Raw genomic sequence first — 57,671 nt, 5'->3', positions numbered from 1 at the left:
CATGGATCTTCCTGACGCTGGGCATCACCTTGGGCTCGTACTGGGCCTATTACGAACTGGGCTGGGGCGGCTGGTGGTTCTGGGACCCGGTAGAGAACGCCTCGCTGATGCCCTGGCTGGCGGCGACCGCGTTGTTCCACTCGGTGAATGTGCTGGCCTCGCGCGATGCGCTGCGGGTGTGGACGGTGATGCTGGGGGTGATCGCCTTCTCGATGTCGATGATCGGCACGTTCCTGGTGCGCTCGGGCATTCTGACCAGCGTCCATGCCTTTGCCGTCGATCCGACGCGCGGCACCTTCATTCTTGGGCTGCTGGCGCTCTACATCGGCGGCGCGCTGCTGCTGTTCGCCTTGCGCGCCGGGCGCATCCACGAAGGCGCGCGCTTCGAGCCGGTGAGCCGCGAGGGCGCGCTGGTGCTCAACAATGTACTGCTGACGGCGATCCTGGCGATCGTGCTGTTCGGTACGCTCTATCCGCTGGTGGCCGAGGCCATGGGCGAGCGGGTCTCGGTGGGGCCGCCCTACTTCAACCCGGTCTCGGCACTGTTCGCGGTGCCGATGCTGGTGGTGCTGATGGTCGGGCCGCTGCTGCGCTGGCGCCGCGACACATTGCCGCGCGTGCTGCCGCTGCTGACCGGCGCGGCGATCATGATCGCGCTGGCCGTCATCGCCGTGCTGGTGTGGGGCGGGGCGAGCGTGCTGCCGTTCCTCGTGCTGGTGCTGGGGGCAGGGCTTGCCGTGGCTTCGTGGATGCCGCTGGTCTCGCGTCGCCGCCTGAAGGCGCCGCTGCCGCTGTGGGGCATGGTGATCGCGCACTTCGGGATCGGCGTCGCGCTGATCGGCATGGGCTGCGAGAGCACCTGGACCATCGAGCGTCTCGTTGCCCTGAAGCCCGGACAGAGTACGCAAGTAGGCCCGTGGAGCGTGCGGCTTGCCGCCATTGAGCCGCAGGCCGGGCCGAACTGGACCGCGCTGGAGGCCGAACTCGACGCACGCTATCGCGGCGGGGCGCCTGTTCACCTCCAACCGCAGGCGCGCATGTTCTGGGCGCCACCACAAGGCACCAGCGAGACGGCGCTCCATACCCGTTGGAACGGGCAGCTCTATACCGTGCTGGGTGAGCAGACCGACGATGGCCGCTGGCAGCTGCGGCTGTGGTGGAAGCCGTTCGTGTCGCTGATCTGGCTGGGCGGGGTGCTGGTCGCGCTCGGCGGTCTGCTGGCCTTGGCCGGACGCGTGGGGAGCGGATGGCGGCGCGGCCGGATCGTGCGACGGATCGAGGAACGCCGGGAAGAGATGGCGCGATGAGTACGCCTTCGACACCTCAGGCCCGCACCTCGAACTGGATGATCTGGCTGCCGCTGGCGCTGTTCGCAGCCGTTGCCGCGCTGGCGCTGGCGGCGCTGCTGCGGCCGCAGGAGACGGCGGTGCGCAGCGCGATGGTCGGCAAGCCGATGCCCGCGTTCTCGCTGCCCGCAGGGCTGCCCGATGGCGCCGGAACCGGCTTCGACAGCCGGGCGCTCGCCGATGGCCATGTGCATGTGGTGAACGTCTTCGCCTCGTGGTGCCTGCCGTGCCGGGTGGAGGCGCCGCAGCTGGCGGCCCTGCGTGCCGCAGGCGTGCAACTCGTCGGCATTGCGGTGCGCGACGAGCCTGGCGATCTGGCGAAGTTCCTTGCCGTCAACGGCAACCCGTTCCAGACGATCGGGCGCGACGACAGCGGACAGGTGCAGCTTGCGCTCGGCTCTTCGGGCGTGCCGGAAAGCTATATCGTCGATGGGCACGGGGTGATCCGCTACCAGCATATCGGCGAGATCCGGACAGAGGACATGCCGGGTCTGCTGGCACAGATCCGCGAGGCCGGGCGATGAGGCGGACACTTGCCCTGATGGCGATCACCGCAGCGCTCGGACTGGCTGCGCCCTCACTGGCGCAGGAGCTTCAGGGCACCGCGCCCTATGCCTGGCGCCAGCTCGACGACCCGCAGCAGGAGGCCAGGGCCAGGGCGCTGATGGCAACCTTGCGCTGCCTGCAGTGTCAGGGGCAGTCGATCGCCGATTCCGATGCGCCGATCGCAGGCGCGATGCGATCGCTGGTGCGTGAGCGGATCGCGCAAGGACAGACGCCCGCGCAGATCCGCAGCTGGCTGATCGGGCGCTATGGCGATTACGTCAGCTATGCCCCGCCGCTCGATGGTGCGGGCTGGCCGCTCTATGCGCTGCCGGTGGTGCTGGTGGTTCTGGGCACACTGATAGCCCGCACGCGTCTGGGCAGGAGAGCATCATGATCTGGCTGGCGGTTCTGATCCTTGCAGGCGCGATCTTCGCCCTTGCGGTCTGGCGCCTGCGGGTGCCGCGCAGTGCATACGGCGCGCTGGCGGCAGCGCTGGCGGTGGGGCTTGCAGGCTATGCCGTGCAGGGCCGACCCGACCTGCCAGACCGTCCTACCGATCCCGTGCAAGCCGATGCCGACAATCCGGGACTGCTGGTCGATCTGCGCCGCAAGGTGACGAACAGTACGATCCCGCCGCTCAACCGCTGGGTGATCGTCTCCGACGCGCTGGCCCGCAACGGCGACTATGCCAGTGCAGCGGGCATCCTGCGCGCCGCCATCGAGGAAGACCCGAAGAACAGCGAGGCCTGGCTGGCGCTGGGCAATGCCCTGCTGATGCACGCCCACGGCTATCCCTCACCGGCCGCCTTCTACGCCTATCGCCGCGCCGGACAGGCCGATCCCAAGGCGCCCGGCCCACCGTTCTTCACAGCCCTCGCCCTCGCAACCTCGGGAAAACTGCCGCAAGCCGCAAAGATCTGGGCCGATCTCCTCACCCACGCGCCCAAAGATGCCCCCTGGAAACCCCTCGTCCAGCTCCAGCTCGCCCATGTGGAAAGCACCATTACGGCACAGCCCCCCGCACAACCCGAAAGCTGACAAGGGGCGCACGCCGTGCATCTTGGGGCAAGGGTGACTCCGAAAAATCACCCTGCTGCCATCGCGGGATCAGCTGAGGCTCTCTCGCTTCGTGTAGCGGCCTAGTCCTGTGCAACGGGCAACCAGACGGCGCTTGCGGTTTCCCCTCCATGCTGCACCGTCTCTGTCGCCTTCACATAGTCTTCCGGCTTGGCCTTCATGATCGAGGGCACCCACTTTTGCGGGTTGCGATCGTAGAGCGGGAACAGGCTCGACTGGACCTGCACCATGATCTTGTGGCCGGGCAGGAAGACGTGATCGACGTTGGGCAGCGACCACTTGAAGTTGTAGCTCTTGCCCGGTTCCAGCGGTGCGGGCGTGGCGAAGCCGTGAACGTAGCGGCCGCGGAAGATCTCGATCCCCATCGGCAGTTCGTAGCCCGCCATGTCGGGGTGCGCTGAATCCTCTGCCGGATAGACGTCAATCAGCTTGACCACATAGTCGCTGTCCTGCCCGCTGGTGAAGGCGTGCAGGTCCACCTTGGGGGCGCCCTTGATGTGGACGGGCTTGGTCAGCGTGCCCGTGGAATAGCTCAGCACGTCGGTCCGGCTGTCGGCGAAGCGCTGATCCTGCACCAGCCAGGTCTTCCATTCGTCGCCGTCCATATGGATCGGACGCGGCAGCATCGGGACAGGCTTCGCCGAATCGGAGACGTAGCTGTCCTGCCCGGCGGCGGCAGGCTTGCTCCAGGACAGGCCGAAGCCGTCTGCGAGGTAAAGCGGGGTATAGTTGCCGTCAGGCCATTTCTGCGAGACCTCCCATTGGTCCGCCCCGGTCGAGTAGGTGATGACGGGCGGCGTACGGCAGGCGGGCGGATTGCTCTTGAGGTGGCAATCGAGGAAGGGTAGCTCGTAACGCTCGCGGAACTGCTGGGCCGTGTCGCCTTCAAACTGCAGATCGCCGAGCGAGCGTCCGATATAGTTGACGCCCGAATGGCGCCACGGACCGATCGCCAGACTGACCATGTTGTTGTTGGTATCCTTGGGCTCCAGCGCCTTGTAGACGGCCGGGGCGCCATAGCTGTCTTCCTGATCCCATTCGCCTACCACCAGCAGCATGGGAACGGTGAGGGGACGCTTGCCCAGTTGCTTGTCGACCGCCTGATACTGCCACCAGGCATCGTAAGCGGGGTGTTCGAGCACCTTGCGGATCGCCGGGATATCCAGCAGCCCGTATTTTTCCGCATAATCGTAGGCAGAGCCTGCTTCGAGGTAGGCGCTATAGTCCTCGCCCGTGCCGCGCGGCACAGCGCCGCCGCCCTTGCCGACGGTCTGTTCCAGATCGTAATCGTACCCGAATGTGCGGAACGCGCCATTGTGGAACCAGTCGTCGCCCATCCAGCCGTCCACCATCGGGCTTTGCGGGACGGTGGCTTTCAGCGCGGGGTGCGGATCGACCGTGCCCATCAGCGCGGTAAAGCCCTCGTAGGAAGAGCCGATCATGCCGACCTTGCCGTTGCTTTCCTTCACGTTCTTCACCAGCCAGTCGATGGTATCATACGTGTCGGTGGCGTGGTCGGTCTTGGTCTTGTTGAATTCGCCGCGCAGGGGCGGTTCATCACGTAGTCGCCCTGGGACATGTGCTGTCCGCGAATGTCCTGGAACACGCGGATATAGCCGTTGTCCACGAAGAGGCGGTCGGAATAGCGCACGACCTCGTCGATGTTCTGGCTGCGGTTTCCGCTGGCGGCGGCTTCCGCGTCATACGGTGTGCGCGTCAGCAGCATGGGGGCGTCGGTCAGCCCCTTGCGGAAGATGATGACGGTGTGCAGCTTCACCCCGTCGCGCATCGGAATATCGACCACGCGACGCACGAAATTGGCCTGAGGGCGCACCCAGTCATAGGTGCCGACTTTCTCGTTCGCCATGGTGTCGAGCGTATCGTTGTTGGGAGCCGCGAAGGCGCCATAAGCGGGAAACGAAAGAGCGATGGTGGCGGCACCATAGGCAAGTGCGCGGGAGATATGTTGTATCATGCGGTGAAGGTGAACCGGGTCGCCCATGCGGTCAAGCGAGAGATGGCAATTCGACGGTTTGCCGGCGTGCCGGCGCCATTGTCATGCTGCATGAACAGAAGAAGGCCGGGGTGAGCGCCTGCGAAGAGGATCGTTCTTCGCAGGCGCTCAAGGGATTGATCTGCGATCAGTTCATCAGCTTCTGCCACATGTAGGTCATCGTCAGCGCTGTCGTGCGCGCCGATTGCTTGATGTCGGCGCCCGCGCCGTGGCCGCCTTCGGTGTTCTCGTAGTAGTAGAACGGCAGCTTGAGGCTCTCCATCTTCGCGGCGAACTTGCGCGCGTGCTGGGGGCCGACGCGATCGTCCTTGGTGGTGGTGAAGATGAAGGGTTCGGGGTATTTCGGCCCGATCTTCAGGTTCTGGTAGGGCGAGGTCTTCTCCCAGAACGCGCGCACGGCCGGGTCGGCATTCACATCGCCATATTCGCCCTGCCACGAAGCGCCCGCAGCGATCTTCGAGATGCGGATCATGTCGAGCAGCGGCACCTCGATCAGCACCGCGTTCCACAAGTCCGGGTGCTGGACGAATTCGACGCCCATCAACAGTCCGCCGTTCGATCCGCCCTCGATCCCGAGGCGGCGCGGCGAGGTGATCTTGCGGGTGATGAGGTCTTTCGCCACGGCGGCGAAATCGTCGTAGATGATCTGCCGTTTCGTGGTGAGACCGGCCTCGTGCCATTTGGGGCCGAACTCGCCGCCGCCGCGAATGTTGGCGAGCACGAAGGCGCCGCCGTTCTCCAGCCACAGCTTGCCGGTGGTGCTGGAGTAGTAGGGCGTCTCGCTGACCTGGAAGCCGCCGTAGGCGGTCATGATCGTCGGCGTGGTGCCATCGTAGGAAATATCCTTGCGGTGGACGACGAAGTACGGGATTTTCGTGCCGTCGCTGGAGGTTGCCTCCAGCTGTTCCACCACATCGCGCGAGGCATCGAACTTGGGCGGCAGGGCCTTGGCCTTGGCGAGCGTGTTCCCGGCGGTGTGTGCCAGATAGAGCGTCGAGGGATCGAGGAAGCCGCTGGTGCTGACGAAGGCCATGTCCGACTGTTCGTCGGTCGCGCCGTAATCGACCGAGAGATTGTCCGGCAGCGGCAGTTGTGACTCTTTCCAGCCCGTAGCAGTCGGCGTGAAGACCAGCGCGCGACCGCGCACGTTCTCCAGCGTGCTGACCAGCAGCGTGTCACGGGTGGAGGTGATGCCGTTCAGCGCATCGCGTGGGCCGGGCGCCCAGATGAGCCTGGCCTGCAGTTTCGCAGGCGCGGCCAGTACGGAGGGAAGAGCGAGTTCGACCAGCGAGCCCGAGCCGAAGCGCTTGCCGCCGGTGCTCCAGTCCTGATCGAGCTGCACGATCACCCGGCCTGCGACGAGGGCGACGACGGAGGCCTTGTCCGGAATGGCAAGGCGCTCTGCCCCGCGCGCGGTCAGCACGAACGTCTGGTGGCGGAAGGTGTCGAGCGGGCGTTCGATCACGGCGAGATGGTTGCCCTTGCCATCGTGGAGGACAGCCGGGGTAACGCCATAGCCACCATCCTGCGGATCGCCGCGATAGACTTCCTGTGCGGAGGACAGGGGCTGTCCGCGTGTCAGGCGCTTGACCACGAAGGGGTAGCCCGATGGGTCAGGTCCTGCGGCGTCCAGTCGGTGGCGACCAGCAGGTGGTCGCGGTCCTCCCACGCCACGCGATGCTTGCCGCGCGGCAGGTGGAAGCCGTCCTTGACGAAGCTGTCGGTGTCGAGATCGAACTCGCGGATCTCCACCGCATCCTCGCCGCCGTCCGACAACGAGACGAGGCAGCGGTTCTCTTCGGGTTCGAGGCAGTCGATGCCCTTCATCACCCAGCTTTTGCCATCGGCCTTGCCCAGCGCGTCGATGTCGAGCACGGTTGTCCAGTGCGGCGTCTCGGTGCGATAATCCGCCAGCGAGGTCTTGCGCCAGATCCCGCGCAGATGGTCCTGATCCTGCCAGAAATTGAAGATCGCGCCATGCAGGAAGCTGGGCGCGGGGATGCGATCCTTGGCCCCGGCCAGCGCCAGCGCCTGATCGTAGAAGGTCTGGTAATGCGGATCGGCCTGAAGGCGCTGCGTGGTGGTGGCGTTGTGCGCGTTCACCCAGTCCATGGCCTGGGGCGAATCCACCTGTTCCAGCCAGAGAAAGGGATCGGCGTCATCCTGCGACGGGTTCGCCTCGCCCGTCGCGGGTGGCTGCGCCGTACCCTGCGCCTGTGCGGCCAGTGGAAGAGGGGCCGCGGCCAGCGCCAGCACGGCTATCAGGGTGGAACGCATCTCTATGAATCTCCCGCCAAAGAGCCTTCACGATGCCGTGTTCGATCGACCTTGTGTAGAGGCATTCCGCATTTGCGCCCAGGCATGATCAGGGGGCAGCGATGGCGTTGATTGGACCCCTGCATGTCATATGTCACGCTATTCACAGAACTCCGGTCGCCAAAGAGGCATTGCGCTGCTATGGCCCGACTTCCCTGCATCCGGAAACGGGTTATGCGGCCTTGCGTGCTACGTTCACTCGCGAGGATTAGGTTTCTTCGGGCGTAGCTTAAGGTACTTGAAAAGATGGGATTCGACAGGGGAAATCGCGGTGGTGGTCGCGACCGGTTCGGCGGTGGTGACGATCGCTGGGGTGGTGGTAACGACCGCTTCGGGGCGGCGATCGCTTCGGCGGTGGCCAGCGTGGCGGCTTCGGTGGCTCGCGCGGCGGCGGTTTTGGCGGCGGCGGTTCGCGTGGCGGCCCAGGCAATTTCGTCGGTCAGGGGCGTGGGACGGTCAAGTTCTTCAACCCCGACAAGGGTTTCGGCTTCATCCAGCTGGAAGATGGCGGCGACGATGCTTTCGTGCACATCAGCGCCGTGCAGTCCGCTGGTCTTGAAACGCTGGCGGAAGGCCAGCAGCTGGAATTCCAGCTGGTCGAGCGCAATGGCAAGGTGTCCGCGTCCGAGCTGACCATCGTTGGCGAAGTCATCGTTGCCGAACGTCGCGAGCGGGCTCCTGCGCCGCGCCAGTCGACGGGCGAAAAGGCTACGGGAACGGTCAAGTTCTTCAATGTATCCAAGGGCTTTGGCTTTATCGTGCGCGATGACGGTCAGCCTGATGCCTTCGTGCACATCAGCGCTGTCGAGCGTGCGGGGCTGCATGGCCTTTCTGAAGGCGATCAGCTTGAATTCGAAATCGAGATTGATCGTCGCGGCAAGTCATCTGCCGTGAATCTGGTCCAGCGCTGAGGGGCTTTGGCCATGGCCGCCGCAGGTGGTCATGGCCTCATCTCCGGCTTTCCTCGGTCGCAGCGCGAACGGCGACGGAACAAGACGCGCCTTATTGCAATAGCCTGGATCCAGGCCCACCTTCGACAGGCTACCACCAGGGCAAGGATATGGATACCGCCTTCGAGAGCGCGGCACATCCTGCTGAAGGTAGATCGGCTTTCTTGTGGAACTGATGATCGGCCAGATCACTTAGATCCTACAGCAGAGGTAGTTCGTCTTACCTGAACGGGTGCCCTAAAGGGGGCTTGTCAGGCGGATGATTTGAAAACCTGCTCTTGCTGCTGACGAGCCCATCGTCATGGCAAGGCGTAATAAGACAACAACGGATTGCATGACTAACGACGATCGCAGCAGCGACAACGACTCTCCTCTTCTCGACCTGGACAAGGGTTCGGTCCAGCGGTTCATCGCGCGCGCCAAAAGCCAGGGCGTCGTCACGGTCAAGGAACTGAATGCCGCGCTGCCGCAGGACCAGATGACCACCGACCAGATCGAGGACATCATGGCCGCGATCTCGGAAATGGGCGTCAAGATCATCGAAAACGACGATGAGGATGACGAGGACGGCGAGCAGGAAGACGGCGTCGAAGCTGTAGACGGCCGCGACGATGATTCCGGTTCCGACGCCGAGTTCGACGAAGGTAATTCCCGGCGTCGTCCTGGCGAGACGCGCAAGGCCGACACGTCGGCGCGCTCCGATGACCCGGTACGTATGTACCTGCAGGAAATGGGTGCCGCCGAGATGCTCAGCCGCGAGGGTGAGGCGGCTATCGCCAAGCGCATCGAGGCCGGCCGCGACATGATGATCATGGGCCTTTGCGAAAGCCCCATGACCTTCCATGCGATCATTGGCTGGTCCGAAGCGCTCAACAATGGCGACATGCTGCTTCGCGAGATTCTCGATCTCGACGCGATGCTCTCCAAGGAGCCGCAGCCCGAAAATCTGGGCGAAGACGGCGACGACAACGGCGAGATTTCCGCTGCCACTGCAGGTCCGTCTTTCAAGGATGATGACGATTCCGGCGAGGACAACTCGGAGGAAGTCGACGAAGACGGGAACCCGGTCCCCAAGCGCAGGGTCGAAGAGGATGAAGAGGATAACACCCTTTCCCTCGGCCAGATGGAAGCTGCGCTTACACCCGAAGCGCTGGAGAAGTTCGCGCTGATCACCGAGCTGTTCCGCACTTTCGAAGGGCTCCAGCGCGAGCGTCTCGACGCTCTGGCGCTGGGTATCGACTTCCCGGCGGGCAAGGAAGACCAGTACCAGCAGCTGCGCGAGGATTTGACCGCGCAGGTGGAATCGGTTCAGTTCCACGCGACCAAGATCGAATATCTGGTCGACAACCTCTATTCCTTCAACCGTCGTCTGACGACGCTGGGAGGCCAGATGCTGCGTCTGGCCGAGCGCCACAAGGTGAAGCGTGCCGATTTCCTTGAAGCCTATACGGGCCGGGAACTGGACGACACCTGGGTCGCCGAAGTGTCCAGGACGGACAAGAAGTGGGCGGCCTTCGCGGAGAACGAGGCTGAACCTGCCGAACGCATCCGTCTGGAAGTATCGGATATCGCCACCGCCACCGGCATGGCGCTTCCCGAGTTCCGCCGCATCGTCAACATGGTCCAGAAGGCGGAGCGCGAAGCACGCATCGCCAAGAAGGAAATGGTTGAGGCGAACCTGCGTCTGGTGATCTCGATCGCCAAGAAGTACACGAACCGCGGCCTGCAGTTCCTCGACCTTATCCAGGAAGGCAACATCGGTCTGATGAAGGCGGTCGACAAGTTCCAGTACCGTCGCGGCTACAAGTTCTCGACCTATGCCACGTGGTGGATTCGTCAGGCGATCACGCGTTCGATCGCCGATCAGGCGCGCACCATCCGTATCCCGGTGCATATGATCGAGACAATCAACAAGCTGGTGCGTACCAGCCGTCTCTTCCTCCATGACAAGGGCCGCGAGCCCACGCCGGAGGAAATGGCGGAAAAGCTCTCGATGCCGCTCGAAAAGGTGAAGCGGGTTCTGAAAATCGCCAAGGAGCCGATCTCGCTCGAAACACCGATCGGTGACGAGGAAGATAGCAGTCTCGGCAATTTCATTCAGGACGAGAACGCCGTCATCCCGGTGGATGCAGCGATCCAGGCCAATCTGAAGGAAATGATCACCCGCACGCTGTCATCGCTGACACCTCGCGAGGAGCGCGTGCTGCGCATGCGCTTCGGCATCGGCATGAACACCGATCATACGCTGGAGGAAGTCGGCCAGCAGTTCTCGGTGACGCGCGAACGCATCCGCCAGATCGAAGCGAAGGCGTTGCGCAAGCTCAAGCATCCGAGCCGCTCACGCATCATGCGTGCGTTTCTCGACTAGGCCAGGGGGCTGGCTCACCTGTAGCAGACGGTCACTGCCGGCGCGCCGTCAAACACGGCGCGCCGTCTGGCTGGTATCTGCGCACCGTTCTGGTGCAGGGATTGCGCAGGCGGGGGCTACCATCACATGATGTAGCAAGCCTGACTTCGGGAAACGCCTGCTTTCCGTTGATGACAGCTTCGGGGCGTGAACCGAACGGGCCTCGGTGGCTGAAGAGGTTTTCTGTAGAAAATGAAGATCATTTTCTGGTTATACGACTTATCGTGTAATAGATGGCACCGACGGAAAGCCATCCCGCAAGCAGGGCATAGGGGCGCCAGTCGGCCTCAAGGCCTACGAAAATCAGCAGTACAGCGCAAAGCGCACCGGTATAAGACAGCAGCCGCATCGTCGGGCGTGAGAACTTGAAGCTCGCGGCCTCATAGATGTCGGGATGACGCTCGGTCACGCGCGCGGCGGAGAGGCAGATGCTGGCGTATTTTGCCAGATTGGGGATGTTCACTGCCAGGAACAGGAACGTCAGCTGCATCGGCATGAACAGGCCGAGGCAACCGAGCCCGAAAACCGCGATCAGCGCAATATGCGGGGTCTTCCACTTCGGATGGACGCGGGCGAGCGGTGCGGGCAGGGCGCCTGCCAGCGCCATCGCGTAAAGGCTGCGGCTGAACATCGCGAACAGCGCATTGAGCGACTTGCCGATCGAAAGCACCGCGGCAATCGCAATCACCGGGACCGCCATCGGCCCCATGAAGTGGCGCGCGGCCTCCAGGATCGGCGCATCGCTGGCGCCCAGCGCATCGCCGCCCAGAATACCCAGCGCCACGAAGCCGACGGCGAGGTAGATCACTGTCGCCGAGCCGATCGATAACGCAATGCCGAGCGGGATCGTGCGGCGGCTGTCGGCCACTTCGGCGCCTGCTTCCGTGGCGGCCTCGATACCGAAGAACAGCCCCATCAGCAGCGGCGTCGCGGTGATCATGCCGCTGATGCCGTGCGGAAACAGCGGTTGCAGGCGCGCCGGATCGACCGCCGTGCTCCCGCCCCACACGACGAACACCGCGAACAGCACAATCATGCCTGCCAGCAGAACCTTCTGCACGCGCGCGGCAATTTCCACGCCGAACAGGTTGGCCAGCAGCGCCAGCAGCAGCACCGCCAGCATCGTCGGTTTGGTGGGCAGGGCGACCATCATCGAGGCGTACTTCACCAGCACCAGTGCCAGCACGACGATGGCGCCCACATTGGCGACGATCCGCGCCCAGCCGATGGCAAAGCCTATGGAGGGGTGAAGGAAGCGCGCGGGCCACGCGAAGGAGGCGCCGGATACCGGGCAGGCCGAACCGAGGAAGGCATAGCTCACCGCGATCAGATACATCGGCAGCGCCGCGATCAGCGCGGAGAGCAGCATCGCCGGACCCGCCATCTGCGCGGCAGGCGCAATGGCGGAGAAGATCGACACGCCGACCGCCGTGCCGACGCCGAGCGCGACCACCCCACAGGTCGATACCCTTCTTCAGCGCCGGGGCGCCCTGTGCGGCCTCGCTCATCGGGCGCTATCCGCAGTGATGAACGTGCGAAGATCCGTCATCAGCTTGTGCCAGCTGGTATCGTCGGAATAGCCGACGTGTCCTGCGGTATAGCGCTCGTTGCGATACTGCGCCGGGGCCAATCCGCTTTGTGCGAACAGGTAATCCGCCGCGCCGATGGTGGTGGTGAGGTCGTAATAGCCCGTGCCTACGAACAGGCGCATGCCGGGTTTCGCGGCCATCGCCTTTTCCAGACGCGCCATGAACGGCCAGTCGTTAAAGGGGCTGTCACCGGCGCCATAGCTCCAGTCATCTTCTACCGGCACGATCACTTTGTAGTCGGCGGTATCCTTGATACCCATCTGGGTCAGCTGCTCGGAGATCGCCTTGCCGTAAAGGTTCGACACCGCAGAGAACGCATCGGGGCCGACCACTTCACCCGCGTTGGCGGCGCGCGGCGCGGTGTAGCGGGCATCGTAGCGGCCCAGCACCTTGCCTTCGGTGCGCAGCAATTCGACGCGGAACTTCTCCTTCGAGATGCGCAGGTCATGGGCGAGGTAATAGGCGCTGGAAATGCCGGTGAGCGCTGCGAGCTTCGCGGCCACCGCTTCGCGCTGTGCGGCAGGCAGGTTCTGCCCGGCATAGAGCGCATCGAGATAGGTCGGCTCGTAGGCCTTGGCCTCGCTGGCGCTGCCTTGCGGGGTGCAGGGCGCGGCGCGCTTGTGGTGATAGCAGGCGATGGCGGCCAGCGTGGGCAGGGCGACCGGGTACGTCACCACGTTATCGGGCCGTTGTGAGGTCTCGATCATGTTGAGCGCCTGCCCCAGCAGCACGACGCCGCGGATGTTGAGCGCGGCATCCTGCGTGTGCAGGGCATCGACCATCGCGGCGGCGCGGATCGTGCCGTAGCTTTCGCCCAGAATATAGATCGGCGCCTTGCTGCGCCCGTGCGCGGCCAGCCAGTTTCGGGCGAGTTGCGCCACGGCATCGGCATCGCCTGCGACCGAGTGATAGAAGCGGGCATCGGCACTGGCGGACAGGCTCGAAAAGCCGGTGCCGGGTGGATCGAGGAATACCAGATCGGCAATGTCGAGCGGGGTCTCGGTGTTGGGCTCCAGCGTCGCACTGGCCGGGATCGGCTTGGTGGGATCCTGCGGTACATGGGCACGGACGGGGCCGAGCGCGCCCATGTTGAGATAGGCCGAAGCCGCGCCGGGGCCGCCGTTGAACACGAACAGCACGGGGCGCGTATCGGCCTGCCCGCCCGCATCGCTGCGGACATAGGAGATGTACCCGGCGGTGGCATCGTCATGGCCCGGCTTGCTGGCGACCGGCACAACGCCAGCTTCGGCCATGAGCGCGATGCGGTGGCCGTGGATCGTCACGCTTTCGGCATGGCGCGCCTTGATCTCGGTCGTCTGTGCATGGGCGGACGGGCTCGCGGCGAGGGTCATCGCCAGGCTCATCACCGATGCGATCTTGAGGCTTGCGGTCTTCATCACTTGGCTCCCGAGCCGCGCAGGAAGGCGGCAAGATCGTTCCCGAAGCGCAGGGTCTGCGTCGGGTCCGCGTACATCATGTGGCCGCCTTCATAGCAGCGCAGCGTGAACCGCGCGCCGATGCTGCGCGGCAGTTCGGCTACGGTCATCGCATTGCCGATGCAACTGTTCAGCGAATCGTAGAGCCCCGCCGCGACCCATGTCCGCAGGTGCGGGGCCTTTTGCATCGCGCGTTCGATCCACGGCTGCGAGGCGCTGGGCGGGCCTTCTCCGGCCATGGCGCGGGCCAGCGATTGCGGCGTGACGGGGGACTGATCATATTGCCAGTCTTTCCCCGCGTCCGAAACGGGGGCGTCGATCCCGGCGTAATGTCCCTGCGCATAGTTCAGGTCGTGGCGGTAATAGGCGAGTACGGCGGCTTGCTGGGCGCTTTCGTCCGGTTCGTCCGTGCGCCGCATGTCGAACACATCGAGCATCTTGCCCGGCACCAGCCCCTTGCGGAAGGCACGCGGGGAGACCCAGAGCGTCTTGGCGTCGATGGCGCCGGCATCAAGCCCCTGATAGCGCGCGAGGCTGGCGATCACGGCGGTGCGTTGCGTATCGCTCAGCGCGTCGGGGTTCGCGAGGGCGGGGATGTAGACGGTCTCGGCCCAGTGCTGTGCCGCTGCCAGCGTGCGGGCGCGGTCCTTCATCAGGTCGGGCGCCAGACGACCGAGCGCAAAGGCGGTGGCCGTGCGGTTGACCAGCGAGACGGCGCGGCGGCGTTCGGGATGCGGGTCTTCGCCCAGCGGGATGCCGCCTGAGATCAGCGCGACGCCGCTGACCGGGATGCCCTGCTCCACCAGCACCTCTGCCACGCCAGAGGCGCGCCATGTACCGAAGCTTTCACCCACGAGATTGAGTGCGCTGTTCTGGCGATGATAGGCCGCGCGCCAGTCCGCCACGAAGCCGGAAACCGAGGCGATATCGGCGCGGGTGCCGAAGAAGGCGCTGGCCTTGTCAGGGCTCTGCGCGGTGCTGAAGCCGGTGCCGACGGGATCGACGAACACGAGGTCGCTGGTCGCGAGCGGGCTGGCGGAATTGTCCACCAGCTTGCCGTCGCGGAACACTCTCGGCCCGACGGCGTGAAACTGCAGCGTGCTGGAATCGGCACCGGGTCCGCCGTTCCACACGAAGCTGAGCGGCCGCGGTGCGCCGGTCTTGCGGGGCGTAGGAACCAGATAGGCGGTATAGGTGATCTGCGCGGTGGCCACACCGTCCAGATTGCGCACGGGAAGGCTGCCGACACAGGCGATATAGGCCGTCTGCCTGCCCGCAATCACTGCGCGATGATGCGTCTCGACGGCATCGGGCGCGCACAGGGTGCTCGCCTCGGCACCCGCAGGCATGAACAGGGTGCCTGCGGCCAGTGCGGCGCATGATACTGCCAGCTTCAGCATGAGAAATCCTCCGTGCCATTCCAATAGAGCGGATGGAGCGGCATTTTTATGCGCAGTTGGTGATAGCCGGTTTAGGATGGGGCTGGTTCCGCCGCATTTATCTCCGATCTTTGGGAAAAACCGCAAAAACTATTCAGGCCTGTCGGGCTAGAGTACGCCAGACGAAGGACACTAAATCGAGGCGATGGTGGCGACGGCACTGACACGAAGGACCATGCTGGCAGGCGCCGGCGCAGCGACGATTGCGGCAAGGCCCTTGCTGGCGAGCGCGGCGGACGCGGTGGCGAGCCTGCCAGCGCTGCCCGACAAGGCGAGCTTTGCTCCGCTTCATGGCACCTATCTCGATTCCGGGACGATGCACCCGGTGCCGCTCGGCGCGCAGGCCTCGGTGAAGGCATACCTCGAACAACGTGGGACGATGAACGGCTATTGGCAGACCGACGACGTCGAGGCGCGGGTGAAGGGCAACTTCGCCCGGCTGATCAACGCCGATCCCGCCGAGATCGCGCTGGTTCAGAGCACCACGGCGGGCGAGCAGGCGATCATCGACGCACTGGGACTGAACGGCGGCCTTGGCGCACCGCGCAAGAGCCGGATCGTCACCGACACGCTGCATTTCTTCGGCTCGTTCTATCTCTACGAGGAACTGGCGCAAAAGGGCGTCGATGTCGCCTGGGTCCGTCCCCGCACGGACAAGGATGGCACGCGCATTGCCATCGAGGACATGGAAAAAGCGATCACGCCGGGCACCACGCTGGTCGTGCTCTCGCTGGTTTCGACCTACAACGGCTTCGAGCACGACCTGAAGCGCGTGTGCGAGATCGCCCATGCGAAAGGTGCGCTGGTCTATGCCGATATCGTCCATGCCGCAGGGGCGGTGCCGGTGGACGTTCGCGCCACCAATGTCGATTTCGCCGCCTGCGCCAGCTACAAGTGGCTGATGGGCGATTTCGGGCTGGGTTTCCTCTATGTCCGCGCCGACCTGCATGACCGGCTGAACCGCACGCGTTTCGGCTATTACCAGCTCGACGGGTTCGACCCGCATGTCTACCCGCTCGATGCGCCAGCCCACGATCCGCGCTATCCGATTGCCGACGTGACGCCGCGCAAGGACATGGAGGGGCTGTTCGCCGGGGGCACGTTCCCGCATACGATCCTGGCCGCGCTCGACTATTCGCTCGACCATCTGGTGAAGATCGGCGTGGACCGGCTGACGGCGGCGCGACGCCCGCTGATGGCACGGCTGCATGCCGGGCTGACGGAGAAGGGCTACAGCGTGGTCACGCCGCCTGACAGCCGCACACCGCTGATCACCTGCGTACTGGAAGATGCGCGCGGACGGATCGCGGCGCCTTTGAAAGCTGCGGGCGTACAGATCACCGTCTCGAAAAACCGCTTCCGGGTGAGCCCTTCCGTCTTCAACGACATGGCCGATATCGAGCGGCTGCTCGATGTGCTTCCGCCTGCCTGATTTTTTGCCAAAGGACCGATAATGCGCCTTGCCCTGATCCCCGCGCTGTTGCTCGCTGCCGCTCCCACTGCCCTGATGGCGCAGGACGAGGGCAATGCGCCGATGTCCCCCGCTTTCCTGCAGGCGATGGAGCCGATGGTTCCGCGCGATGCCGCCAGCGACCGTCAGGTCACGACGGCCCACGCGATCACGCTCAATGGCCGGAAGCTCGCCTATCACGCCATCGTCACCGAGACGCCCATGCCGGGTTCCGATGGCATGCCAGTGGCCGAAGGGGTGAGCTATGCCTATGTCGCCGATGGCGTGAAGGACGAGACGAAGCGCCCGGTATTGTTCGTGTTTAACGGTGGCCCCGGCGCCTCGTCCTCGCCGCTGCATCTGCAAGCCTTCGGGCCGCGCCGGATGGTCGGCAAGGATCAGGCTGCGCACATCGAGGATAACCGCTTCACCCTGCTCGACAGTGCCGATCTGGTGTTTATCGACCCGGTGGGAACCGGGGCCTCGATGCCGATCAAGGGCAAGGATGCCTCGTCCTATTTCGGCGTTGGCGGCGATGCGCGCGGCGTTTCGCTGATCATCTCGCGCTGGCTCAAGGCGCATGGCCGCACCGCCTCGCCGGTGCTGCTGGTGGGCGAAAGCTACGGCACCTCGCGCGCGCTGGCGATCCTCAACGAGAACATGAAGGCCAGGACATGGCTGCCCGATGGCGTCGTGCTGCTTTCGCTGGCGATTGGCGACACCGATGGCCCTGTGATCGCCGATGCCACGCTGCTGCCGACGCTTTCCGCCGTCGCGTGGTATCACAATGCTATCGACCGGGGCGGGCGCACGGTGGAGCAGCAGTTCGCACAGGCGCTGCATTTCGCCCAGACGGACTACGCCTCGGCGCTGATGCAGGGACCGTCGCTGCCTGCCGCCGAAAAGGCGCGCGTGGCGCAGCAGATGTCGGCGTTGATCGGTATCCCGGCGGCTACGCTGGAAGCGGCCGACCTGCACCTCGACAAGCGCCAGTTCATGCTGACCCTGCTCGCCGCCAAGGGGAGCGCACCGGCCAGCTCGATGCGCGCGTCACCCGTGCGCTGTCGCAAAGCAACCTGCGCCCGCCGTTCGACGATCCCTCGATGGCGTTCAGCTCGGGATCGTCCAAGGCGGTCGAGAGATATCTGAAGGACGAACTCGGCTATTCCGTGCCCAGTCCCTACCGGAACCTGAACCTTGGCATCAACTTCAAGTGGAGCTGGGACAAGGAATACGGCGGCAGCTATCAGGCGATGTCCTTCGCGCCCTATCTGACGGCGGCGATGGCGGAGAAGCCGACGCTGCGCCTGTTCGCTGCCGGAGGCTACTTCGATGTGACGACGCCGGTCTATGCGGGCCAGTTCGCGCTGGAGCAGAACGGCGTTCCCGCTAATCGCATGGCCATGCACCGCTACGCCTCGGGTCATTCCACCTTCGAGGACGAGACTGCGCTGGCCTCGCTCAGCCGCGATCTGCACGCCTTCGTGGCGCAAGTGGTTGCCGAGAAGAAGTGAGGTAAGGGAAAAGCGCCCCGGCTCGACTGGTCACGCAGGAGCCGGGGCGTCCCCCCTGGGAAGCATGGGCCTTAGAGGTACTCGTCGAAGGAATCGTGGGCGGGACCGGCACCGACCTTCGGCTTGGGACCGGCCGGGGGCAGCGTGATCTTCGGCGCATCGGCGAAGGGCTTGACCCCGAACGCGGGGTAGATCTCGGACGGGAAGTAGATCGTCCCGTCCTTCACCACCATGGCGATGCGGTGCAACTCGCTGAGCGACTGCGTGGGATCGCCCGGCAGCAGGATGAAGTCGGCGATCTTGCCGCGTGCGATCGAGCCCAGCTCCTGATCTCGACCCATGTACTGCTCCGGCCCCAGCGTGCCCATGCGCAGGACTTCGCCGTTGGGAATACCCGCCTCATGGTAGATCTCCAGCTCGCGGTGGACCGAAAGGCCGGTCTGGTCGTCGGTGCCGGGCATCAGGCGGATGCCGCGATCGTGCAGCATCTTTATCGTCTCGCGCACCTTCTCCATCGCGCCGTCATAGGCGGCGGCATCCTCGGGGCCGTGGATCGGGGCAATCGCCTGCATGCGGCGGCGCTGGAGGCCGATGGGCAGATGGTCGATATATTCCGCGACTGCCGGGTTCGGCTTGCCGTCGCGTCCTTCCATCAGCAGTTCGAGCGTGACGGCGGTGGGATCGTGGGCGATCTTGCCCGCCACCATCATATCGACGGTCTTCTGCACGCGCGGGGAATTCAGGTCGAGATCGGCGGTACGCTTCATCGCGGTGAGGCGCAGCGGCGTGCGGGTATCCTCGCCGGGCTTGAGCACCCAGCCGAGCATCAGCTGGTTGGCGTGCGTCACCTCGTCATAGCCCGCCGCGATCATCGCATCGGCGTTGGTGAAGGCGGGGATATGCCCGGTCACGGTCATGCCCAGGCTGTGCGCCTCCTTCGTGATCGCGGGCACCCAGTCCGGGTTCATCGAGTTGTAGATCTTGATCTGCCAGTATCCGCGCGCGGCATACCAGCGCACGGCCTCCAGCGCATGATCCTGACTGTCGACGACGATGCCGAGGCGCGCCGAATAGGGGCTGCGGCCTTCGAGGAAGCCGTTGGGCAGGATGCGCGGGCCTGCCACTTCGCCGCTGTCGATGCGGTGCATCAGGTCGGGCAGGAAGCTGTTGTCGTTGCCCATGTCGCGCACTTCGGTGACACCGGCGGCGATATAGAGCATCGCGGATTCGAGGTTGATATGCGCGTGCATGTCGTGCAGCCCCGCCATCAGCGTGCCGCCGTTGCCCTCGATCGTCGCCTCGCCGGGCGAGGCAGGCGCATCGAGCGGCTGGATACCGGTGATCCGTCCACTGGCGAAGACCACCGAGACCGGCTGCCCCAATGTCTTCGTCACCGGATCGAACACACGCACATTATGGATGCGCACCGGCGCATCGATATGGTGCGCGAACTGCTTCTGGAGCGCGGCATAGCGCTGTGCGGTCAGCCGTGTGGCAAGGTCGGACAGCGCCGGAACCTCGGCCTCGTGGCCCTCGCGCACCGTGGTCTCGGTGCCGTCGAGTACGGCAAACAGCGCGCCGCTCTTGTCGAGCAGGATCAGCTGCGGCGAAAGGTCGATGCCGCTGATCGCATAGGCGTTGTAGCTAGCCTTGCCGATGGTCTGCGCGCCCATCGCCTCGACATGGAGCGTGCCGCCGGGAAGGGCAGGCAGGCTGTGCCCCGGCTGCCTGAGCAGCGCGCGAGCATAGAGGCCCAGCGCCCACGGGCTCGCCGACTGGCCGATGTAGAGCGCCGGACCGTCGACGGTCATATCGCGCGGGCCGGAACTGTCGCTCCAGTGGACTGCATTGCCCGCGCGCGCGAAGCTTTCATGCACGTCGCCGCCGAAAGTCGCCTTGCCGTCGAGCGTCCAGCGCTGCGGTAGGCCATCGGCGCCGAGGTCGATCGCCTCGTCCATGGTCGGACCGCGGCCGTTGTCCTTGACGTCGTAATGGATGGTGACGTGCTGGCCATCGCGAATGGCCTCGACGGAGCCGACCTTCTCGCCATTGGCGATGACGGAAAGGCGTTCATGGACAGGCGTGGCATGGGCGACGACCGGCGCGGTGAGCAGGGTGGAGGCGGCGAGAAGAGCGCGAAAGGCAGTCACGGATCAGGCGTCCTTGCTGGCAAGATGCGAACGGTAGATGTGGGCGGCGGAAGCGAGATCCTGCACCGAGTGGCCGAGCGACTTGTAGAGCGTGATCTCGTCCGCCGAGGTGCGTCCCGGCACTTGGCCCAGCAGCACTTCGCCGATTTCAGCGACGATGTGCGCATCGTCGACCAGTCCGGCATCGCGTGCGACGAGGAACTCGGCGGCGGCGTCGAGCGCCGAGGCGCGGCTGTCGGCGATATAGCGCGATTTCATCACCAGCGCGCTGTCGGCCTCGACCGGGCCGGGGCCGCTCGATCCCACCAGATTGACGTGGGTGCCCGGTTGCACCCAGTCGCCGAAGATCACGGGCTGGGATGCGGTGGTCAGCGTGCAGATCACATCGGCAGTGCGGATGGCGGCTTCCAGATCGGTGACGGCCTGCGCGTTCAGATGGGCGTACTCTTTTGCCAGCGCGGCGGCCTTTTCGGGCGAACGGCCCCAGATCAGCACGCGCTCGAAATTGCGCACCAGCGGCAGGCTTTCCAGATGGGTATGCGCCTGCCCGCCGGTGCCGACGATCAGCAGCGTTTTCGCGTCTGGCCGCGCCAGCGCATCGGTGGCGAGCGCGGTCGCGGCGGCGGTGCGGATATGGGTGATCTCCTCGGCATCGGCGACGGCGACGGGACGGCCTTCCTCGGGCTCGAACAGCACCACCAGACCGCGATGGCGGCGCAGGCCGGGGCGCTGCGGATCGGCGAAGACGCTGATCGTCTTGGTGCCGAAATAGTCGTGATCGCCCAGCGCACCGGGCATCTGCGCAAAGGTGCGCCCGGTGCCCAGCGAGATCATCGTGCGCAACAGCTGGCGCGTCGTCCCGGCGGACAGCGCCTGCATCGCCTCGCGCAAGACCGCGATACAATCGGGATAGGTCAGATGGGCGCGCACCGCCTCGCTGTCGAAGATCGCCAGGTCGTCACGGTGCATATGCAGTCCTCAGGTTTGCCGATTGTATCCATGAGATATTAGGCCGGCTGCGCGCGCGAAAGCATGTTGATCGGATGCAAAGAAGCTGATCTAAAACAATCCTGATCCAAATTTCTGCGAGAGTGTGCATAACCATGGCTGCCGACCTCGACCGCCTCGATATCAAGATCCTTGACCGTCTGCAGATCGACGCTTCGGAATCCTCCAGCGAGATCGCCGACCGGGTTGGTCTGTCGCAGTCGCCTTGCTGGCGGCGGATGCAGCGACTGAAGGAAGAAGGCTACGTCAAGACGCAAGTCGCGATCCTCGACCGTGAGAAGTTCGGCGAGAGCATGTACATCTTCGCCCAGCTCAAGATCGGGCGCCTGAGCGACGAAAACCGCGAAAAATTTATGCGCGCGATCGAGGATATTCCCGAGATCACCGAGGCCTACACGCTGTTCGGCGAAATGGACGTGATGCTGAAGGTTCTGGCGCCGAGCATGGCGTGGTATCAGAACTTCACCTTCCGCACGCTGCTTCGCCTGCCGGGGGTGGAGGATATCCGCTCCACCGCCACGCTATCGGAGATGAAGTGTACGCACCGCCTGCCGCTGCCCTCGCTGTGACGGGGGTCAGGCGCGCTCTGTTCGTTTCGACAGGACGAAGCCCACACCGACCAGCGCGAAGCCGGCGATCTCCGCCGCGCTGATCCGCTCGCCCAGCAGGACGGTCGCAAAGACGGTACCGAACACCGGCATCAGATAGAAGAACAGCCCCGCTCGGCCCGATCCGATCAGCGCGACCCCGCGATTGAACAGGAAGAATGCCAGCACCGAAGGGCCAAGCGCGAGATAGGCGAGCGCGCTCAGCCCTTGCTGGTCGTGCAGCGGCAGCGGGCTTCCGGCGGCCAGTTGGAACGGCAGCATGATCAGCGCTGCGCCCGCGAAAGTCAGGAACAGGAAGCTGGCCGGATGGAGCTTGGGGCGGCGGCGCAGCAGGGTGGCGTAAAGCGTCTGCGAAAGCATCGCGGCGGCTGCCAGCACTGTGCCGAGGTTGAGCGTGCCCGATGCGCCGGGCTTGGCGAGAATGACGGCGACGACGCCGCAAAACGCCAGTGCCATCGCGACCAGTTGTTGACGGTTCAGGCGGTCGCGAAACAGCGCAAAGCCGCAGGCAGCGATCGTCACCGGCATGGCGGACTGGACCAGCAGCGCGGAAGTGGCGGTGGTCTGGCGCAGCGCAAGATAGGCCAGCGTATTGCTGCCTGCAAGCCCGAGCGCTGCGAGCAGCAACAGGATCGGCCAGCCTTGCCAGATCTCCGGCCAGTCGCGCTTCAGATGCGGCAGGGCAAAGAGCAGCGCGATTGGCATGGCAAGGGCCCAGCGCCAGAACGAGAGGCTGACCGGCGCCAGCGAATGCGGCAGTGCCCGGCCCAGCACGAAATTGCTCGCCCACAGACATGCTGCCAGCGTCAGCAGCAGATAAGGGCTGTTCCAGATCGACCAGTTGATCGCCCGGCGACGGGCGACTTCGGGCGCTGCGTGGGCGATGCGCATGCGGGGCTCTTTCGGCTGAGGGTGCAGCAAGGAAAGGGTGGAGGGCCGCCACGCCGCGACGGCCCTCGGGCAGCGGCGACACGAAGGGCTCTCCGCCCTGGATTTGCTGCCGATCCATCTAAGCGCGTGGGCGCACAATGTCTGTGCATTCTTCGCGAGAATATGCGCTGCTATGCAATATCCATGCATATGGATCGACGCGGTGACACGATCCATGCATGAGGATAGCATGACTCGCGAACTTGATCGTTTCGACCTGCGGATTCTCGATGTCTGGCAAGGTCAGGGGATATCGGCCCGGTCGAGATGAGCAGGCAGGTGCATCTCTCCCCCTCGCAGTGCTCGCGCCGGATGCAGCAATTGCGCAGCGCGGGATATATCGCGCGGGTGGCGGCGGTTCTCGATGCCCCGAAAATGGGCGTGGGCGTCATGGCTTACGTCCTGATTACGCTGCGCTCGCACGAACCGGATTGGCTGGAGCGCTTCGAGCAGCGCATCGCGCAGATGGACGAGGTGCTGGAGTGCCAGTCGTTGACGGGCGAGGCGGATATCATCCTCAAGGTCGCGACGCGCGATCTGTCCAGCTTCAACACTTTGCTGACCCGCGAACTGCTGACGGCACCCGAAGTCGCCACGGCCCGGTCGAGCATCATCCTGGAAGACCTCAAGAGCACGAAGCGACTTCCCATCCGGTTTGCGGAGTAATGGAACCGGCGCGCATAAAGAATGCGCAAGTGTGGATCGCGGCAGGCCAGAAGACGGCGGATTTTGCGCGGTTTCCTCGATAGTCTGCACGACATGACGACACGCCCTGCCTCGCTCGCCTTCAGCCTTGCACCTGTACTTCTGCTGCAGACAGGTGCGCAGGCCCCTGCGCCCGAAATGGCGGTACGCCTTGTGCCCGCCGCGCCGGATGGGAAGGGGCACATACCCTATGTCGATGTCTCGATCGCCGTCGAAGGAGAGAAGGCTTCGGCGGGGGAGGCAGTCTTTGCGTTGCCGGTGGTCGCCAATACACTGGTGACGAGCGCGAACGATCTGACGGATCTGCGCTTTTCGGATGCGGCAGGGGCACTTGCAGTCATGAGCCGCGACGAGGTGCAGGACGGTTCGAACACGCTGCGGCGCTGGATCGCCGGACGTGCCGTGAGTGGCGCGATCCGCGTGGAATACCGCGTGCCGATCCATGCCGATGCGCCGCCGCTCGCCTTGCCGCAGTACGAAATGCGCACCGAGGGCGGCACTTTTGCGGCGGCGTCGAATGCGTTCTTGCTGGTGCCGGTCGACCACGTCGCGCGGCGTGTGCATGTGAGCTGGGATTTCTCCCGTTACGATTCTGGAAGCGCAACCCACGGTGTCGGCGCCTCCAGCATCGGCGCCTCCAGCATCGGCATGGGCGATGCCTGGAGTCACGAGGCGCTGGCGCCCGAGCGGCTGGGCTCGATTTACGTCATGGGCGGGCATCCCGGCAGCTTCGGTCCGGCGAGCGATGGTTTCTTCGGTGTCTGGCAGGGCAAGCCCGCGTTCGATATGGCGCCGACGATGCGCTGGGCGGGCGATCTGCATCGTTTCTATGGTCGTTTCTTCGGCTATACGCCGCCCAGTTTCGGGGTGTTCGGGCGGACCAACACCAAGAATCCCGGCAGCGGTATCGGCCTGGTCGACAGCTTCGCGTTCACCTTCAACCAGACCTCGACGCCTGCCGATCTGCGCTCGCTGCTGGCGCACGAGATGCTGCACAGTTGGGTCAATTCGCTGGACGGATCGATGGACGTAGCCGACGGGCTTGACCGCTCATGGTTCGGGGAGGGGCTGGCGGTCTACTACCAGCGCGCCTTGCCCTATCGCGCCGGGATGATCTCGACCAAGGATTTCCTCGCCGATCTGAACGAGACGGTGGCGCGCTATTATACCAATGCCAAGATCGCGACGCCCAATGCCGAGATTCCGGATGGCTTCTGGCGCGATACGCGCATCCGGGTGCTGCCTTACGATCGCGGCTCGCTCTATTTCGCGGTGGTCGATGCGCAGATTCGTGCGGCCTCTAAGGGCAAGCGCTCGCTCGACGATATCGTGCGGGCTATGCTGGCCGCGCGACGCGCGGGCAAGCCGATGAACGAGGCGCTCTATCGCTCGCTGCTCAAGGGGGATCTCGGGCAGAAGGGTGTCGCAGGCCTGGATGCAATGCTGGCCGGTGGCGTTCAACTGCCGCCGTCCGACGCCTTCGGGCCGCAGTTCCGGCGCATTCAGGTGCCGCTGCGTCGTTTCGATCTGGGCTTCGATCCTGCCTCGCTCATTGGCCGCCCGCGTATCGTGCAGGGCCTGATCGCTGGCTCAGAGGCGCAGAAAGCGGGGCTTCGCGATGGCGACGAGATCGTCAACACGTTCCCGCAAGACAAACTCCAGGGCGATCAGACGGCATGGCTGACGCTGGATGTGCGCCGAGACGGGCAGACGTTTTCCCTTCGCTATCAGCCGCGTGGAGAGACGGTCATGGCGTATCAGTGGGTGGCGGCCCGCTGAAGTTTGGCAAGCCTTGAGGGCGTGCACGTAATGATGCGCACATGCCGGAATCATTGGATTGAAAATTACGTTCTTTTGTCCTGATAGGTGATATTTTCATCCATAGTCGCTAGTTGGGCATACACTATGCTGCGAATGACGCCTCCGGCGCCACACTAGGCATAAATATCCCCGCCGCCCCGACTATGCTGTCGCCATCAAAGGCGTGGGCGGTAGGGGCCGCTGCAAAGCCGCAGTCAATCGGGGAATATCATGATCTACAATGCTCGCTCGCTTCGCGCCTTGCTACTCGCCACCTGTATGACCGCTGCGGCAACGCCCGCCTTCGCCGACGATGCCGCCCCTGCCGCTTCGACGGAAGCGAAGTCCGGCGACGAGATCGTGGTGACGGCGCAGAAGCGCGACGAGCGCCTGATCGACGTGCCGATCCCGGTTTCGGTGGTCACGGGCGACACCCTGACCCGAGAGAACGATGCGCAGCTGCGCGACTACTTCACCAAGCTGCCGGGCCTCAGCGTCTATTCGGCGGGCAATGGTCGTTCGACCTTTGTGGTGCGCGGCATTACAACCGGGGCGGGCAACAACCCGACCGTGGCGATGGTGCTCGACGATGTACCGCTGGGTTCCAGCACCGGCGCAGGGCTGGGCGATCAGGTCTCGGCCGAGATCGACCCGTCCGACGTCTCGCAAGTGGAAGTGCTGCGCGGTCCGCAGGGCACGCTCTACGGTGCCAGCAGCCTTGGCGGTCTGATCAAGTACGTATCGATCATGCCCGATCCCACCAAGTTCAGCGGTACGGTTTCGGCCAATGGTGAAGCGATTGACCATGGCGGGCTCGGATGGGCGACGCGCGGTGCGGTGAACGTGCCGATCACCCCGACGCTGGCCGTGCGCGCCAGTGGCTACTACCGCAGCGATGCCGGCTGGGTGGACGATGCCACTTCGGGCGCCAAGGACGTGAACAACGGCCATGCCTACGGCGGCAAGATCACCGCCTTGTGGAAGCCCACGTCCGATTTCTCGCTACTGGCGACCGCGCTGCTCCAGAACCGCAAGACGAACAACGTCTCGGACATGGACGTCGATGTCTACGGCACACCGGTCTATGGTAACTATGAGCACAGCCGCGTGGCGGGCACCGGCCTTGGCGACAAGAAGGTGCGCCTCTACAGCCTGCGCGCTGCCTATGACATGGGCTTTGCCACGCTGACCTCCATCACCTCGTACAGCCGCATCAGCTTTGTGGGGCCGCAGGACGTCAGCCAGACTTTCGGGCGCTATCTGTCTTACTTCATGGACGATACCAGCGGCACCGGCGTGACCATCGCCAACAATGCCTATTCGAAGAAGTGGACGCAGGAGGTCCGCCTGTCCTCGAACGGCTCGGGGCCGATTGACTGGCAGCTCGGCGGTTTCTTCACGCATGAGGACAACAGCACCTACCAGACGATCTATGCCGCCGATTACAACACCGGCGCTGCCATCGATATCCTTGGCAACGGCCTCTACAACCCGCTCTATACCGCAGCCGATCCCGATACCTATCGCGAGTTCGCAGGCTACGCGGACCTGACGTACCACTTCACCGACAAGCTTTCGCTGCAGGTCGGCGGGCGTTACGCGATCAACCGCCAGTCCAGCCTTGAGAGCCTTGGCGGCATTCTGGAAGGCTATGCCGACGATACTGTCGATACCTCGGCGGCGAAGTCGAAGGATCATGCCTTCACCTTCCTGGTCAGCCCCAGCTATCACATCAACGACAACCTGATGGTCTATGCCCGCGTTGCCAGCGGCTATCGTCCGGGTGGTCCGAACCTGGTGCCGGTGACCTCTGCCAACCGCACCTTCGGCCCCGACCGCACGACCAACTACGACCTTGGTCTGAAGGGCCAGATCGTCGATCATCTGCTGTCGGTCGATCTGTCGGTGTTCGATATCGAGTGGAGCAAGATCCAGCTTTCGCAGACCGACGACAGCGGTTTCTCGTTCACCGGCAACGGCGGCAAGGCGCGCAGCCGCGGCGTCGAGGCGAGCACCACGCTCACCCCCTGGCAGGGCATGAGCGCGACCGGCACCTTCACCTATACCGACGCAACGCTGCGTGAAGATGTCGATGTCGCCACGCTCTATGGCCTCAAGGGCGATCGCCTGCCCTATTCGGCCAAGTACGCGGGCTCCATCGATCTGGAGCAGCATTTCGTTCTGCCGGGTAACGTCAACGCCTATGTCGGCGGCACGATGGCCTATGTCGGGAACCGCTATTCGGACTTCACGCGCAGCGCTTCTGCCGTGCGTTTCGAGATGCCCGCCTTCACCACGTACTCGCTGCGTGCCGGTATCGAGAACGACGGTTGGACCTACTCGCTTTACGTCCGCAACCTGACCGACAAGCTCGGCTTCGTTTCGGGCAGCGCGCGGGACACCATCACCCGCACCGGCACTTATGCTGCCGGTGTGATCCAGCCGCGCACGATCGGTCTGTCGATCGGCAAGGACTTCTGATCATCCAACCCGACGGCCCGGATACCTCTTGGGGGCACCGGGTCGTCTTCGTTCGCCAAGAATGATCACCGTCGAAATCAACGAAAGCCCGATAACGTGGCGAGTGCAGGAAACAACATGCCGAACAGCGAGCCGGGCAGGCCTGCAATGTCTTACGCCAACTGGGTGCGCAGCGTCATCCGGCGCGTGAAGGCGGAGCGTAACCTGCTGATCAGCCTGTTCGACAGTTCGGTGCCCGAGCCGATCGACCTGCTGCAGAACCTCGTACGCGAAGGGTTCGATGGCGATGTCACCTCACGCTATGCCAGTGCGTTTGCGGGGGGAACCCGTTTGTCGTAGGGGAATTGCAGCAGCGCTACGGCGTTGGCGAGGGGCAGGTGTTGTGCACGACCGGGGCCACGGGTGCGCTCTCGCTGATCTATCGCGCGCTGGTGAAGCCGGGCGAGCGCATTCTCGTCGAGAATCCTGCGTTCGATATCTTCCATACACTGGCAGAAACGCTGGGCATCATGGTCGACCGCTTCGAGCGGAGCGGGCCGGACTTCACCATTGATCCCGATGCCGTCGCCGCCCAGATCCGGCCCGATACCAAGCTGATCGTGGTGTCGAACCTCCACAACCCGTCCGGCATGGCGACGCCGGAGATTCCGGCGCTGGCTCGCATTGCGGAAACTTACGGGGTTCTGCTGGTGGTCGATGAGGTCTATGCCGACTATGCCGCGAGTGGCGATCAGGCGCGCCCGGCAATGCAGATTTCGCCCAACGCGGTCAGCATATCCAGCCTGACCAAGACCTACGGTCTCAGCACGCTGCGCTGTGGCTGGATCGTGGCGCGCGCCGATATCGTCGCGCGTATCCGCGCGCTGGCCGATGAAACCGAATTCGGGATTTCCACCCTGGGACATGCGCTGGCCGCGCTGGTGCTGGAGCAGCGCCCGCTGTTCGATGACTATCGCGACGGCATCATGCGTCGCGCCCGCCCGATCATCGAATCCTACCATGCGCATTGGCGGGCCGAGGGTCTCGTCGAGGGAGAACTGCCCGATGGTGCCTGTATCGCGTTTCCGCGTGTAGTGGGGATCGAGGATACCAACGCCTTTTCCGAATGGCTGGCCGATCGCTGTGGCGTAATCGTGGCGCCGGGTGAATACTTCGGCCGTGCAGGGCATATCCGTATCGGTTTTGCGCGAGCACCGGCAGATGTCGACTACGGTCTGCAGGCGCTTACCGATGGCCTCATGCGCTATAGAAGTCTGTCTCGTGGTTAGAGAATTTTTTGATCAGATGCATTGATCTGATGATTTGGAAATTCCGTAAAACAGAAATTGAGAGGGGTTTATTCGGCGGCGCCGGATAAACACTCCTCCGTAAGCGAGCATTTCTGCGTCGCAATTTCTGCCTGCGCCTGAGGATAATGGTGGTTTGAAGTGCCCTTCTGAAGGCGTCCGGCTTTAATAGCCGCCTTTAATTGCATGAAAGTCGATCTCGGATGATGGATTGCCGATAACGACGCGGAAGGCCGTTTTTCGGTGCCTTTCGGCCTCGTGAGGTTCGTCGGTTATTCGTCTTTCAACACCTCCGAGATTTTCTCGCCCACGCGCGGCAAGATGCAAAACCGTTGGTATGGATAGGAAAACTATCTTCCACGGCGTTTCGCGAGTAGATACCCTACTTAACAGATAGGTTATAGGGGTTATTATGTCGATTGCCGCGCGTCTCTGTCGTCACCGTAATGTTCGTGTATCCGCCTTTGCTCTGCTCTTCACATTGGCCGCAACCCCCGCGTTTGCGAGCGAGACTGCCGCGTCTGGCGATGACGCCGGCAGCGATCCGACATCCGGCAAAAGCGACATCGTGGTCAAGGGAAGCGTAGACAAGGGCGATGCGCAGCGACCGCCGACGTCCGGCTACCATGTCGACGGGAAGTTCCTCGAAGATCAGCGGATCGACAGCCTGAGCGATCTCCAGCAGGTAGCTCCCAGCCTCAACGTGGATGAGGGCGATCCGTTCAACACCACGCTCAGCATCCGTGGCAACGGAGATGGCGGCGGCCAGACCGGTGGCGAGGTCAATATCGGTATGCCCAGCAGCGTGGGGCTGTTCCTCGATGGCGTCTATCTTGCTCGTCCCGGCATGCTGTCTTCCGGGTTCAACGATGTGGAATCCATCGATGTCTACAATGGTGCGACGCAGGGCACGCTTTATTCCGCCAACGTGACCGGCGGGGTCATCGATATTCACACCCGTGAACCGGGGCCTGATCTCAAGGCCAGCAGTTCGTTCTCTTACGGCAGTTACGGCTATCTGCGCGCGAGTGCCGCCGTGTCGGGCAAGATCACCGATAATCTCTATGCCGGTATCAGCTACATGCACACGGGATTGACCGGCAATGTGCGTAACGTCGCCAATGGCGACTGGGTTAACGGCAGTTCCGGCAACGGCGTGCGCGCCCAGTTGGTCTGGCACCCTTCCGATACCGTGAAGGCCAAGCTGATCGCCGACTACAGCCATGAGCACAGCACATCCACGCCGGTCCTTTACAAGACCCTGACGATCGGCGGTGTCGACCTTTATGATCTGCACTCTTCGCAGACCGGCAATATCAATGTGTATGGGCGCAAGGTCGATCTGGACGACCAGAACTACTTCACGGTTCAGTCCTACGGCATTTCGCCGCAGATATTCATCGACCTTGCGGGCGGGTGGAAGTTCTCCTCGATCAGTTCCATCCGTTTCCTGTCCAACGATCCCAGTGCTTCCGACGGTCAGAGCATCGATGTCTATCACGACAGCGGCTGGCGCGTGCGTGACAAGACGTTCTATCAAGAGTTCCGTCTGGATACTCCGCACTGGAAGTGGGGCGATCTGGCGATGGGCGTATCGTATTCGGGGGAGCGCACCAACAGCATGGCCCATTCGCGCTACGGTGCGGATGCCGCCGCGTGGTACGGCAGTTCGAGCTATACCGGGCTCGATGTCCTGCGATACGGCAAACTGCATGACGATTTCTACGGCGTCTTCGCGCAGGGCACGTTTCACATCCTGCCCAAGCTGGACCTCAAGGCAGGGGTTAGGGAATCGATCGACTACAAGCGCGGCAGCTTCGTCCGGCTCAATAAGAGCCCCTTCGATTCCGGTGTGATCAGCCAGACCAAGGGGTTGCCTTCGGCCATGCTCAACCTCAATTACCGGCCGGATGCCAATACGCTGATCTATCTTGCGGGGGCCTATGCTGAGAAAGCAGGGGCGATGAACATCTCGTCGGGCGCGGCGGGCAAGGCGGGCAACGATTCTCTCATCCTGAAGCCCGAGACCACGCAGACGATCGAACTCGGCCTTCAGAAGGACGTGCCGCAGATTGGCCTTTCAGCCAAAGTCGATCTGTTTGAATCCTGGGTCCACGATTTCCAGACGCAGGGGTATGACGTAGCGTCGCAATCGACCTATCTGCTCAACGCTGGCGAATATCGCGGACGCGGTGTGGAGGCCTCCGCGACATGGGCGTCGTCATTCGGTCTGACTCTTTCGCCCTATTTCATGCTCAACGACATGAAATATCTGGATTATGACGATGCACGCTGTGCCCCGGAGGTGACGCTGGGAGCTTCGCCGCCGGCGTCTTGCGATCTGACCGGCAAGCCGGTGTTCCGCGCGCCGCGTTACACCGCGAACGTGAATGCGAGGTACGAAACACCGGTCTCGAAGACCACCAGCCTGTATTACACCGCGCGTTATTCCTGGCGCAGCAGCACTTATTCGACGGTGGACGATTCACCCTCGGCCAAAATTCCGGCCTACGGCCTCGTCAACATGTCGCTGGGTGTCACCCGCCAGGTCGACAAGCACGTGATCGATGCATCCGTCTGGGTGAACAACCTGTTCGACAAGAGCTATTACCTGAGCCTTCGCGAAGGGGATTATGGTTCGGTGTTCGGCTATATCGGCAGCCCGCGTACCATCGGCGGGACTATCCGGATTTCCTATTGAGGATGGAAGTGGGCGGGACTGCCGTGGCGGCCCCGCCCCTGCGGCTTTATCGCGCCGCTGTTTGCGCGGTCACGGCGGTCTGCCCCTGCCACGAACCACCCAGCGCGCGGAACAGATCGACCTGCGCCATCGCCACATCGCGGCGGCCTTGCGCGAACGAGGCTTCCGAGTTCGCGAGTGTGCGCTGGGCGTCGAGCACATCGAGCGAGTCGATCTCGCCGCGGCGCTGGCGTGCTTCGCTGACATTGGCGGCCCGTTCGGCAGCCTCGCGCGCGGCGTTCAGGCGGTCTTCGCGCAGCAGGGCGTTGCGATAGGCCGAAAGCGCGGTCTCGGTCTCCTCCAGCGCCTTGAGCACCGTGCCGTCGAAGGTGGCGAGATCGGCCTGCGTATCGGCCTTGGCGCCGCCGATGCGCGCGCGGATCGCTTCCTGATTGGGGAAGGCCCACGAGATCATCGGCCCCAGTAGCCAACGCAGCGCGCCGCCGCCCAGCACGTTGCCCGCTCCGAGCGTCGTCGAGCCGATCGATCCGCCCAGCGTGATGCGCGGATAGAGGTCCGCCGTCGCCACGCCGATGCGCGCGGTATCGCCTGCCAGACGGCGTTCGGCGGCTTTCACGTCGGGACGGCGCGCCAGCAGCGCGCGTCCGTCACCGATCGGGATCGGCTGCGAGACGTCGGGCGTGGTCTGACGCGTGCGCACGGCCTCAGGCAGATCCTGCGGGGTGCGCCCGGTCAGCGTCGCCAGCCGGAACAGCGCGGCATCGCGGGTGGCCTGCAATGTCGGGATGGAGGCTGCCTGCTCCTCGCGCAGTTGCGTCACGCGGATCACGTCGAGCTTCTGGTTCAGCCCGCGCTGGAACCGCGCGTCGGTGATCCGCTCGGACCGGTCGAGCAGGCCGAGTGTGCTTTGCGCCACGGCGATCTGCTCGGCCGAACTTGTGGCATCGACATAGGCACGCACGGTATCGGCCACCACGGTGACGCGCACCGCATCGGCATCCTCCTGCGCAGCGGCGAGATCTGCGTGCGAGGCCTCGATCTCGCGCTTCACGCGGCCGAACAGATCCAGCTCGTAATTGACCGTGAACTCGCCATCGGTGCGGCGACCCTCGCGGTCATAGCCGGGAAGCGACTGGCTCTGCGAGGCGCGGCCATAGCCGCCCGAGGCATCGATGCCGGTCTGGGGCAGGGCATCGTTCTTCGAGCCGCGCAAGTTGGCGCGGGCCTTCTCAATCCGGGCGACGGCGACGCGAACGTCGGTGTTCGCCGCCAGCGCATCGGCAACGAGACCGTTGAGCACGGGATCGTCGTAGAGCTTCCACCAGGTGTCATCGGGGGCAGTGGTGGCGACCGAGGGGTCGCTTGCGCCGAGGAACGCCGCAGTGGCGGCAGGCGGCGGGGCGGGGGCCTTGTAGTTCGGGCCGACCGCGCAGCCTGCCAGTGTCAGGGCGGAGGCGCTGGCGGCAAGGAATGCCGCCAGCGAGGTCTTGAGAGTACGGGACATCATGCGTCCTTTCATTCCGCCGGCTGCAGCGCGGTGGAGCCGTGCTTTCCGGCGCGCACCTTGTTGCGGCCGAAGTGCAGCGCCAGCTTGCGGCAGACGACGTAGAAGGTGGGAGTGAACAGCAGGCCGAACCCGGTGACGCCCAGCATTCCGAAGAACACCGCCGTACCCAGCGCCTGTCGCAGTTCGGCACCGGCGCCTTCCGCGATCACCAGCGGCACCGCGCCGAGGATGAAGGCGAACGAGGTCATCAGGATCGGGCGAAGGCGGATGCGAGCCGCTTCCACGGCGGCTTCGACGGGCGAGAGACCGCGCTCCTCCTCGGCCTGCTTGGCGAACTCGACCACGAGGATCGCGTTCTTCGCAGCAAGCGCGATCAGCACGACGAGACCGATCTGGGTGAGGATATTGTTGTCCATTCCCCGGATGTTCACGCCGAGCATGGCGGCGAACAGACACATCGGCACGATCAGGATGATCGCCAGCGGCAGCGTCAGGCTCTCGTACTGGGCAGCCAGCACCAGGAACACGAACAGCACCGCCATGCCGAACACGATCCCGCCCGAATTACCGGCATGCGACTGCTGGTAGGCGATACCGGTCCATTCGTGGCCGTATCCTGCGGGCAGCGTCTCGTCGGCCAGCTTCTCCATGGTGGAGAGCGCCTGACCCGAAGAGTAGCCCTGGCCATAGCTGCCATCGACCTCGATCGCCGGGTGCAGGTTGTAGCGCACCACGCGATAGGGGCCGGTCTCGTCCTTGAACGTCGCCACCGAGCCGATCGGCACCATCGCGCCGGTATCCGAGCGGGTCTTGAGGTTGGCGATGTCCGCCGTCGAGCCGCGATAGGGCGCGTCGGCCTGTGCCGTCACGCGATAGGTGCGGCCCAGCAGGTTGAAGTCGTTGATATAGGTCGAGCCGAGGTAGGTCTGCATCGCCTCGAACACTTTGGACGGCGAGATGCCCAGCATGTCGGCCTTGCGGCGGTCCACGTCGGCATAGACGCGCGGGGTGTTCATGTTGAACAGGGTGTAGACCTGATGCAGTTCGGGCGACTGGTTGGCCTTGGCGATCAGCGCGCCTGCCGCCTTCTGGAGTTCGGCGAGACCGCGCCCGTCGTTGTCCTCCACGATCATGCGATAGCCGCCCGGCGGGACGATACCGTTGATAGTCGGCGGCGGGATCAGCAGAACCTGCGCCTTGTCATAGCCCTTCATGGCCTCTGCGGCCTGCGCCATGATCCCGGCGTCGGTGACGCCCAGCTTCTTGCGCTCGGCAAAGCTCTTGTACGGGAAGTAGATCGCGGCGGCATCGGGCGACTGCGTCTGCGAGGGGCCATGGAAGCCGGCGAACATCACCGCGCCGCGCAGGCCCTTGATCGGCAGGATGCGCTTGGCGACTTCGCGCGTCACCTCGTCCGTGCGGTTGAGCGACGAGCCCGGCGGCAGGAAGATCGCGGCCAGGAAGTAGCCCTGATCCTGCTGCGGGATGAAGCCGGTGGGCGTTGCCCAGAACAGGCCGATGGTGGCGATGATCAGCGCGGCATAGGTCGCCATCATCCGCAAGGGTCGGGTGACCAGCGCGAAAGTCAGGTGCGAATAGCGCGCGCTCAGGCGCTCGAACCCGTGGTTGAAGCGGTCCGCGCCCTTCTGCACCACCTGCTTCCAGCGCGGAGCACCGGCAGGCAGGGTGTGCTTCTCGCGCAGCAGCAGCGCGGCCAGCGCGGGCGACAGCGTGAGCGAGAGGATCAGCGAGATGACCGTCGCGGTCGAGATGGTGACGGCGAACTGCTTGTAGAACTGCCCCGACATGCCCGGAATGAGCAGCGTCGGCACGAACACGGCACACAGCACCAGCGCAATGGCGATCAGCGCGCCGGTCACTTCGTCCATCGAGCGACGGGCGGCGGCCAGCGGCGTCATCCCCTCCTCGATGTAGCGCTCCACGTTCTCGACCACAACGATCGCGTCGTCAACGACGATGCCGATGGCGAGCACGAGCCCGAACAGAGACAGGTTGTTGAGCGAATAGCCCACCGCCAGCAGCACGATCGCGGTGCCCACCAGCGAGACCGGGATCGCGACGATCGGGATCACCGCCGCGCGCCAGTTCTGGAGGAACACCAGGATCACGAGCACGACCAGCACCACCGCCTCGAACAGCGTGTGATAGACCGCGTCGATCGACTGGCCGATGAATTCGGTGGGGTTGTAGATGACCGAGTATTCGAGGCCCTTGGGGAAGGCCTTGGCGGCATCGTCCATCTCGGCGCGCACGGCCTTGGCCGCGTCGAGCGCGTTCGAGCCCGGACGCTGCAGCACCGCGATCACGACGGTCGGCTTGCCCGAGAGGTAGGTGTTGGTGGTGTAGTCCTGCGCCCCCAGTTCCACGCGTGCCACGTCATGCACGCGGACCTGACGGCCCTGCGCATCGGTGCGGATCACGATGTCGCCGAACTGCTCGGGCGTGGTCAGGCGGCCCTGCATCTCGACGCCGACCTGATAGGCGTTCCCTTTGTCGAACGGTGGCGCACCGATGGCGCCCGAGGAGACCTGCACGTTCTGCGCGCGCAGGGCGGCAACGATTTCTCCTGCGGTGAGGTTCATCGCGGCGGCCTTGTTCGGGTCTATCCACACGCGCATGCCATAGTCGCGCGAGCCGAACAGTTGCACATCGCCCACGCCGTTCAGGCGCGCGAGGCGGTCCTTCACTTGCGTCAGCGCATAGTTCGAGATGTAGTCGCGGTCATACGTGCCGTCAGGCGACTGCAGGTTGACCACCATCAGGAAGTCGGGCGAACTCTTCTTCGTGACGACACCCATCGCGCGCACCGCATCGGGAAGGCGCGGCTCGGCAATGGCAACGCGGTTCTGCACGAGAACCTGCGCGGCATCGAGGTCGGTGCCGATCTTGAAAGTGACGGTGATCGTCACCTTGCCGTCGCCGGTCGATTGCGAGCTGACGTAGAGCATGTTGTCTACGCCGTTGATTTCCTGCTCGATCGGCGCGGCCACGGTGTCGGCCACGGTCTCGGCGCTGGCGCCGGGATACTGCGCCGTCACCGTGACGGTGGGCGGGATGATGTCGGGATACTGGCTGACCGGCAGCGCGAAATAGGCGAGCAGACCCACCACGGTGATGACCACCGCGATGACGCCCGCGAAAATCGGCCGGTCGATGAAGAACCGGGAAAATCGCATGGGAGTGCCCCTTTGCAGGGTGGCTCCCGGCGCAAGGGCCGGGAGCGGTTATATCGAAAATGTCGGCACGCGCGGCGCTGTCGCCCCGCTGGACGGTCAGCCGATGGTGGCCTGCGCCGCGACCGGCTCGCTTGGGCCGTTCGCGCCCTGCGCTGCCGCCGGATCGGCCTTGATGGCGCCCGCCTTGACCTGCACCTTGGCGCCCGCAATGGCCGACTGGTAGTTCGAGACGATCACATCGTCGGCCGGTGTCAGGCCCGAGGTGATGACGCGAAGGCCATCGACCAGCGGCCCGAGCTGCACCTGCTTGGCGGTAACGGTGCCGTCCTTGGCGACCGTGAGCACCACCTTGCGCGCCTGATCGGACTGCACGGCCTCGTCCGGCACCAGCATGGCCGAAACCTTGCCGCTGTCGGCGAGGCGCATGTTGCCGAACATGCCCGGCGTCAGGAAGCCCTTGGGATTGTCGAACACGGCGCGGATGCGGATCGTGCCCGAGCCGGGATCGAGGCCGTTGTCGGTGAAGTCGAGATGGCCGTTCCAGCGATAGGCGGTCTCATCCTGCAGGCGGACCTGCACATTGTCGGACTTCTCGCCCGCCGCCTTGTCGCGCTGGGTCTTGAGGAACAGCGCTTCGGAGGCATCGAAGGTGAAGTAGATCGGGCTGACCGCGTTGATCGTGGTCAGCAGCGTCGCGGAAGTACCGTTGTCGCCCGAAACGAGATTGCCCGCATCGACGCGGCGATCCGAGATGCGGCCCGCGATGGGCGCGCGGACCGTGGTGAAATCGACGTCGAGCTGGCGGCTGCGGACGCGGGCTTCGGCTGCGGCGAGCGCGGCAACGGCAGCCTGTACGCGGGTACGGCGCTGGTCGACCTCGCTGGCGGCCATCGCCTCGTCACCGCTGAGACCGGCTACGCGGCTGTAGTCGGAGCGCGCCAGTGCCAGCGTGCTGCGCGCCGAAGCCGCATCGGCCTGCGCTTCGGCAAGGGCCGCGCGATAGGGACGCGGATCGACCACGAACAGCGGCTGGCCTGCCTGCACGATGTCGCCATCGCGGAACAGGACCTGCGTGATCGCGCCCGAAACGCGCGGGCGCACTTCCACCGTCTTGCTGGGCGCGAAACGGCCCACATAGTCATCCCACTCGGTCACCTGCTTGACCAGCGGGTGCGAGACGGAGACCAGTGCGGGCGGCATCGCGGCGGCATCGGCGGGCGCGTGGCTCATCACTTTCCAGGCGATGCCGCCTGCAAGGACGATGGCGATGGCAGCAATCGCGGCGGTGCGCTTGCGCGAACCACGGGGCGTTTCGGCGAAGCCCGCCGAGGTTTCGGGTTCAGCCGCCTTTTGGGCGGGCTCGGGGAGGGTTGCTGGGAAATTCACGCGGCGATTCTCCGGAACGGGGCGCGGGTGCGCCCGATGATGTCGATGACGGCGCCCACCTGGGCGTCGCTGAAACCGGCCTTGTGCGCGTCGCGCATCGCCGAGGCCGGGAGGGTGTAGCCCTTGTGCCAGGCCTGCACGGCCAGCCGCCGCAGCGCCTCCAGTTTCTCGTTCGCCAGCGTCCTGGCAGGCGGCGTGGGGCCGAACACGAAGCGTTCGATCCACGAGCGCTTGCGCGGGGGCAGCAGTGAGGCGAGCGTATCCTCACGCGCCAGTTCGACGACGCGGCGCTCCAGATCGGTCAGCGATGTGACCGAACCCGGCACGCTGGCGGGGATGGCAATAGGGGCGGCCGATGCGACCGAGGCGGCAAGGTTGAAATCGATGAAGGCCATGAGGCTTGCTCCCTGTTGGCCCCGGCGCGCGCCCCGGGGAACGGGGGAAGAGGGCGCGCGTCGGGGCGTCTCCCGGCGGGAGGGACCGCCGGGATGGGTGGAAATGGGGTGCAGCCGACCACACGCGGCAGACCTGTTACGGGCCGCGCGGCAACTGCTCTGGATGTGTCAGATCGGGCGCGTCTTCGCGTCAGACACAGGCGTGTGGCCGGTGTCCCTTGCCAAGGGCGCCGTGGCGGTGCCGGTCAGACCCGGCGACAGAGGTATTTCATATGGACCGGGCCTCCCTGAAAGAAGTCGGTTGGGGAATCGGGATTGCGTTGTGTACTGATCGGTATATATTGCGATGCGAAAAGGCGGTCAAGCGCTTTCTGTACCGATCGGTAAGATTTGGTTCGGAAGTCCGTTTTCAAGGGGTGAACCCCGGATGAACGAAAATTTTTCTCAGGGGCACTTCAAGACGTTGCGGGACAGGGCCGCTTATCGACTTCTTTATCGGCTGGGCCACATATCCAGAAAGGTGCCGACGATCTTCGTCAGTTCCTCACGCGGGACCCCGGTTCGGGCCTTGACCACCAACCCCTGAAGCTGGGTCATCAGGCATTGCGCTAGGCAGGCCGGATCGATCCCGTCGTTCAGATCGCCATCCTTGCGCGCCTGTTCGAAGCGTTCGGCGATCGCGAGGTCGGACGAGGCGCGGCGGGCGGCCAGATCGGCGCGGATCGAGTCGGCTTCGGGAGTCGAGGCGGAGATGCCCATAGAGCCGAGCCAGCCCTGCTGTTCGTCATCGCCCGCATACGTCTCGACCGCGCCGTAGAGCAGCTTCTCGGCAACGCCGCGTGCGCTGGGCGCATCCATGGCGCTGCGCATATAGGCCAGCTTTTCCCGCTCATAGAGGTCGAGCGCCTTGCGAAACAGGGCTTCCTTGTTGCCGAAACAGGCGTAAAGGCTGGGCTTGCCGATTCCCATCGCCTCGGTCAGTTCCGAGAGCGAGGCTCCCTCGTAGCCATTGCGCCAGAAGACGCGCAGGGCCGCCGCCAGCGCCGTATCGGGATCGAATTCCCGCGGGCGGCCACGGTGGGCAAGGGAGGGAGAGTATTTCATACCGATCGGTACATAGTGGCGCGAAAGGGATTCGTCCAGAGCTCTCCTGCCCTGATCTATTCCGAAACCTCGGTGCCCGAACGTTCGTCCCAAGGGCTGCCGAGATGGGGGAACAGGGCTTGCCGGAAGCTGCGCACGGCGGACGAAGCAACGAAACGGGCATAGGCGCTGCGGCTGGCGAAGGTCTCGTCAAGAATGAAGTGATTGGCCGACCCATCCTGTGAGACGAGCGCGATGGAGACGACATCGGCATCGTGGCGGCTTTGCGCGACATAGGCCTTGAGCAGCGCTGTGCCGGGCACTTCGTCGCTGGGCATCAGGTCGACATTGACGATGGCACGGACGGGAGCATCGACGGTAGCCGGTGAAGCCGCAAGCGCGGGCGCGGAGAAAAGGGCTGTCACGAGAACGAGGGGCAGGCGCAAGGCGGTATCCTTCAGGCTTTCAGGAACTGGAGCAGTTCGGTGCGGAAGCGCTCCGGTGCTTCCAGATGCGGGACATGGCCAAGGCCGGGGAACGAGACGAAGCGGGCGGTCTTGAGATCGCCCATCGCGGCCTGTGCCGCTTCATGGATCGCGGGCATCCGGGCTCGGGCCTCTGGCGTGGCATAGCCGATCAACGGGGCAGAGTGGTCCTTCGTACCTGCCGTCAGCAGCACCGGCATTGTCAGAAGGGGATAGAGCGCACGCACCGGCTCGCGGTAGATCATCTGATACGTCAGTGCCGAGGCACGCGCGAAACGATCGAACTCGGCCGAAAGCGCCACGCGCATCCGCCAGGTCACGAAGCTCTCGTATTGCGCGGGAGGGAGCACCGGGAAGAAGTGCGCGATGAAGGCGCGATAGCTTTCGGTCGTATACTTGTACTCGGCGGCGACCAGTGTCTCGGTCGTTTGCGGGGCAATGAAGGCGCGGTAATCAACGAGGCCGATAGGGTCTTCCAGCACCAGTTGTTCCACCCGCTCGGGAAAGATCGCAGCGAGCCGTACCGCCAGCGCCCCGCCGGTCGAGTGGCCAAGCACCGTGATCTTGCCCAGCGAAAGCGCGTCGGCAAGCGCCATCGTGTTGCGGGCGAGCGTCTCGAACGAATAGGTAAGGTCGGGCTTGGCGGACTTGTTGAAGCCGATCTGATCTGGGACGATCACCCGGAAACCGGCCCCGCGCAGCCACCTTATCGGGCCGGCCCAATAGCTGCTGTCGAAATTCTTGCCGTGCAGCAGCACGATGGCGCGCCCGTTCGCTGCAGTGGTCGGCGCAAAGTCCATATAGGCCATGCGGACCGGCTGCCCATCCATCACCAGCGGCAGGAAGGCAACTGGCCCCGGATAGGCCCAGCCTTCGAGGCCGATGCCAAGCGCTTCGTCCGAGGGCGGCTGTGAGGACGATGGCCGGGCGAATGTCGCTTGCGGCAATATCCCCGCCGCCAGACCGGTGAGCGACGTGCCGAGCGCAGCGCGGCGGGTCAGATCGGGCATATTCTCAGGCATCCACCATTGCGGGATAGTCGGTGTAGCCATGCTCGCCGCCGCCGAACAGCGTGGCCCCGTCGAGTTCGGCCAATTCCGCGCCTCGCATCAGGCGTGCGGGCAGGTCCGGGTTCGCCACGAAGGGACGACCGAAAGCGATCAAGTCGGCATAGCCGTTGTCGAGGACCCAATCGGCCTTTGCCATGTCGTACTGCCCGGCGACGATGATCATGCCGCGAAAGCGCGCGCGCATGTCCTTGCGGAAATCCTCGGTGAACTCAGGCGCGTCGTCCCAGTCCGCCTCCACAAGGTGTAGATAGGCGATGCTTTTCGCCTGCAGGAAATCGGCTGCCTCCAGAAGCGTCGGCAGGATGTCCGGGCAGGCCATGCCGCGCGCGGTGAGGAACGGGGCGAGGCGGATCGCGGTGCGTTCCGGCCCGATCTCATCGGCGACGGCGTTCACGACTTCGCGCAGGAAACGCAGTCGGTTCTGGCGCGAACCGCCGTATTCGTCAGTGCGCAGGTTGGAACTGGTGCGCAGGAACTGGTCGATCAGGTAGCCGTTGGCGCCGTGCAGTTCGATGCCGTCGAAGCCCGCCGCTATCGCGTTGCGCGCGGCCTTGCGATAGTCCTCGGCGATGGCGCGGATTTCCACCGCTTCCAGCGCACGCGGGTGGGGCACGGCACCATCGCGCCTGCGCCCGTCACCGGATCGACTTTCCAGATCTCGCCCTCGAACGGGACAGCGGAAGGCGCGACGGGCAGCGCACCGTCATGAAAGTCGGGGTGCGACATGCGCCCGACATGCCAGAGCTGCGCGAAGATACGCCCGCCTTGCGCATGGACGGCATCGGTCACGAGCCGCCAACCCGCGATCTGAGCATCACTGTAGAGTCCCGGCGTGAAGGAATAGCCTTTGCCCTGCGGCGAGATCTGCGTGGCCTCGCTGACGATCAGCGCGGCGGAGGCGCGCTGGGCGTAATAGGTCGCGTTCATGGCATTCGGCACGTCACCGGGCTGGGTGCTGCGCGCGCGTGTCATCGGCGCCATCACGACGCGATGGGGCAAGGCCGTTCCGGCCAGCGCGGCAGGGGTGAACAGTTTGGAGGACATGCTGGAAGACATGGATCGAACTCCGCAAAAGGTCGTCGCAGGAAAGGGCTTAGGCTCCATCTAGGTCTTTCCGAATAATGGTGTATGGCCGAATATTTCCAGACACTCTTTCCAGATTGGAGAGAATAGATGCTCGATGACATGGCAGAACTGCGCACTTTCGTGCGGATCGCTACCGAAGGCAGTCTGTCGGCTGCCGCGCGACGGATGGGCGTGTCGTTGAGCCTTGTCAGCAAGCGGTTGGCAGCGCTGGAGGCGCGTACCCGTACGCTGCTGGTCGCGCGCAGTACGCGTCGACTGGCGTTGACGGACGAAGGCGCGCGCTTGTTCGAGCGGGTCCAGCGCATCCTTGCCGAAGTGGACGAGGCCGAGGCCGTACTCGCCCACGGACGGCTGGAGGTGCAGGGCCTGCTGCGCATCAGTGCGCCGGTTGCGTTGGGTAGGGCCCATGTCGCTCCGGTGTGTCGGGATCTGGCGCGGGATCATCCCGGCATTTCGATAGAACTGGTGCTGACCGATGCCGTTTCCGAACTGATCGACGAGGCTTTCGATGTCGCTATCCGCATCGGTGAGCCTGCGCAGCCGGGCCTCACCATGCGCAAGCTGGCGGAGAGCTACCGCGTTATCGTGGCCTCGCAGGCGTATCTCGACGAGAGGGGAATGCCGCAGGTTCCCGAGGATCTGCTTCATCACGATTGCCTGCATCAGGGTGTTGGCACGCACTGGCGGTTGACGGACAGGAACGGTCCCGAGGTCGTGCTGCCGGTTCGTTCGCGCCTGCGCTGCAACAATGGCGAGGTCTGGCACGACTGGGCGCTGGAGGGGGCAGGGCTGGCGATGAAATCATGGGTCGATGTCGCTGCTGATATCGAGGCGGGGCGATTGGTACGCGTACTGCCGGGTTGGTGCAGTCCGCCTGCGCCGGTCTGCGCACTGATGGTCTCGCGCTCGCTGATCCCGACGCGTCTGCGCGTGTTTCTGGAGGCGATGGCGACGCGTCTTCGCGCAGTCGAGGGGATTTTCCTTTTTCGGTCGCTGGAAATTGACAGTCGAAGGGTGGCAGGTGGACCGACGCAAGCGGGTGTGCTTCCGTGCGCCTTGTCGCTACGCTTCGCGGAGCGCTGCAGGGTGCGGTCTTTGAGGACATTGTCATCCCGACAGTCCTGCGTCGGCGTAATTGCCAAGTCGCAAAACAATGTTGCGATCAGTGCGATGGTCGTGACGGGTATGCAGGGCTAGAAGCATTGTATGGCAACGGTTCCAGAGATTCCCTGCGCGGCAAACATCGATTTCGATGGCGCACAGACGATGTTGCGCGCCAATGCGCATCCGTTGGGCATGGAATCCGTACGCCTTTCCAAGGCCGGGCGCCGTACCTTGGCCGAGCCGGTAGTGGCGCGCATCGATTCACCGAGGCGCGACAGTGCGGCGATGGATGGCTACGCGGTTCGCTCTGGCGATCTTTCTGGTAATGCCACACGCCTGACGCTGCAGGGTGAGAGCTTCGCTGGAAGCGCAATACCCTTGCCGCTTCTTTCCGGAACGGCGGTCGCCGTTTCCACCGGTGCGCCTATGCCAATGGGAGCCGATCGTGTCGTCATGCGCGAATTTGTGCGGGTGGAGGGCAGCGAGGTTGTTGTACCCTCCGCTCCGGGGAAAACGCATGTCCGTGTGCGGGGCAGCGATTTTACTTGTGGGCAGGTACTGTTGCAGCCCGGCACCCGGATCGATGCACGCACCATGCTGGTGGCCGCCGCAGCCGACCAGGAGCGCGTGACCGTATGGCGTCGGCCGCGCATCCATGTCTTGTGCAATGGTGATGAACTCGCGCGACCGGGCGACGCGTATCTGCGCGACGATGCGGTCCCGGACAGTCTGAGCGAAGCGCTGCTGCTGATGGCGCGGCAATGGGGAAGCAAGCCTTGCGGGATCTCCTGTGTCCCTGACAATGCGGATGCGTTGCGCCTGGCGAGCGAAAAGGCGTTACCGGAGGCAGACGTGCTGGTGATTGCGGGCGGCGCCTCGCAGGGGCGGCGCGACCACGCCCGTACTGCGCTGTTGCCGCTGGGGTTGGATCTGTTGTTTGCGGGGGTGGCGATGAAGCCTGCCAAACCCTTGTGGTACGGTCGCATCGGCACCGTGCATGTGCTTGGCCTGCCCGGTAATCCGACCGCAGCTCTGACCGCGGCGCGGCTGTTCCTTGCGCCTCTGGTAAGCGCGTTGGCAGGTGCAGGTTACGACCGTGCGTTGCGATGGTCTTCACTGCGAAGTCTGGAGAGTGCCGCTCCCGGTGGCGACCGCGACCAGTTCCTTTGCGGCCACTGGGACGAGGCGGAAGCAGGCGCGCGGATTATCGCGCGGCAGGAAGCCTCCGCGCAGATGATGCTCGCAACGGCAGATCTGCTGGTAGAGCGTCGTGCCGGGGCTCCGCTGGCGCCACAGGGTGCGATGCTGCGCTGTCTGCCGTTCTGAGCCACCGGTTCTTGCGTTCGGGGCAGCGACCTGCGCAAGAGACCCCATGACTGACGCCCAAGACGAATCGTTCGCCCAGCTGGTCGCTGCCGAAGCCCGTGGGCTTGCCTTGCTCGATGCCATCGAGGCTGCCGGTATCGTAGCGGCCGGGCGCAGCGAGATGGAGGTGGAGCGCGATATCTACACTATCGCCTCGCGCGATTTTGGCGTGACTGAACACTGGCACGACCGCGTCGTGCGCGCAGGTGTCAATACGCTGTGTGTCGCGGGCGAGAGCGCTCCCGATCGCGTGATCGAGACGGACGATATCGTGTTCCTCGATCTCGGCCCCGTCTTCGGGGACTGGGAAGCCGATGTCGGGCGCAGCTATGCAGTGGGCCATGACCCCGATAAGCATCGCCTCTGTGCCGATCTTCTGGTGACGTTCGATGTCGTGAAGGCGCGCTTCGAGGCAGACCCGAATATCACCGGCGCGCAGCTCTATGCGATCGCCCATGAAGAGGCCGAGGCGCGGGGCTGGCTGTTCGGCGGCAAGATCGCCGGGCATCTCGTGGGCGAGTTTCCTTATGCCCGCTCCCCCGGCGACAAGGATCGTCGCCGGATTAGCCCGGCAAACCTGTGGCCGATGCGCGACCCCGACGAGCAGGGGCGCCAACGGCACTGGATTCTCGAAATTCACCTCGCTTCCCGCGACCGCACTTTTGGCGGGTTCTACGAACGCCTGCTGGAGAGCTGAGCATGGTCGAAGCCGATATCCTGCTGTTCTCCTACGGCACGCTGCGCCAGCCCGACGTCCAGCGCGCGCTGTTCGGGCGGCTGGTGGAGGGGACGGCGGACGCGATGGTCGGCTGGCGCAGCCGGCTGATCGAGATCAGCGATCCCGAGGTGATCGCCAAGAGCGGCTCGCGCTGGCACCCGATGATCGAGCGCAGCGATGACCCTGCCGACGCGGTGGATGGAACGGTGTTCAGCATCACCGCTGCCGAGCTTGCCAGCGCGGATGCCTATGAGGTGGATTATGTACGGCGCCCGGTACTGCTGCGCTCTGGCGCGACGGCGTTCGTTTATGGCGATCCCGGAGAATAGCGCAGTACCGAAACTCCGGGCGCCAGATGTGACGATTTGATCTATGCGTTTCCCGTCAAGCGATCGGCACCTTCTGCTTGCCGGCGCGTTGATGGGCACCGGGCTGTTCCCGGACCTCAAATGCATTGGTTCATGACGTGTCTGAGCAGGATCTTTCGACGCTTTCCCGCGATAATCTGGAAAAGCTGGCCGCCGTCTGGCGCGATCGGGCCTTGCGTGGTGATGAGGCCGATCTTGCGAAGGAGGATGCCCAGACCCGCTATCGGGCCTTGTTCGAGGCGATCGACGATGGGTTCTGCATCATCGAATTCTTCGACGGGCCGTTCGGACCGCTCAGCGATTATGTCCATATCGAGGCGAACTCCGGCTATGAACGGCATACCGGGATTGCCGGGATCGTCGGCAGGACCTTGCGGCAACTGGCGCCTGACGAGGCCGAAGGATGGCTGGAACTTTACGGACAGGTGCTACGCTCCGGTGAGCCGCTGCGCTTCGAGCGCGATTTCGTCCTCGCCGGGCGCGTCATAGAAGTTTCGGCCAGACGTGTCGGGCCTGAAAGTAACCGGCAGGTATCGGTACTGTTCCGCGACATTACGGCACGCAAAGCGGCTGAGATCGCGTTGCAGGACAGCGAGAAGATCGCTCGCGAAAATATTCAGCGCGTCCAGCTGGCGCTGAGCGCCGGGGCAATCGTGGGAACCTGGATCTGGGATATTCCCCGCGACCATGTGACGGTTGACGAAGGGTTCGCCGGCGCATTCGGTTTCGATGCCGAGCAGGGACGCAAGGGCGTGACGATCGCCGAGGCCTTGCAGTCTGTCCATCAGGACGATCGCGACGGCCTGTGGGCGGCGATTGCCGATGCGGTGAAGACACAGACCTCCTATCGCCATCAATACCGCGCAGGAACAGAGGATGCGTATCGCTGGGTCGAAGCGGTCGGCCGTGTGGAAGTTGACGAAAACGGAGAGCCTGCCAGCTTTCAGGGCGTGCTGATCGATCTGGAGGATCGGCGAGCGATGGAAGAGGAGCGCGATCGCGTCGCGGCGGAACTGCGCGAACTGACCGAAACGCTGGAGCAGCAGGTGCAGGAGCGCAGCGCGGAACTGATACAAGCCGAGGAACAGCTGCGACAGGCGCAGAAGATGGAGGCGGTCGGCCAGCTGACGGGCGGCCTTGCGCATGATTTCAACAATCTGCTGGCAGGTATTTCCGGTTCGCTGGAAATGATCGGCACGCGCCTTGCGCAGGGGCGCTTTGCCGAGGTCGAGAAATATCTGGTCATGGCGCAGGGGGCGTCTCGGCGCGCAGCGGCGCTGACCCATCGCTTGCTTGCCTTTTCCCGCCGCCAGACGCTCGATCCCAGGCCGACCGACGTCAACGGCCTTATCGACGGCATGGCGGACCTTATCCGTCGGTCGGTGGGGCCGCATATCGCTGTCGAGTGCGTGGGCGCTGCGGGTCTGTGGCGGGCGCTCGTCGACGCGGGGCAACTGGAGAACGCGCTGCTCAATCTGTGTATCAATGCCCGCGATGCCATGCCTGACGGCGGGACGATCACCATAGAGACCGCGAACCGATGGTTCGATGCCCGCGCTGCCGAGATGCACGATGTTCCGCCGGGCCAGTACCTGTCGGTCTGCGTCACCGATACGGGTGTGGGCATGACCGCCGATGTCGCGGCCAAGGCTTTCGACCCGTTCTTCACCACGAAGCCGCTGGGGCAGGGCACCGGTTTGGGTCTGTCGATGATCTACGGTTTCGCCCGGCAGTCGGGGGGCATGCGCGGATATATACGGAAGAAGGTGAAGGAACGACGGTGTGCATCTATCTGCCCCGGTTCCTGCCGTCCTCAGACGTGGCGCCTGCCGTCAGTGAAACTGCCGCACCGGGCGGCGAGATCGCTTCCGATGCCCGTACCGTCCTGGTGGTCGACGACGAGCCGCTCATCCGCATGCTGGTGGTGACGGCTCTGGAGGATATGGGCTTTTCCGTGCTGGAGGCTGATGATGCGGCATCGGCGCTGCGGATGCTTCGATCCGATCTGGCAATCGATCTTCTCGTCAGCGATGTGGGGCTGCCCGGCGGGATGAACGGGCGCCAGCTGGCGGACGCTGCGCGAGAGATCCATGCCGACCTCCCGGTGCTGTTTATCACTGGCTATGCCGAGAACTCCGTGATCGGACGCGGGGCTCTCGATACCGGGATGCAGGTTCTGACCAAGCCCTTCGCGATCGGTGATCTGTCTCGGCGCGTCGGCGCCTTGCTGGCGAACCTGCCAATGCGCGACGACGACGGTGCCGATACCGGAGGCTGACCCTAGGGCCTAGTTCGGCAGCGGGGTCGCAGTGACGTTCACCTTCGATAGCACGAAAGGCCGGTCCGCCGAACCTGTCGCGGGCGTGGTGGATGCTTGGCTCTGATGTGTGGCTGGAGCGCTCGCGCCGACCCCGGTGAAGATCGTCGATGCGCTCGCCAGTGCCGCTGCCATGCTGAGAACCCGGACCATTCGCTTTGCCGCCTTTCAAGGAACTGATGAAAGCGCAATAGGCCGGCGTTGTCGCAGGGCTTTGCCGAGGTCTTGTCCGATTGTCCGAAAGTGTCGCGAGGAAGGCAGGTTTCGCGAAGACGCTGCGAGGCTTTAGCATTCGTAGCAGCCTTCGCGATGATCCTCAGGGCAGGATGCCGGGCAGGTCGAGCCCCTTTTCCATCGCGCAGTCACGGGCGATGTCATAGCCCGCATCGGCATGGCGCATGACGCCGGTGGCGGGGTCGTTCCACAGCACGCGTTCAAGCCGTGCGGCAGCTTCCTGCGTGCCATCCGCGACGATCACCATGCCCGAATGCTGCGAATAGCCCATGCCGACACCGCCGCCATGGTGGAGCGACACCCATGTCGCGCCGCTTGCCGTGTTGAGCAGGGCGTTGAGCAGCGGCCAGTCCGAAACCGCGTCCGAACCGTCGCGCATCGCCTCGGTCTCGCGATTGGGGGAGGCGACGGAGCCGCTGTCGAGGTGGTCGCGACCGATGACGACCGGGGCCTTGAGTTCACCGCTCGCGACCATCTCGTTGAAGGCGAGGCCGAGGCGGTGGCGATCGCCCAGACCCACCCAGCAGATACGCGCGGGCAGGCCCTGAAAGTGGATCCTCTCGCGCGCCATGTCGAGCCAGTTGTGCAGGTGTGCGTTGTCGGGCAGCAGTTCCTTCACCTTGGCGTCGGTCTTGTAGATGTCCTCGGGATCGCCCGAGAGCGCGGCCCAGCGGAACGGCCCCACGCCCCGGCAGAACAGCGGGCGGATATAGGCGGGCACGAAGCCGGGGAAGTCGAAGGCGTTCGCCACGCCTTCGTCCAGCGCGACCTGGCGGATGTTGTTGCCGTAGTCGGTGGTGGGCACGCCCGCCGCCTGAAAGTCCAGCATCGCGCGGACGTGCTGCGCCATAGATGCCTTGGCGGCCTTTGCGACCGCTTCGGGGTCGCGCTCGCGCCGTTCGATCCATTCGGCCACGGTCCAGCCTGCCGGGAGGTAGCCGTTGACCGGATCGTGGGCGCTGGTCTGGTCGGTCAGCAGGTCCGGGCGGATGCCGCGCGCGAAGATCTCGGGCAGCAATTCCGCCGCATTGCCCAGCAGGCCGACCGAGATGGGCGTGCCATCCGCCTTCGCCTGATCGAGGATCGCCATGGCTTCCTCGATGGTGGTCGCCGACTTGTCGAGATAGCCGGTGCGCAGGCGCATCTCGATCCGGCTGGGCTGGCACTCGATCGCAAGGCACGATGCGCCCGCCATCACTGCCGCCAGCGGCTGCGCGCCGCCCATGCCGCCAAGGCCCGCCGTCAGCAGCCATTTGCCCGAAAGGTCGCCGTCGTGGTGCTGGCGGCCCATTTCCACGAAAGTCTCGTAGGTGCCCTGCACGATGCCCTGCGTGCCGATGTAGATCCACGATCCGGCGGTCATCTGCCCGTACATGGCCAGACCGCGCCTATCGAGGTCGTTGAAATGCTCCCAGTTTGCCCAGTGCGGTACAAGATTGGAGTTGGCGATCAGCACGCGCGGCGCATCGGCATGAGTGCGGAACACGCCCACCGGCTTGCCCGACTGGACCAGCAGCGTTTCGTCGGTGTTCAGGCGGCGGAGCGTCTCGATGATCCTGTCGTAGCTTTCCCAGTCGCGCGCGGCGCGGCCGATTCCGCCGTAGACGACCAGTTCCTCCGGGCGCTCGGCCACATCGGGGTGGAGGTTGTTCATCAGCATGCGCAAGGGCGCTTCGGTGAGCCAGCTTTTCGCAGAGAGCGTCGTGCCGGTGGCAGGCTTGATGACGCGGGTGTTGTCGATGCGGGTCATGTCAGGCGTCCTCGGCGGTGAAGGCCAGCGCGGCCTTCAGGATGTGCGAAAGGGTTTCGGTGAGCGGCGCGGCGCGGGCCGGATCGAACGGCGGCGGCCAGTTGGCCTGCGTCGGCGTATCGGGTTCGTCCATGTAGCCCCGGATGGCGAGCTCCATCTGGATGGCGTGGACGCCCTTGTCGGGCGCCCCGTAGTGCCGCGTGGACCAGCCGCCCCGGAAGCGTCCGTCGAGGACATGGCTCTCGCCCGAGGCCGCACAGATGGCCTGAACTTTCGCAGCGAGGGCAGGGTCGCAGGTCGTGCCGCCGTTGGTGCCGATATTGAACTGCGGCAGTTCCCCGTCGAACAGGCGCGGCACCCGGCTGCGGATCGAGTGGGCATCGTAGAGGACCACGCGGGCGTGCCGGGTGCGCAGCCGCGCGATCTGGGCCGTCAGCGCGGCGTGATAGGGATCGAACCAGCGGGTGCGGCGGCGGGCGATCTCGGCCTCGTCGGGCGCACTGTCTTTATAGAGCGGCTCGCCGTCGAACGTGGTCGTCGGGCACAGTTCGGTCGTCGCCTGCCCCGGATAGAGCGAGGCGCCCGACGGATCGCGGTTGAGGTCGATCACGCTGCGCGAAATGCGGGTGCTGACCAGCGTGGCGCCCAGATCGGCGGCGAAGGCGTAGAGATCGTCAACCCACCAGTCGGCATCGCGCCGCGCCAGCCATGGCGAGCGGAAGCGACCCTCCACGTCGGCAAGGTCCGTGCCGACGTGGGGAAAGGCGATCACCAGCGGCGCGTCGCCCTCGGTGACGGTCAGCCAGTCGCTCACGCGATGCGCTTCATGATTGTCGCTCACGCGACGCCGGGAAGCATATCGGCTGCCGGGGCGATCAGGGCGCCCGAGCGGATGAGCAGGTTCGCCGCTTCCATGTCCGGGTGGAAATGGCGGTCGTCGTCCAGCGTCGGCACCTGTTCGCGCAAGATCGCGCGGGCGGCTTCCAGCGCCGTGCTGGAGGCGAGCGGGGCGTGGAAATCGCACCCTTGCGCGGCGGCGAGCAGTTCGATCCCCAGCACCGCGCCGGCATTCGCGGTCATGTCCAGCAGGCGGCGCGCGCCGTGCGCGGCCATCGAGACATGGTCCTCCTGATTGGCGGAGGTGGGGATGGAATCGACGCTGGCCGGATAGGCGCGCTGCTTGTTCTCGCTGACCAGCGCGGCGGCGGTCACTTGCGGGATCATGAACCCGGAATTGAGCCCCGGTCGCGGTGTCAGGAATGCAGGCAGGCTGGAGAGGGCGGGATCGACCAGCATCGCGATCCGGCGCTCGGCGATCGAGCCGATCTCGCACACCGCCATGGCGATCATGTCCGCCGCGAAGGCCACCGGCTCGGCATGGAAATTGCCGCCCGACAGCGCCTCGTCGGTTTCCGGAAAGATCAGCGGGTTGTCGGAAACGCCGTTGGCCTCGATCTCCAGCGTCGCGGCGGCCTGACGCAGCACGTCGAGCGCGGCGCCCATGACCTGCGGCTGGCAGCGCAGGCAGTAGGGGTCCTGCACGCGCGCATCGTGATCGAGATGGCTCGCCCGGATCGCACTGCCCGCCATCAGCGCACGGAGCGCCTCGGCAACCTCGATCTGCCCGCGATGGCGGCGCAGGTGATGGATGCGCGGATCGAACGGCGTGTCCGATCCCTTTGCCGCCTCGGTGGACAGCGCGCCGGTGACGAGCGCCGAGCGGAACAGCAGTTCGGCCTCGAACAGACCCGCCAGCGCGTTCGCGGTCGAGAACTGGGTGCCGTTCAGCAGCGCCAGACCCTCCTTAGGTCCCAGTTCCGTCGGTTTCAGGCCTGCTCTGTTCAACCCTTCCAGCGCGGAGAGCCGCTCCCCTTTCCAGAAGACCTCGCCCACGCCGATCATCGTTGCGGCCATGTGGGATAGCGGCGCAAGATCGCCGCTGGCGCCGACCGAGCCCTGGCTCGGCACCACCGGGGTCAGACCCTTGTCCAGCATCGCCTCCAGCAGGGCGACCGTTTCCGGGCGCACGCCCGAGGCACCCTGCGCCAGACTGGCAAGCTTCAGCGCCATCATCAGGCGGATCACCGGCACCGGCGAAGGCTCACCCGTGCCCGCCGCGTGGCTGAGCACGATATTGCGCTGAAGCGTCGCCAGATCCTCGTCGCCGATGCGCACGCTGGCCAGCTTCCCGAACCCGGTGTTGATCCCGTAAACCGGCTCTCCTCTGGCCAGAATGCGCGAGACGGCGGCGACGCTCTGCGCGATGCGGTCGGCACAGGCGGGTCGAGTTGCACCACAGCCCCGCGATAGACGGCGCGCCACTTGGCAAGCGTCACGTGGCCGGGGCTGAGCAGGACGGTCTTCATTTTCCACTCCAGATACGGGCATGGAGCGGATTGAACCCCATGCGATAGACGAGTTCGGCGGGGCTATCGATGTCCCAGATGGCGAGGTCGCAGCGCTTGCCCGCCTCCAGCGTGCCGCGATCGGCCAGCCCCAGGGCGCGCGCGGCATTGCGGGTGACACCGGCAAGGCATTCGCTGACGGTGAGGCGGAACAAGGTCGCCCCCATGTTCATCGCCAGCAGCAGCGAGGTGAGCGGCGAGGTGCCGGGATTGCAGTCGGTCGCCAGGGCGATCGGCACACCGGAAGCGCGCAGGGCCGCGACGGGTGGCGCCTGCGTTTCGCGGCAGAAGTAGAAGGCGCCCGGAAGCAGGGTGGCGACCGTGCCCGAAGCCGCCATCGCGGCGATGCCCGCCTCGTCCAGATGTTCGAGGTGGTCGGCGGACAGCGCCTCGTGCCGTGCGGCGAGCGCGGCACCATGGAGGTTGGACAGCTGCTCGGCATGGAGCTTGACCGGCAGACCGTGGCGGGCTGCGGCGGCAAACACCCGTGCGGTCTGCTCCGGGGTGAAGCCGATGCCCTCGCAGAAGGCATCCACGGCATCGGCCAGACTTTCGCTGGCGACGGTGGGCAGCATGACCTTGCACAGATGGTCGATGTAGCCATCGGCATCACCGGCGAACTCGGGCGACAGGGCATGGGCGCCGAGGAATGTGGTCGCGATGGACACCGCGCGTTCGGTGCCCAGACGGCGGGCGGCGCGCAGCATCCGCAGTTCGGTTTCGAGATCGAGGCCGTAGCCCGATTTTACTTCCACCGTCGTCGCGCCCTCGGCGATCAGCGCGTCGAGCCGGGGCAGGGCAGAGGCGACGAGCGCGTCCTCGCTGGCGGCGCGGGTGGCGCGCATGGTGGAGACGATGCCGCCGCCCGCGCGGGCGATCTCTTCGTAGGAGGCCCCGTTCAGGCGCATCTCGAACTCGCTGGCCCGGTGACCGCCATGGACCAGATGCGTGTGGCAATCGATCAGGCCCGGCGTGATCCAGCGTCCATCGCAGGCAACGATCCGCTCGGCTTCAAGCACAGGTGCCTCGTCGGCAGCGCCTGCAAAGACGATCCGGCCATCTCGGGAGGCGATTACGCCGTCATCGATAGCGCCCATCCCGTCACGCATGGTGGCGAGCCGCGCGTCCTTCCAGATGGTGTCGCAATGCATGACCGAATCCCCAGCGATGGCGGCAGGACACCGTGATTGCATCGATCGGTTTTAATGTATAGACAAAAAATCGGAACAAGGGAGCGCGATCATGCCGGAGCAGGTCTGCACAGCGCAGCGTGCGCTGTTTTTCGAACATTGCCTGCTGTCTGAAGGCTGGGCGCGAAACGTCCGGCTGACCTTGCGCGACGGGGTGATTGCGTCCGTGGAGGCAGGCGTGTCGGCGCGCCTTTCGGACGAGCGGCATGCCTGCGCGGTGCCGGGGATGCCCAATCTGCATAGCCATGCCTTCCAGCGCGGGATGGCGGGGCTGGCCGAGCGGCGCGGGGCGTCCAGCGACAGCTTCTGGACCTGGCGCGAGATCATGTACCGCTTCGTTGACCGCATGACGCCCGACGACGTGCAGGCCCTTGCCGCGATGGCCTATGTCGAGATGCTGGAGACAGGCTTCACGCGTGTCGGCGAATTCCACTACCTTCACCATGATCGGGACGGGCGCCCTTATGCCGATCCTGCGGCAATGAGCGGCGCGGTTATCGCGGCGGCTGCCGAAACCGGGATCGGCATGACGCTGCTTCCGGTCCTTTACCGCTATGGAGGCTTTGGCGCCCGACCGCCGGGGCTCGCGCAGGCGCGCTTCCTCAACGATATCGATGGTTATGTCCGGCTGCTTGAAGGCGCGGAAGCGCACGCGCGCAGCCTGCCCGACCCGGTGATCGGCGTTGCGCCGCACAGCCTCAGGGCCGTTTCGCCTGACCAGCTGGCGGACATGGCAGCACTGGCGAAAGGGCGTCCGGTTCACATCCATATTGCCGAACAGGAAAAGGAAGTTGCCGATTGCCTCGGCTGGTCGGGCCAGCGGCCCGTCGAATGGCTGCTCGCCCATGCCGAGGTTGGCGCGAACTGGTGCCTTGTCCACGCCACGCATATGACCGAGGCAGAGACCCTGGCACTGGCGCGCAGCGGTGCGATTGCGGGGCTTTGCCCGATAACGGAGGCCAATCTCGGGGATGGCCTGTTCCCGGCGCAGGACTTTCTCGCTGCCGGGGGGCGCTATGGAATCGGCAGCGATTCCAATGTGCTCATAGACTGCGCCGAAGAGCTGCGCCTGCTCGAATATGGGCAGCGTCTGGTGCACCGGGCGCGCAACGTCATGGCGACGGGAAGCGGGCGTTCGACCGGGGCGGACCTTTATGCTGCGGCGCTCGATGGAGGCGGCGCAGCGCTGGGTAGGACCGGGGGGATTGCGGTGGGGCATGGCGCCGACCTGGTCAGCTTGCGGCTCGATCACCCCTCGATGGCCCATCGGGAAGGGGATGCGATTATGGACAGCTTTGTCTTCGCGGGCGGCCGCGCGGCCATTGACTGCGTATGGCGCCATGGTGAGAAAGTGGTCGTCAACGGGCGACACCGCCTGCGCGAGAGTGTGGAGAAGGTCTATGTCCGAGTGCTGGAGGCCCTGATCGCGTGACCGTGCCGCCGGGCCTGCCCTTGCATGAGCGCATTCGCTCGGACTTCGAACAGCGTATCCTTGCCGGAGACCTGGCGCCGGGCGACCGGCTGCCGACCGAGCAGGCAGTGATGCAGGTCTATGGCTGTTCGCGGATGACGGTGAACAAGGCCTTGTCCGCGCTGGCGACCGCCGGGCTGATCGACCGGCGAAAGAAGGCCGGAACGTTCGTCGCCCGCCCTCGCGTGCATTCGATGGTGCTCGATGTGCCCGACATCGCCGCACAGGTGCGCGAGCGCGGCCAGAGCTATGCCTACCGGTCGATCCGGCGCAGGACCCGTCCGGCTGGAGAGGGCGAGGACGAGGAAGCCCTTCTGGCGGGAAAAGGCAGCCTGATCGAGATCGACGGACTGCACATGGCTGACGGAAAAGCCCTGTGCATCGAGTTCCGCCTGGTCAGCGCGCTGGCCGTTCCTGCGCTGGCCGAGGCCGATTTCGCAACCGATCCGCCGGGCACATGGCTGCTCCGGCATGTGCCCTGGACAGAAGCGGAGACGCGCATTTCCGCCGTCGCGGCAACCCGGCAGGAAGCCGAGTGGCTGGGGGTGGCAGCAGGCGTGTCATGCCTCTGTGTGGAGCGTCGGACGTGGCGGGGCGCAGAGCGGATTACCACGGTTCGCCAGCTGTTTCTGGGGGAGGCCTACGATATGGTGGCGCGCTTCGGGCCTGCCCAGAGCGCGCTGTCCTGACAGGTCATCACCGTCCCGTCAGCACGGCGCGGCGATCGTTCAGGGCGTGCCCGATGATGACAGCGACGGCGCGGTTGCCGGGGGCACCGATACCTGAGGTGTTCCCGAGACGGGGGCTTCAGGCGCAGGCGCTGCCGGAGTGAGGCCGGAGGAGCCGGGGATCGAAACCTGCGGCGCGGCATCCGGGCTGCCGGGTGCGGCGTTCTTGTCCACGTGCGGCGCTATCGGGGGCAGTACCGGATCGGGGATGCCCTTACGCGCGCGCCAGGCCGCGCTGTGCAGGGCGTTGACTTCGGCCTGCCTGCGCTTGAGGTAGAAATCGCGCGTGGCGACATAGGGATCGGTGGCCGCGCGCTGGGCGTCGATCTGCTCGTCGAAGGCGACACGGTCGTTCAACGCCTTCACGGTCCCTGTGCCAAGGCTGTAGACGGGCGTATTGAACGGCTTGCCGATGACGGTGGGCAGTACCGAAAGGTCGAGGATGCGCCCGATCAGATCGCGGACTGTCGTAGGCCCGATGATCGGCAGGAACAGGTAAGCGCCGTTTTTCACGCCGTGATAGGCGAAGGTGTTGGCAAAGCCGTTCTCGCGATAGGGCAGGTGGAACGGCTTGCGCTTGGCCATGTCGAACAATCCGGCCACGCCGATGGTGCTGTTGATGGCGAAACGCCCCGCCGTCTCCATCGCCTTGCCCGGCTTGAATTGCAGCAGGTAGTTGATGAAGACCACCGGCTCGGCAAGATTGATCAGGAAATTGCGCAAGCCGTTGCGGACCGGTTTGGGGACGACCTTTTCATACCCTCCCGCAACCGGGGCGACGATCGCCTTGTCGACCGCCTGCACCGCATCGAAGCTGGCCGCGTTCAGGCCCGACAGCGGATCGGCGCGGACATGACGCTGGTTTCGCGTCACGACGATCTCGCCAGTGCCTTCCGCCCCGGATATCGTTCCGGCTGGTGCAGGCGGCAAACCATCCTGAAGGGTGAGTTGCGCGAAAGTCTGAGGCAGGCCCGAACTGCCGACCGGGGCAGTTTGCCTGTTCGGGTAACGTTGCGGCAGAACGAGCGCAAGGGAGGGTGGCGCTGGAGAGGCTGCCGCTTCGTCTGCGGGCAGTGGCAGTGAACCGGGCTGGCTCAGCATGATGGCCAGAGGAATTAATGATACCGACACCCGAACTCGCTCCTGCCTCGGGCCGCTGTTTGCGGTTGCCCCCCGGATTCGCCAAGCATGGGGGATAGGTTGCTAGGTGTCGATACCGAAGCGCTGGTCTATTTCGAGATTCAGCAGGCGCAGGCGTCAGTCCGTCTTATCGTTCATGTGGTTGGCGCTGCGCCGGCTGATCCAGAGATATGCTGCAATGGATATGCCGATCATGAAAGTGACATACCAGTAGAAGCCGGCTTCGTACCCTTTGTCCTTGAACAGGAGGGCTACATATTCGGCGGTTCCACCGAACAGCGTATTGGCCAGCGCATAAGGCAGCGCGACGCCAAGGGTGCGGATGCGTGCCGGGAACAGTTCGGCTTTCACCACTGCATTGATCGAGGTATAGCCGGTGACGATCACTAACCCTGCCATGACAAGAAGAAAGGCATGGGTTGCGGTCTGGGCTGTTTCCAATCCTCTGAACAGGGGCACGGTACAGGACACGCCCATGAGGCCGAAGGCGATCAGCAGGGGCTTGCGGCCGATCTTGTCGGATAGCCATCCGGCAACCGGCTGGAGCAGCATGTAGACAAACAAGGCTGCCGCCATGATCCCTGTCGCGCTCTGGCGGCTGAACCCGGCGCTGTTGACCAGGAACTTCTGCATATATGTGGAATAGGCATAGAACGCGAGCGTGCCACCTGCGGTCAGTGCCAGAACAACGATGATCTGGTGGGCATGCTCGCGGATCAGTTGGGTTCCGCTACTTTTTTCAGCTGTGATCTGCGACTGTGCAAGGGCTTCAAAGTCCGGCGTCTCCGCCATGGAGCGCCGCATATGGAATACGCCTATGGCCAGCAGACTGCCTACGGCGAACGGAATGCGCCAGCCCCAGGTCTCCAACTGAGCCTCGCTCAACAGCGCTTGTAGAAGAAGCAGTACGCACAGGGCG

At 64.7% G+C, this 57,671-nt stretch carries 43 protein-coding genes and 5 pseudogenes (2 of these 48 running past the window's edge); 23 read left to right on the top strand and 25 right to left on the bottom strand.

Features of this window, described 5'->3' with window-relative positions:
• The 4 genes in view from CI805_RS19755 to CI805_RS19740 are tightly spaced (at most 17 nt apart) and all read left to right on the top strand, a layout consistent with a single transcriptional unit that may run on beyond the window.
• Window positions 1–1,307: the 3' portion of a heme lyase CcmF/NrfE family subunit gene (locus tag CI805_RS19755; RefSeq protein WP_260928450.1), read on the top strand. It extends 652 nt beyond the left edge of the window; only the last 1,307 of its 1,959 coding nucleotides appear in the window; its start codon lies off the left edge, out of view; it ends in the stop codon at window positions 1,305–1,307.
• Entirely contained in the window at window positions 1,304–1,870 is a 567-nt protein-coding gene (locus tag CI805_RS19750) for a DsbE family thiol:disulfide interchange protein (RefSeq protein ID WP_260928449.1), read from the top strand. Before CI805_RS19755 ends, CI805_RS19750 begins: the two co-directional genes overlap by 4 nt.
• A 17-nt stretch (window positions 1,871–1,887) precedes the next feature.
• Window positions 1,888–2,286 (top strand): cytochrome c-type biogenesis protein CcmH, encoded by a 399-nt coding sequence (locus CI805_RS19745; protein WP_260928357.1) that lies wholly within the window; start codon window positions 1,888–1,890, stop codon window positions 2,284–2,286.
• Window positions 2,283–2,930, top strand: coding sequence for a tetratricopeptide repeat protein (locus CI805_RS19740; RefSeq protein ID WP_260928448.1), 648 nt, complete (start codon window positions 2,283–2,285; stop codon window positions 2,928–2,930). Before CI805_RS19745 ends, CI805_RS19740 begins: the two co-directional genes overlap by 4 nt.
• Before the next feature lie 101 nt (window positions 2,931–3,031).
• Here the strand turns inward: CI805_RS19740 and CI805_RS19735 are convergent.
• The 3 genes and pseudogenes from CI805_RS19735 to CI805_RS19725 all read right to left on the bottom strand — a co-directional run bounded on the left by CI805_RS19735 (window position 3,032) and on the right by CI805_RS19725 (window position 7,260).
• Window positions 3,032–4,944, bottom strand: a pseudogene (locus CI805_RS19735) (CocE/NonD family hydrolase).
• Window positions 4,941–5,132 (bottom strand): hypothetical protein, encoded by a 192-nt coding sequence (locus CI805_RS19730; protein WP_260928446.1) that lies wholly within the window; start codon window positions 5,130–5,132, stop codon window positions 4,941–4,943. Before CI805_RS19730 ends, CI805_RS19735 begins: the two are co-directional and overlap by 4 nt.
• Window positions 5,111–7,260: pseudogene (locus CI805_RS19725) on the bottom strand (prolyl oligopeptidase family serine peptidase). Before CI805_RS19725 ends, CI805_RS19730 begins: the two are co-directional and overlap by 22 nt.
• 285 nt (window positions 7,261–7,545) lie before the next feature.
• Here CI805_RS19725 and CI805_RS20990 point away from each other — a divergent pair.
• Together CI805_RS20990 and rpoD are read left to right on the top strand one after the other, a co-directional pair.
• Window positions 7,546–8,210: pseudogene (locus CI805_RS20990) on the top strand (cold-shock protein).
• 373 nt (window positions 8,211–8,583) lie between these two features.
• A complete protein-coding gene (rpoD, locus tag CI805_RS19705; protein WP_260928437.1) occupies window positions 8,584–10,617 on the top strand; it encodes an RNA polymerase sigma factor RpoD in 2,034 nt (677 codons plus the stop codon).
• A 238-nt stretch (window positions 10,618–10,855) separates the two neighbouring features.
• Here the strand turns inward: rpoD and CI805_RS19700 are convergent, their stop codons facing one another.
• The 3 genes from CI805_RS19700 to CI805_RS19690 are packed head-to-tail and all read right to left on the bottom strand — an operon-like array spanning window position 10,856 to window position 15,081.
• Window positions 10,856–12,109, bottom strand: a complete 1,254-nt coding sequence (locus CI805_RS19700) for an APC family permease (protein WP_260928435.1) — start codon at window positions 12,107–12,109, stop codon at window positions 10,856–10,858.
• 51 nt (window positions 12,110–12,160) lie between these two features.
• Window positions 12,161–13,642, bottom strand: a complete 1,482-nt coding sequence (locus CI805_RS19695; RefSeq protein ID WP_260928433.1) for a S10 family serine carboxypeptidase-like protein — start codon at window positions 13,640–13,642, stop codon at window positions 12,161–12,163.
• A complete protein-coding gene (locus tag CI805_RS19690) occupies window positions 13,642–15,081 on the bottom strand; it encodes a S10 family serine carboxypeptidase-like protein (protein WP_260928431.1) in 1,440 nt (479 codons plus the stop codon). The genes CI805_RS19695 and CI805_RS19690 overlap by 1 nt, the downstream gene beginning before the upstream one ends.
• A 214-nt stretch (window positions 15,082–15,295) precedes the next feature.
• On the opposite strand from CI805_RS19690, the gene CI805_RS19685 reads away from it, so the two are divergent.
• Genes CI805_RS19685 through CI805_RS19675 form a run of 3 tightly spaced genes read left to right on the top strand, consistent with a single transcriptional unit; the run spans window position 15,296 to window position 18,084 of the window.
• Window positions 15,296–16,552 carry an aminotransferase class V-fold PLP-dependent enzyme gene (locus CI805_RS19685; RefSeq protein WP_260928430.1) on the top strand — a complete coding sequence of 419 codons (1,257 nt, stop codon included), beginning with the start codon at window positions 15,296–15,298 and terminating at the stop codon, window positions 16,550–16,552.
• A 21-nt stretch (window positions 16,553–16,573) separates the two neighbouring features.
• Window positions 16,574–17,719, top strand: a complete 1,146-nt coding sequence (locus tag CI805_RS19680) for a S10 family serine carboxypeptidase-like protein (RefSeq protein WP_260928428.1) — start codon at window positions 16,574–16,576, stop codon at window positions 17,717–17,719.
• Window positions 17,674–18,084 (top strand): hypothetical protein, encoded by a 411-nt coding sequence (locus CI805_RS19675; RefSeq protein ID WP_260928426.1) that lies wholly within the window; start codon window positions 17,674–17,676, stop codon window positions 18,082–18,084. The genes CI805_RS19680 and CI805_RS19675 overlap by 46 nt, the downstream gene beginning before the upstream one ends.
• Before the next feature lie 71 nt (window positions 18,085–18,155).
• On the opposite strand, the gene CI805_RS19670 is transcribed toward CI805_RS19675, so the two are convergent.
• On the bottom strand, window positions 18,156–20,234 hold the full coding sequence (locus CI805_RS19670; protein WP_260928424.1) for an amidohydrolase family protein: 2,079 nt from the start codon (window positions 20,232–20,234) through the stop codon (window positions 18,156–18,158).
• Window positions 20,235–20,237: 3 nt separating this feature from the next.
• Window positions 20,238–21,203: an ornithine cyclodeaminase family protein gene (locus CI805_RS19665; RefSeq protein WP_260928421.1), complete on the bottom strand. Its 966-nt coding sequence runs from the start codon at window positions 21,201–21,203 to the stop codon at window positions 20,238–20,240.
• A 134-nt stretch (window positions 21,204–21,337) separates the two neighbouring features.
• On the opposite strand from CI805_RS19665, the gene CI805_RS19660 reads away from it, so the two are divergent.
• Window positions 21,338–21,811, top strand: coding sequence for an Lrp/AsnC family transcriptional regulator (locus tag CI805_RS19660; RefSeq protein WP_260928420.1), 474 nt, complete (start codon window positions 21,338–21,340; stop codon window positions 21,809–21,811).
• Between the two features lie 6 nt (window positions 21,812–21,817).
• On the opposite strand, the gene CI805_RS19655 is transcribed toward CI805_RS19660, so the two are convergent.
• Window positions 21,818–22,741, bottom strand: a complete 924-nt coding sequence (locus CI805_RS19655; RefSeq protein ID WP_260928419.1) for a DMT family transporter — start codon at window positions 22,739–22,741, stop codon at window positions 21,818–21,820.
• Between the two features lie 273 nt (window positions 22,742–23,014).
• Here CI805_RS19655 and CI805_RS19650 point away from each other — a divergent pair, with 273 nt between their 5' ends.
• The 6 genes from CI805_RS19650 to CI805_RS19625 all read left to right on the top strand — a co-directional run bounded on the left by CI805_RS19650 (window position 23,015) and on the right by CI805_RS19625 (window position 31,753).
• Complete coding sequence (locus tag CI805_RS19650) at window positions 23,015–23,446, top strand: Lrp/AsnC family transcriptional regulator (protein ID WP_260929735.1); 432 nt, start codon at window positions 23,015–23,017, stop codon at window positions 23,444–23,446.
• Between the two features lie 93 nt (window positions 23,447–23,539).
• Window positions 23,540–25,264 carry a peptidase M61 gene (locus CI805_RS19645; protein WP_260928418.1) on the top strand — a complete coding sequence of 575 codons (1,725 nt, stop codon included), beginning with the start codon at window positions 23,540–23,542 and terminating at the stop codon, window positions 25,262–25,264.
• 252 nt (window positions 25,265–25,516) lie between these two features.
• Entirely contained in the window at window positions 25,517–27,766 is a 2,250-nt protein-coding gene (locus tag CI805_RS19640) for a TonB-dependent receptor (RefSeq protein ID WP_260928415.1), read from the top strand.
• Window positions 27,767–27,883: 117 nt separating this feature from the next.
• Window positions 27,884–28,105, top strand: a complete 222-nt coding sequence (locus tag CI805_RS19635) for a hypothetical protein (RefSeq protein WP_260928413.1) — start codon at window positions 27,884–27,886, stop codon at window positions 28,103–28,105.
• 5 nt (window positions 28,106–28,110) lie between these two features.
• Window positions 28,111–29,034 (top strand): pyridoxal phosphate-dependent aminotransferase, encoded by a 924-nt coding sequence (locus tag CI805_RS19630; protein ID WP_260928411.1) that lies wholly within the window; start codon window positions 28,111–28,113, stop codon window positions 29,032–29,034.
• Between the two features lie 499 nt (window positions 29,035–29,533).
• Window positions 29,534–31,753: a TonB-dependent receptor gene (locus tag CI805_RS19625; protein WP_260928410.1), complete on the top strand. Its 2,220-nt coding sequence runs from the start codon at window positions 29,534–29,536 to the stop codon at window positions 31,751–31,753.
• A 46-nt stretch (window positions 31,754–31,799) separates the two neighbouring features.
• Here the strand turns inward: CI805_RS19625 and CI805_RS19620 are convergent, their stop codons facing one another.
• The 9 genes from CI805_RS19620 to CI805_RS20980 form a co-directional block, all read right to left on the bottom strand.
• A complete protein-coding gene (locus CI805_RS19620) occupies window positions 31,800–33,257 on the bottom strand; it encodes an efflux transporter outer membrane subunit (RefSeq protein WP_260929732.1) in 1,458 nt (485 codons plus the stop codon).
• A gap of 11 nt (window positions 33,258–33,268) precedes the next feature.
• On the bottom strand, window positions 33,269–36,457 hold the full coding sequence (locus CI805_RS19615) for an efflux RND transporter permease subunit (protein ID WP_260928409.1): 3,189 nt from the start codon (window positions 36,455–36,457) through the stop codon (window positions 33,269–33,271).
• Between the two features lie 96 nt (window positions 36,458–36,553).
• Window positions 36,554–37,843 (bottom strand): efflux RND transporter periplasmic adaptor subunit, encoded by a 1,290-nt coding sequence (locus tag CI805_RS19610; protein WP_409934968.1) that lies wholly within the window; start codon window positions 37,841–37,843, stop codon window positions 36,554–36,556.
• Window positions 37,840–38,238 (bottom strand): hypothetical protein, encoded by a 399-nt coding sequence (locus CI805_RS19605; RefSeq protein WP_260928408.1) that lies wholly within the window; start codon window positions 38,236–38,238, stop codon window positions 37,840–37,842. Before CI805_RS19605 ends, CI805_RS19610 begins: the two co-directional genes overlap by 4 nt.
• Window positions 38,239–38,730: 492 nt before the next feature.
• Complete coding sequence (locus CI805_RS19600) at window positions 38,731–39,342, bottom strand: TetR/AcrR family transcriptional regulator (RefSeq protein ID WP_260928407.1); 612 nt, start codon at window positions 39,340–39,342, stop codon at window positions 38,731–38,733.
• Between the two features lie 56 nt (window positions 39,343–39,398).
• Window positions 39,399–39,767 (bottom strand): putative quinol monooxygenase, encoded by a 369-nt coding sequence (locus CI805_RS19595; RefSeq protein WP_260928406.1) that lies wholly within the window; start codon window positions 39,765–39,767, stop codon window positions 39,399–39,401.
• An 11-nt stretch (window positions 39,768–39,778) separates the two neighbouring features.
• Window positions 39,779–40,858 carry an alpha/beta fold hydrolase gene (locus tag CI805_RS19590; protein WP_260928405.1) on the bottom strand — a complete coding sequence of 360 codons (1,080 nt, stop codon included), beginning with the start codon at window positions 40,856–40,858 and terminating at the stop codon, window positions 39,779–39,781.
• The gene (locus tag CI805_RS20985) at window positions 40,821–41,489 is read right to left on the bottom strand and encodes a hypothetical protein (protein WP_313958563.1); all 669 of its coding nucleotides are present in this window, start codon (window positions 41,487–41,489) and stop codon (window positions 40,821–40,823) included. Before CI805_RS20985 ends, CI805_RS19590 begins: the two co-directional genes overlap by 38 nt.
• Window positions 41,408–41,920, bottom strand: a complete 513-nt coding sequence (locus tag CI805_RS20980) for a hypothetical protein (protein ID WP_313958562.1) — start codon at window positions 41,918–41,920, stop codon at window positions 41,408–41,410. The genes CI805_RS20985 and CI805_RS20980 overlap by 82 nt, the downstream gene beginning before the upstream one ends.
• A gap of 129 nt (window positions 41,921–42,049) precedes the next feature.
• Between CI805_RS20980 and CI805_RS19580 the strand changes: the two genes are divergently transcribed.
• The 5 genes and pseudogenes from CI805_RS19580 to CI805_RS19560 form a co-directional block, all read left to right on the top strand.
• Window positions 42,050–43,159 (top strand): LysR family transcriptional regulator, encoded by a 1,110-nt coding sequence (locus tag CI805_RS19580; RefSeq protein ID WP_260928403.1) that lies wholly within the window; start codon window positions 42,050–42,052, stop codon window positions 43,157–43,159.
• A gap of 9 nt (window positions 43,160–43,168) precedes the next feature.
• Window positions 43,169–44,392, top strand: a complete 1,224-nt coding sequence (locus CI805_RS19575; protein WP_260928401.1) for a molybdopterin molybdotransferase MoeA — start codon at window positions 43,169–43,171, stop codon at window positions 44,390–44,392.
• A gap of 46 nt (window positions 44,393–44,438) precedes the next feature.
• On the top strand, window positions 44,439–45,128 hold the full coding sequence (locus CI805_RS19570; protein WP_260928399.1) for a M24 family metallopeptidase: 690 nt from the start codon (window positions 44,439–44,441) through the stop codon (window positions 45,126–45,128).
• A 2-nt stretch (window positions 45,129–45,130) separates the two neighbouring features.
• Entirely contained in the window at window positions 45,131–45,478 is a 348-nt protein-coding gene (locus CI805_RS19565) for a gamma-glutamylcyclotransferase family protein (protein ID WP_260928397.1), read from the top strand.
• A 248-nt stretch (window positions 45,479–45,726) separates the two neighbouring features.
• A pseudogene (locus CI805_RS19560) lies at window positions 45,727–47,795 on the top strand (response regulator); the annotation flags it as partial.
• A 9-nt stretch (window positions 47,796–47,804) separates the two neighbouring features.
• On the opposite strand, the gene CI805_RS19555 reads toward CI805_RS19560, so the two are convergent.
• The 5 genes and pseudogenes from CI805_RS19555 to hutI all read right to left on the bottom strand — a co-directional run bounded on the left by CI805_RS19555 (window position 47,805) and on the right by hutI (window position 53,374).
• The gene (locus tag CI805_RS19555) at window positions 47,805–47,987 is read right to left on the bottom strand and encodes a hypothetical protein (protein ID WP_260928395.1); all 183 of its coding nucleotides are present in this window, start codon (window positions 47,985–47,987) and stop codon (window positions 47,805–47,807) included.
• Between the two features lie 163 nt (window positions 47,988–48,150).
• Complete coding sequence (gene hutU / locus CI805_RS19550) at window positions 48,151–49,818, bottom strand: urocanate hydratase (RefSeq protein WP_260928393.1); 1,668 nt, start codon at window positions 49,816–49,818, stop codon at window positions 48,151–48,153.
• 1 nt (window position 49,819) lies between these two features.
• On the bottom strand, window positions 49,820–50,632 hold the full coding sequence (gene hutG / locus CI805_RS19545) for an N-formylglutamate deformylase (RefSeq protein ID WP_260929728.1): 813 nt from the start codon (window positions 50,630–50,632) through the stop codon (window positions 49,820–49,822).
• A gap of 23 nt (window positions 50,633–50,655) precedes the next feature.
• Window positions 50,656–52,184 (bottom strand): annotated as a pseudogene (hutH, locus tag CI805_RS19540) (histidine ammonia-lyase).
• Window positions 52,181–53,374, bottom strand: coding sequence for an imidazolonepropionase (gene hutI / locus CI805_RS19535; RefSeq protein ID WP_260928391.1), 1,194 nt, complete (start codon window positions 53,372–53,374; stop codon window positions 52,181–52,183). Before hutI ends, hutH begins: the two are co-directional and overlap by 4 nt.
• A gap of 91 nt (window positions 53,375–53,465) precedes the next feature.
• On the opposite strand from hutI, the gene CI805_RS19530 reads away from it, so the two are divergent.
• On the top strand, window positions 53,466–54,845 hold the full coding sequence (locus CI805_RS19530; protein ID WP_260928389.1) for a formimidoylglutamate deiminase: 1,380 nt from the start codon (window positions 53,466–53,468) through the stop codon (window positions 54,843–54,845).
• Window positions 54,842–55,573, top strand: a complete 732-nt coding sequence (locus CI805_RS19525; RefSeq protein ID WP_260928386.1) for a UTRA domain-containing protein — start codon at window positions 54,842–54,844, stop codon at window positions 55,571–55,573. Before CI805_RS19530 ends, CI805_RS19525 begins: the two co-directional genes overlap by 4 nt.
• A 39-nt stretch (window positions 55,574–55,612) precedes the next feature.
• On the opposite strand, the gene CI805_RS19520 is transcribed toward CI805_RS19525, so the two are convergent.
• Complete coding sequence (locus CI805_RS19520; RefSeq protein WP_260928384.1) at window positions 55,613–56,713, bottom strand: VacJ family lipoprotein; 1,101 nt, start codon at window positions 56,711–56,713, stop codon at window positions 55,613–55,615.
• Between the two features lie 156 nt (window positions 56,714–56,869).
• Window positions 56,870–57,671 carry the 3' portion of an MFS transporter gene (locus tag CI805_RS19515; RefSeq protein ID WP_260928382.1) on the bottom strand. 506 nt of this gene lie beyond the right edge of the window, so 802 of the gene's 1,308 nt are visible here — the last part of the coding sequence; its start codon lies off the right edge, out of view — the gene reads right to left on this strand; it ends in the stop codon at window positions 56,870–56,872.

The organism is Novosphingobium sp. 9 (assembly GCF_025340265.1).
GTDB lineage: Bacteria > Pseudomonadota > Alphaproteobacteria > Sphingomonadales > Sphingomonadaceae > Novosphingobium.
This window is presented reverse-complemented; position numbering and strand designations above follow the sequence as displayed.

Coding starts and splice junctions, on each gene's coding strand:
- CI805_RS19750 (WP_260928449.1), top strand. CDS start 1,304: ATGAGTACGCCTTCGACACCTCAGGCCCGCACCTCGAACTGGATGATC.
- CI805_RS19745 (WP_260928357.1), top strand. CDS start 1,888: ATGGCGATCACCGCAGCGCTCGGACTGGCTGCGCCCTCACTGGCGCAG.
- CI805_RS19740 (WP_260928448.1), top strand. CDS start 2,283: ATGATCTGGCTGGCGGTTCTGATCCTTGCAGGCGCGATCTTCGCCCTT.
- rpoD (WP_260928437.1), top strand. CDS start 8,584: ATGACTAACGACGATCGCAGCAGCGACAACGACTCTCCTCTTCTCGAC.
- CI805_RS19695 (WP_260928433.1), bottom strand. CDS start 13,642: ATGAAGACCGCAAGCCTCAAGATCGCATCGGTGATGAGCCTGGCGATG.
- CI805_RS19690 (WP_260928431.1), bottom strand. CDS start 15,081: ATGCTGAAGCTGGCAGTATCATGCGCCGCACTGGCCGCAGGCACCCTG.
- CI805_RS19685 (WP_260928430.1), top strand. CDS start 15,296: ATGCTGGCAGGCGCCGGCGCAGCGACGATTGCGGCAAGGCCCTTGCTG.
- CI805_RS19680 (WP_260928428.1), top strand. CDS start 16,574: ATGCGCCTTGCCCTGATCCCCGCGCTGTTGCTCGCTGCCGCTCCCACT.
- CI805_RS19675 (WP_260928426.1), top strand. CDS start 17,674: ATGGCGTTCAGCTCGGGATCGTCCAAGGCGGTCGAGAGATATCTGAAG.
- CI805_RS19665 (WP_260928421.1), bottom strand. CDS start 21,203: ATGCACCGTGACGACCTGGCGATCTTCGACAGCGAGGCGGTGCGCGCC.
- CI805_RS19660 (WP_260928420.1), top strand. CDS start 21,338: ATGGCTGCCGACCTCGACCGCCTCGATATCAAGATCCTTGACCGTCTG.
- CI805_RS19655 (WP_260928419.1), bottom strand. CDS start 22,741: ATGCGCATCGCCCACGCAGCGCCCGAAGTCGCCCGTCGCCGGGCGATC.
- CI805_RS19645 (WP_260928418.1), top strand. CDS start 23,540: ATGACGACACGCCCTGCCTCGCTCGCCTTCAGCCTTGCACCTGTACTT.
- CI805_RS19640 (WP_260928415.1), top strand. CDS start 25,517: ATGATCTACAATGCTCGCTCGCTTCGCGCCTTGCTACTCGCCACCTGT.
- CI805_RS19635 (WP_260928413.1), top strand. CDS start 27,884: ATGCCGAACAGCGAGCCGGGCAGGCCTGCAATGTCTTACGCCAACTGG.
- CI805_RS19620 (WP_260929732.1), bottom strand. CDS start 33,257: ATGTCCCGTACTCTCAAGACCTCGCTGGCGGCATTCCTTGCCGCCAGC.
- CI805_RS19615 (WP_260928409.1), bottom strand. CDS start 36,457: ATGCGATTTTCCCGGTTCTTCATCGACCGGCCGATTTTCGCGGGCGTC.
- CI805_RS19605 (WP_260928408.1), bottom strand. CDS start 38,238: ATGGCCTTCATCGATTTCAACCTTGCCGCCTCGGTCGCATCGGCCGCC.
- CI805_RS19600 (WP_260928407.1), bottom strand. CDS start 39,342: ATGAAATACTCTCCCTCCCTTGCCCACCGTGGCCGCCCGCGGGAATTC.
- CI805_RS19590 (WP_260928405.1), bottom strand. CDS start 40,858: ATGGCTACACCGACTATCCCGCAATGGTGGATGCCTGAGAATATGCCC.
- CI805_RS20980 (WP_313958562.1), bottom strand. CDS start 41,920: ATGTCCTCCAAACTGTTCACCCCTGCCGCGCTGGCCGGAACGGCCTTG.
- CI805_RS19580 (WP_260928403.1), top strand. CDS start 42,050: ATGCTCGATGACATGGCAGAACTGCGCACTTTCGTGCGGATCGCTACC.
- CI805_RS19575 (WP_260928401.1), top strand. CDS start 43,169: ATGGCAACGGTTCCAGAGATTCCCTGCGCGGCAAACATCGATTTCGAT.
- CI805_RS19570 (WP_260928399.1), top strand. CDS start 44,439: ATGACTGACGCCCAAGACGAATCGTTCGCCCAGCTGGTCGCTGCCGAA.
- CI805_RS19565 (WP_260928397.1), top strand. CDS start 45,131: ATGGTCGAAGCCGATATCCTGCTGTTCTCCTACGGCACGCTGCGCCAG.
- CI805_RS19555 (WP_260928395.1), bottom strand. CDS start 47,987: ATGGTCCGGGTTCTCAGCATGGCAGCGGCACTGGCGAGCGCATCGACG.
- hutU (WP_260928393.1), bottom strand. CDS start 49,818: ATGACCCGCATCGACAACACCCGCGTCATCAAGCCTGCCACCGGCACG.
- hutI (WP_260928391.1), bottom strand. CDS start 53,374: ATGCATTGCGACACCATCTGGAAGGACGCGCGGCTCGCCACCATGCGT.
- CI805_RS19530 (WP_260928389.1), top strand. CDS start 53,466: ATGCCGGAGCAGGTCTGCACAGCGCAGCGTGCGCTGTTTTTCGAACAT.
- CI805_RS19520 (WP_260928384.1), bottom strand. CDS start 56,713: ATGCTGAGCCAGCCCGGTTCACTGCCACTGCCCGCAGACGAAGCGGCA.